This is a genomic window from uncultured Streptococcus sp. (assembly GCF_905372115.1).
Lineage (GTDB): Bacteria > Bacillota > Bacilli > Lactobacillales > Streptococcaceae > Streptococcus.
The window spans coordinates 1-53,788 of sequence record NZ_CAJPNR010000012.1 but is presented as its reverse complement, the minus strand read 5'-3'; the positions used below and the strand labels follow the sequence as shown (position 1 = coordinate 53,788).

The following is a 53,788-nucleotide window of genomic DNA, read 5'->3' as shown; positions in this document are numbered from 1 at the left end:
TAGTTGATGCGGACGTACTTGCGCTTACTGACGCACTCGTGGAAGCAGACGTGCTTGCACTTACTGACGCACTTGTTGACGCGGACGTACTTGCGCTTACTGATGCACTCGTGGAGGCAGACGTGCTTGCTGATACGGACGCACTTGTCGATGCAGACGCACTTGCGGATACGGATGCGCTCGTGGACGCTGAGGTGCTGGCACTCACGGACGCACTCGTTGAAGCAGATGTGCTTGCTGATACGGACGCACTCGTTGAAGCTGAGGTACTTGCAGACACTGACGCGCTCGTTGAAGCAGACGTACTTGCTGATACGGATGCGCTCGTGGACGCAGACGTACTTGCAGACACAGACGCGCTAGTCGAAGCGGACATGCTGGCACTTACTGAGGCGCTTGTTGAAGCGGATGTGCTGGCACTTACTGAGGCGCTCGTTGAGGCTGAGGTACTTGCACTTACAGATGCACTCGTCGAGGCAGACGTACTTGCACTTACGGATGCACTCGTTGAAGCAGACGTACTTGCAGAAACTGACGCGCTCGTTGAAGCGGACGTACTTGCAGATACTGATGCGCTCGTCGAGGCAGACGTGCTGGCAGAGGTTGATGCACTTACAGAAGCAGATTTACTATCTACAATAGACTGACTCGCTGAGGTCGATGCACTAAGGGACGCTGAGGTACTAGCCGACACAGAAGCACTGGTCGAAGCGGATGTAGAAGCTGATGTTAAAGCCGAACGACTTGATGCAAGATCTTTTACTACTCTATTTGCAGTAATAGTATCTGTAGAATTGTCTGGATAAGTAATGGTGACTGTTCCGTTTGCAGAAACAGTAATCGTAGCGGCAGCTGGTATATCAGGATTTGCTGCTCTTACCGCTGCAGCTACAGCATTCCTTTCATTTGTAGATAAATTAGAAAGATTATTTACATACGTTATTGTCGGATCCGCAGGGTCGTACTTTTCATTTTGACTTTTAACAGTAAGGAGAAATCTTTCAAGTCTATTCCGATTAGCATTATCCACCATTGAAGTGGCATTCCCTGAAGGGTCCCACGCAACTATATAACGAGTATAATGACCAATAACTGTATCTGTAGGAACCAATCCAAACATTCTAGTTCTTAGAGGATTATCTACGGTAGCATTACCAGGCTGGCCAAGATTCTCTGTCGAATATTGTACCCAATTGGGAGAAAGGTAAGTACTATTAGGACCACCTTCAACATTTCGGATGACAACTCTATTAACTTGACCGCTATTATCAGTGGTTTCTACATAAAATTCAAAGGATTCACCACGGTATACTACATAATCCCCAGATTTCACTTGGGGAGCTTCCGTATCCTTTTCCGCAATAGTTGTATTAAATCCTGCCTTATCCCAACTTCCATTTGTCGTAGCAGCAACTTGTTCAAACTCAAGCGGTAGATTTTTATTGGTAATTTTCTTATCGCTAGTTACTAAGCGGAGGCCTAGCTTGACTTCACCACCAGCATCATTTACGCGCGTAGTAATTCTTAGAATATTATCGCTGACAGATTCACCTGTATATAGATTCCAAGCACCACCTGAATTGTAAACTCCACCATTTGCAGCATTTTTACCATTAATCGTCACTGTACGAGTTTCCTGATTGCCACTGATAGATACAAGTGCACCGAGGTTAGTCTTTACCTGTCTTGGTGTAAGGGTTATCGTCCAAGTCAAAAGTCGATTAACATCATCAAAACTTGTAGTAACACCTTGAATCATATCGCCTTTAATATCACGATATTCGACATTAGGACCTGAGTCCGTTACATCCCGACGCGTTCTTCTACGTCTAGTTTGGCTAGAAGCTTCTGTCGACTGCTGGCTGCTTTTGGATCTAGCACTCTCTGATGTAGAGGTGGTAGATGTCTGACTGGCTGAGACTGACTCTGATGCACTAGCGGACGCACTAGTGCTTGCACTAACCGAATCAGATGTACTTGAAGACACTGAAAGAGACTCAGATACACTTAAGGAATCTGAGACTGCTTGAGATGTGCTGGCACTGATAGAGGCAGAGCTAGACTGTGACATTGACTCTGAAGCTGAGATGCTGGCAGAGATAGATGCACTGACAGAAGCACTGGCACTGGCTGAGGATGTATCTGATACAGACTCTGACTCAGTATGTGAGCTTGCCGTTGCAGTTGCTGCTTCAGTAGCACTGCTTTCTTCTCCTAAAACTGTTTCACCACGTGTCGCTAAAACGTCTGTCGTATCAATGACCTTTTCCAGAGCCTGACCGTCTTCTGCATGAACAGTTGTACTTGTCACAACAGCTCCGCCCAGCACGGCCCCTGTGGCGACAATACCCCTCAAAAAGTCTATGCCGCTCTTTTTATCGGTAACTTGTTCTTCCGTTACCTTGAGCTCGATCGATGAAAGGCCTCCCCCCTTCATTGATCTAAAAAGGCCGAACTGTGATGTCGCAGCACGCAGCCAATGCTTACCCGATTTAATCAGCTTAAAACGAGTCACACGCTCTACTTCGTGGTACTTACCTTTTTGACGTTTAAAAAACATAATTCTCCCTTTAATTTATATCCTTTTTAAAAATCCATTAAACCCATTTTACCACACTATTATATAAAATGAACAATAAATTACTTATTTTTTTTGCTGAAATTGTTTTCAAGTATTTCCAAAGATATTCATATTCAAAAAGAATCGCCTTACTTTCATGCCTCTTTTACAAATAGAAAAAACGCCAAACAGCGTTTCTTGCATCTTATGACGGAAGACATGGGATTCGAACCCACGCACGCTTTTACACGCCTACTGCGTTTCCAACACAGCCTCTTAAGCCTCTTGAGTAATCTTCCACAAAAGAGAAAGCCCAGCTTTCTCAAAACTTTAACCATTATACCACATTACAGCCCCAACCGCCATAGTTTCCGTTAAATTTTTTCACAAATTCGACTAAAGTCCAAACATTCTGGTTCAAATCAAAGATTTCTGTCGTATCCATACGAATCACATGCAGCTGATATGGTTTGTCAGCATCTTCTATCTTTTCAGCTGATACGAGGCTATAGCCCAGTTCTTCGACTTCCTTTAGGAAACCATCTCGATCTTCCTCTGACGCGAAATAGGCCCAATGGTCAATCTCGCGCTCCTGACTATGGTCATCGCCGTCCTGCTCCAGCTGGTACCAGACCCGCTGGTTGAGAATGGTCTGATACTCGTATTCATTAGGATAGAGAAAGTCAAAGTACTGATTCCATTCCTCGTCTTCCAAGGTTGCCGAGTCATAGCGGCGGTCTGGAAAGTCGCGCATCACGTTTGCAATCGGCTCCAGATGGCTTTTCTTGTCTTGCAGATAGTAGTAAAACTCAATATTTCCATCTGTTGTAATCACACCAACATGAATGCCACCGACCTGGCCCAAAGCCTCAGAAAGCTGGTCCTCAATCACATTCAGCTCTTTAAACTCATCACTAGATGGAAAACCTGTCTCCCCATCGTACTGGAGGAGCGTTACCTTGAGCCTCATAGCATAGGCGTATAGAGGATAGGGTGCCTCATCAGCAAGAGCTAGATTCAGACGGATACTAGCCAACTTGTCATCTATATAGGTTGAGAAAGAGCCCCACTCACTCGGAAAAGGATCCTCAGCAGGCACATCAAGCACTGATTCTTCCACCTTTTCTACTTTCTCTTCTTCTTGCTCTCGCTTCTTACCAAACAGATTCTTAAAAAAACTCATATCAAATTTCCCTTAATACTTATGAAATCAACCCAATAGAAATACAAATATTTCCTTTGTCATCACTAACATCATTGTATTACTTTTTCAGATAGAAATCAAGATTTCCTGGACATTGTAAAAGCAAAAAACGCTGATTTCTCAACGTTTTAGAAGGACTTTAAAATAATGGAGCCGGTGGGAGTCGAACCCACGTCCAAACACCTGCTAACACATTTGTCTACAACCATAGGCTATGTATTGGTTTGACTTAACTTTGACACATAGCTCAAGCCCAAGTCAAGCGAGTCTATCAATCTCTTGCAAAATCCCTAGACCAGATTTTGCCGTAGCTTGCTCATAATAAGACCTGTCATCAGACACAAGCAATCCGAATCGGGTCACGCTGGCTGGTTTTTAGGCAGCTAAAGCGTAAGAATTGTTATTTTTTGCAGTTATATTTAACTGGCGTTTTACATCCGCTAGATGGGTTGCAAAATGTGCCTCATAATGCCTGTCGAATCCGTAACGACCCCAAGACAATAGGAACATTATAACAGAATCTGCTAAAAAAAGCAAAAGCCTGCACGCAGCAGGCCAACACTTACTATCAGTTCTTAGCGAATCCCCAAAGCAATCCGAGCATAGCGGCTCATCTTTTCTACCGTCCAAGCTGGGTACCAAACCAACTTAACATCCGTCTTGGTAACCTCTGGAACATCAGACATGGCATCATAGATCTGGTCAGTCAGAAGATCCGCCAGAGGGCATCCCATGGTTGTCAGGGTCATATCGATTTCCGTTTCCCCATTGGTCTCGTCAAAACGGATTTCATAGATTAGACCTAGATTGACAATATCAATCCCCAGCTCTGGGTCAATAACCTGCTCCAAGCTCTCTAAAATACGCGTTTTGATTTTTTCAACTTCTTCAGGGCTGTATTTTTTTTCTGACATGCAATATCCTCCTTATAGATATAGCAGAAATTTCAAGTTAGCTCGAGGGGCTTTTGTTTTCAGCTAGGATTGCCGACTTGATGCTTCCTGCTGAAAGATTTTTGTCCCTCGCTGCTTTTCAGTTCTTAATCTTCGATAAAGTCTCTAAGTGGTTTGCTGCGGCTTGGGTGGCGGAGTTTACGCAGAGCCTTGGCTTCAATCTGGCGGATCCGCTCGCGAGTTACATTGAAGACCTTGCCGACATCTTCCAGTGTCCGCATTTTTCCATCGTCCAGACCAAAGCGCAGACGCAAGACGTTTTCCTCGCGGTCTGTCAGCGTATCCAAGACCTCATCCAGCTGCTCACGAAGGACGACACGAGTTGTATAGTCGACTGGATTTTCAATCACTTCATCTTCGATAAAGTCACCCAGATGGCTGTCATCTTCCTCACCGATAGGCGTCTCCAGAGAAACCGGCTCCTGAGCAATCTTGAGAATCTCACGAACCTTGTCAGGTGTCATATCCATTCGCTCAGCGATTTGCTCTGGTGTTGGGTCTTGCCCCAATTCCTGCAAGAGATTACGTTGCTCACGGACTAGCTTGTTAATGGTTTCCACCATGTGGACCGGAATCCGAATGGTCCGAGCTTGGTCAGCAATCGCACGGGTAATGGCCTGACGAATCCACCAAGTCGCATAAGTTGAAAACTTAAATCCTTTGGTGTAGTCAAACTTATCAACAGCCTTCATCAGTCCCATGTTTCCTTCTTGAATCAAGTCAAGGAACTGCATACCACGGCCGACATAGCGCTTGGCAATGGAAACAACCAGACGAAGATTGGCCTCGGCCAGACGCTGCTTGGCTTCCAAGTCTCCCTGCTCTACCAAGATAGCCAGCTCCTGCTCTTCTTCATTGCTGAGAAGGGGCACAACCCCAATTTCTTTCAGATACATACGAACTGGGTCATTGACCTTAGCTGAATTGCTGCCTAAGAGCTCTTCATCCGTCAGCTCTGCTTCTTCCTCTTCGTTATTTAAGACGCGCGCGCTGGGATTTCCTTCCTTATCTGTAATTGAGATGCCAGCATCCTGAATACGCTGCAGCAAATCCTCAATCCCATCAGCGTCCAAAGTGAAAGGAATAACCAGCTGGTCATTGATTTCATCATCTGTCGCAACCCCTGTCTGCTTGTGGTTGCGGATAAATTCTGCAATTTGAACGTCTAATGTTGTTACTTCTTTTTGTTTTGTAGCCATTCCTACTCCATTCTTCTTTTTTGCTCAATCAAGCGCTCTAGCTCGGACAGGGCTGTATCCGTATCTCCGCTGTGAGAGGCTTCTCGAATCTTCTTACTAATAAACTGATTATGCTTGCGCAAAATCTCCCGCTCTCTGGTTTCTTCCACTTCTTTCAATTCATCTTCCAAAACCTCATCCGGCAAGTCTTCTTCCAAGACCCGGTACCAAGCCTGCTGGACATGATCTGGCAGTTGGGACAAATCCTGCGGTGTCACCTCGCCATTTGCCAGCAAAATTTCATACAAGACCTGCAAGTCCTCCGAGTCAAAGACAAAGTCTTCTCTAAGACGGTATTGGTTCAAAATCAAAGGATGATGTATCATGCGGTGGAAGATATGATTTTCCGCCCTCATGAGACGAGTCAGCCGGTTCGACGGCGAAAACTGCATGACGACTGGCTGAGACTGCTGAATCGGCGCCTCCTGACTGCGACTAGATCGCTCAGCCAGACGGCTGTTATTTACCGTCTGCTCCACCTGCTGATAGTCAAAGTCCGGCAGCAACTCAGCCAGCATGTAAATATAGGAGTTCTGAGCTGTGATGGACTTGGTCTTCGCAATAATCGGCGCCATCTTCTCTACAAACTCAATCTGAGCCTGTAGATTTTCAATATTATCTGGTTTCAGATGATGCAGCAGAAACTCCACATTACTTATTCGCGTTTTACTCAGCAAATGCTGCAAGTCTTCCTCAGAATTTTTAGCGAGAAACTCATCCGGATCCAAATTATCGGGAATCCGAACAATTTCCACCGTCATATCTCTCAGCTCATCTAAAGCCTTAGCAGTCGCTGCCTGCCCTGCCCTATCTCCATCGTAAGACAGGATAATCTTCTTGCAATACTTACTCAGATGCTGAACATGCTCAGGCGTCAGAGCTGTTCCCATCGAGGCAACTGCATTTTCAATCCCGGCCCGATAAGCCGCAATCACATCCATAAAGCCTTCCATCAGATAAACCTCATGGCTCTTCTTGATAACCGGCTTGGCCTTATCCAGATGATAGAGCTCGTAGCTTTTATTGAAAATAGCGGTGCTACGACTGTTTTTGTACTTGGCCTGATGGCCGTCTGAGGCCGTTGCCTGCCAAATCCGCCCGGAAAAGGCTACAACCTGCCCACTGTCATTGGTCAGGGGAAACATAATCCGGTTCTGAAAGGCATCATAGACCAAATTATTCTCCGCAAGATTAAAGAGACCCGAGTTCATGATGGTATTCTCATCAAACTTGCCGGCCATACTCTTATGAAGATAATTCCCCTCATTAGGAGCCAGCCCAATTTGAAAATGCTTAAGAACATCATCTGTCAGCCCCCGCTGGTAGAGATAAGCCCGCGCTTCCTCTCCCATCTTGGTCGTCATCAGGACCGCATGGTAAAATTTCGCTGCCTCGGTATGGATATCGTAGAGAGCCTGATGCGGATGGCTTTGTCTCGGTCGGTCATTGCCCACTGTCTCCACAGCCAAAGGAATCCCTGCCCGTTCTGCTACAATCTGCACAGCATCCATAAAGGAAACGCCTCGATAATCTTCAATGAATTTGAAGACATCGCCCGACTTGCCGCAGCCAAAACAGTGATAAAACTGCTTGTCCTCTACAACGTTAAAAGAGGGCGTCTTTTCGCCATGAAAGGGACAGAGTCCCAGATAATTCCGCCCGGCCTTAGTCAAGGCCACTGTTTCTCCTATGACATCGACGATATTGACGCTGTTTTTAATATCAGAAATGATTTCTTTATCAATCAAGAGACAATACCTCCAATTTATCATAGAATATCATTCTATATTTTATACTAAAATGATGCAAATGTAAAATATTTGACAAGCAAATATCTTGAGGATGTCATATAAATAAGCTATAATATAATCTCATTAATAAATTCTTGAAAGGAAAGAAAGAATGTTAAAGGATCTTAAAGAATTCTTGCTGCGCGGGAACGTGATTGATTTGGCAGTCGGTGTAATCATCGCCAACGCTTTTGGAGCAATCGTCACTTCATTGATTACTGACGTAATCACTCCTCTCTTCCTCAACCCAATTTTGAAAGCTGCAAAATTGGAGCAAATTGCTGATCTGAAATGGAACGGGATCGCTTATGGTAACTTCTTGAGCGCTGTAATTAACTTCTTGGTAATCGGTACTGTTCTCTTCTTCATCGTCAAGTCTGCTGAAAAAGCACAAAGCCTTGCTAAGAAGAAGGAAGAAGTTGAAGAAGCGCCAGCTGGACCAACTGAATTGGAAGTCCTGCAAGAAATCAAAGCTTTGTTGGCTGAGAAAAAATAAAGAGAATTCACTGATGAAAATCAGTGTTTTTTTCTTTCATGTTGCTCATAATCATCCTCTTCTCTCCAAATAACCAAAACAAAAAACAGACCGGAGTCTGCTTTTTTGTTCAATTAGAATTTTTTACGTTTACGAGCTGCTTCTGATTTGCGTTTGCGTTTTACAGAAGGTTTTTCATAGAATTCACGTTTGCGTGTTTCTTGAAGAGTACCAGCTTTAGTAACCGCACGTTTGAAACGACGAAGTGCATCATCAAGTGATTCATTCTTGCGTACTACTGTTTTTGACATTTTTTTCACTCCCTTCAAGTCCAAAATCTATATAATCATACCACATATAGAAAAGAGTGTCAAGTATTTTCTGTAAGTATAATGTAGCTCCTTTTTATGATACAAACAAGAAGACCAACTGCTCTGCTGCAGCTGGTCTTCTTTTGCTTAGAGGGTTTTACGCTTCTTAGCAGCTTTGGAAAGGGAAATGTCCTGCACCTTATCATAGAACAGGAACTGCTGAATGAGCTCTCTGTCGCTCATGTCAGGATTCAAGTCAACAACATAGTCCAGCTTGATAGACTTCTTTTCAGCCGACTTGAGAGATGTCAGTTCGGCTGATTTACAAGTCGTTTCAAAGATAGCATCAAAGAGTACTTCGTAGTCAAAGTCAGCTGGAACCTGAACCTGGACATAACGTCTGGTCGGACTGACTGAAGTAAAGCTCATCTTTTCAAAGAGCATCCAGATGCCTGAAATAGCTAGAGTAAAGACAATTCCCAGTGCTACAAAGCCCATCCCCGTTGTAATCCCAATAGCCGTCGCCATAAAGATGGCTAGAAGCTCCTTGGAGCCACCCGCGGCCGACCGGAAGCGAATCAAACTGAAAGTCCCTGCTACGGCGACACTGGTGCCCAAATTTCCATTAACCAAGAAGATGATAATGGAAATAATGGCTGGCAAAAGGGAGAGGGTGACGACAAATTCCTTGGTATAAATGGTTTGGCGCTTATAGACCTTGGCCAAGATAATTCCTAAAACCACACTAGTTGCTAGTGAAAAAATCAATGCTAAAGGATTTATCTTGACTTCCGTAGAGGAGTAGATACTGTTAAATAACTGATTGAGCATAGACTACCTCCTTAGGCCTTGACTGTTTGAGTCAGCCTTTCTTTAGTTTTCAGGTAGGCATTGCCGTATTTTGAGAAGGACTGGTCTTCAAGACCGTATTTGTTCAGAATATCAGCCAACCACTGAGGATATTGACCAGGAACCTTGATTTCCATAATTACCTTGTCGTCATCCAGCAAGGGCAGTCCATAGCGGCCTAAAGCCAAGTCTACATCATAATCACGGTAGCGGATGTTGGAATCAACTGTCACACGGACTTTTTTATCTTCCAAGCCTCTCATAGAGTAGCGATCATAGCTAATCACCATTTTTGGCTTCAAGTCTATATAGCGCTCCTGTAACTGCTCCACTTCTGCCTTGACCCGATCATCAGAAATAGTATGGTCTGCCACACCGTTCACAATATAGTTGGTCACAGAGAGAGGATTCGAAACCAAACGGTATTTGAAACCTACTTCATCCCGTTTCTTCTTGATTTCCAAGAAAACTTGACTATCATCATTCGGCTGCTCAGCATAAGTCCGCATCCGCATTTTTTCGCGACCGCCTTTTCTGGCAATAGAATCCTGAATCATCTGGAACTCATCATTATCAAAATACACATTAGAAATGGTTGATGTCGCATAATCATCTGCGGTGAGGTAAGGTCTCATGTCAGCTTCAAGACGAGCTAGCATTGCCCGGTCAAGAATATACTTCGTTTCGATTCGTTGGAAATTTGTTTGGATTTGCTTTTGTTTCATTTGAATTCTCCTTTGATTCTACAAGTGTAGTTTATGCTTTTAAAAGAAATAGAGCTTCCGCTCTGCATCCTACAAGCGTCTGGATAAGCTTTACTTTCTTCTCCTTTCCAAGCAGTATTTTTCAAAAACATTCTACAAATGTAGTTTATAAATATATTCTACAATTGTCGTTTGTGAATGTCAAGAAAAAAGATAAATAATCTTTCATCTTTTTTAGCATTAGGAAACGAAGTGCAAACTGTAAGCAAAATCGTCCTAAAATAAAGATAAACTGATGACTAACTGCTCTTGGAGGATTTCTAAATCCCCCTTTGAGAAGATAATAAAATTCTACCAGTCTAAGCTTTTAAGAAACTTAAACTGGCAGAATCCTTTATTTAATCGTCATCATGGTCATCATCATCGTCCGGATCATCGGTGTCTGTCGTATGAGAGGAACTGTTCTGAGACGGAGTTTGAACAGTCGCTGTACTAGCTCCAGTAGAGCCCGCTGCTCCCGTATTTCCTGCACCTGCAGTAGAGCTGTTATCAGCTGGAGTCGATGCAGCAGACGAGGATGGGCTGACTTCTTTTTCAACCGTTACTGTCTTTTCGACAATGGTATACTGCTTGGATTGGATCAGTTTTCCATCCTTAGCACTGACAATGGTTTCATGGGCCGTTTGCCCGTGTGAGAAGCGAATCTTATAAGTGTCTTTCTCACGCGAAATTTGTAAATCTTTAATATCTGTTTCAGAAAGAGACAGCTCTTTTAAGACGGATGCTAGTGCCTGACGCTGACTGAGACCTTGAGACTGTTTTTGCCCCGTCACAGGCTTGCTTTGTTGAGCTTCTGGGCTTTCTAAGGCAAAGACCGAGCTAGTCAAGAGCAAAAGGAGAGGGACTGCTACTACAAAGGCAGCAGACAGAAACCTCTTAGGCAGGCGGTTATCCATGATACCGACAATCCGCCGCTTGAGATTAAACTTGTCAGAGTAAAAGCAGGTCGTCAGAGCAATTGGGGTCTTCTTACTGCGGTCTATCATGGTCAAAATCGTTTCACCGTAGAAAGTCCGATACTCTGTATCTCTACTGCTCAGAACATCATAGTCACAGTACATTTCTCCTGCTTCCTGAGTTTCACGGCAGGCAAAGCGGACAACCGGATTAAACCAGTGCAGACTCTTGGCGAAAATCCCTAAGAGATTAACTAAAACATCGCGGTGTTTGTAGTGAGTCAGCTCATGCTTGAAAATCAGCTGCAGCTCTTCCTCCGTGTAGTCCAACTCTGGCAGCACGATTAAAATATCTCTGAAACCTAGCAGCATAGGACTTTGGGACATAGGATAGTGGAGCAGACGAATCCGGCCCTTAACTCCCATCTCCTGCTGAACAGCCCGCAGCTGAGCCATCGCTTCTTCGTCCTGAAACTCCGTGCCCCAGCGCTTCAGCATCTTTCTGAAGCGAATATAAGAATAAGCGTATCTTCCTATGCTAAAGACAAAGCCAATCAGCCAGATGGTAAAGAGAATTTCAAACCAAGGTAGACCCAGAAAAGCTTCCCACAGATTTGGCTGGGCAGCTTTTTCAACTGCTGGAGAAGCGCCCTGAGCTCCACCTGTCTGGGTGGCAGTCACTGCTGTCTGAACTACCGATCCTGTATTCAGCCGAATCAGGCCTGAGCCGAACTGAGGACGGAACGGAAACAGAAAACTTAGCAATATCAGAAACCAAATAAAATACTTCACTCTGACCGAAATCTTAGTCTTAAAGGCCGTAAAAAGCAGACTAAGCAACAGCACCAAAATGGATGTCAACAAACTGGTCAGCAGAAAAGAAAGAAGGAACTGTTTCATGCTTATCCCTCCATCCTACTTTCCTTGGTTGAGCAAACTACGCAGCTCATCCAATTCATTTTCCGAAAAGGAGTTAGAAGAAAAGAGTGTTTTGACAAAACCGCCCATTGAACGGCCGCTGTGACGCTTCAAGAAATCCGAAGCCTCAACTTCCAGATACTCATCTTCTGAGATCAAGGCTGTATACTGCCTTTCACGCCCCTTACGGACACTTTCTAAAAAGCCCTTTTCAGTCAAGCGAGCCAAGACTGTCAGCAAAGTCTGGGGCTTCCAGTGATTGTCTGGTCCCAGCTTTTCCATGATACGGGCAGAGGTCGTCGGGGTAGGCAGTTGCCAAATTACCTTTAAAATAGTAAATTCCCCGTCTGGCAAACGTTTAATAGATCTTTTCATCGTTCCCACGCGCTTTCTAAATTAATGCTATTTCTAATTTTATTCTACACTTGTCTAATAAAAAAGTCAATCATTATATAAAAAAAGAGTGGGAAATCAATTTTTCTCACTCTATTTAGAAAAATAAACTAAGCAGGGTCAGCATAGCCAGCCCTCCCTGCTTGAACAGGATTTTGGGGTCACTGGTCACTGCACCGTATGCTGCCACCAAGATGATATAAACCATAAAAATTCCCAGCCAAAAAGAACTAGGCTGTACAAAGGCCGCAATCAAGACCAAAACAGCTATCAATCCGTTATAAACTCCTTGGTTTTTGAAAAGTGTATTGACCGACTGCTGCTCCAACTCCTCTTGTGACATACCGAAAACCCGAGCTGTTGCTTCAGAAGTCGTCGCAATGGTCTCCAAGTACAGGATATAGAAAAATTCCAAGGCAACTAAGCTTGCCAAAATCAGTGTAATAATAGACATTTCACCCTCCTAAAATAAATAACGAAGCTTAGTATAACACAGACTAACTGGAACTGCGAAAATCTTGCTCAAAAATGGACAGTTTGTATAAAAAGTGTGAGTAAAAATACTGAAGAAAAAAAGCGTAGCAGAAATCAGCAATTTCTGACTAGATGTGATACAATCTTTTTTGAAAAATGGAGGTAAATTATGTTAACCTATGATTTAATTGTCATCGGCTTTGGGAAGGCCGGTAAAACATTGGCAGCCAAAATGGCGGCCCAAGGAAAAAAAGTTGCTTTGATTGAGCGAAGCAAGGCTATGTACGGGGGAACCTGTATCAATATCGCCTGCATCCCAACCAAGACCCTGCTCGTCGCAGCTGAAAAAGGCCTGGCTTTCGACCAAGTCATGGCTGAAAAGAATGCTGTTACCAGCCGTCTCAACGGGAAGAACTATGCAGCAATCAGTGGTGCTGGTGTTGACATCATTGATGCGGAAGCTCATTTTCTTTCAAATAAGGTCATCGAAATCACAGCTGGCGATGAGAAAGAGGAATTGACGGCTGAAACTATTGTTATCAATACCGGTGCCGTTTCCAATGTCCTGCCAATTCCTGGACTGACTGAAACCGAGCATGTCTATGACTCAACTGGCATCCAAAATCTGAAGGAACTTCCTAAACGCTTGGGAGTTCTGGGCGGCGGTAACATCGGACTAGAATTCGCTGGACTCTACAATAAATTGGGTAGCCAGGTGACTGTGCTGGATGCTGCGCCTGTCTTTCTCCCTCGAGTTGAGCCTTCTATCGCTGCTCTAGCTAAGCAATACATGGAAGAAGACGGAATCCAACTCTTACAAAATGTACGTACCACACAGGTCAAAAATGATGGTGCTGAAGTTGTGGTTGTAACAGAGGATGGAGAGTTTCGTTTTGACGCCCTGCTCTATGCTACCGGCCGTAAGCCGAATATTGAACCACTTCACTTGGAAAATACAGATATCGAGCTGACAGAGCGCGGAGCGATTAAGGTCGATAAGCACTTGGAAACATCTGTACCTGGCGTATTTGCAGCGGGCGATGTCAATGGCGGTCTGCAGTTCACTTATATCTCATTGGATGACTTCCGTATCCTTTATAGCTATCTGGCTGGCGATGGCAGCTACACACTGGAAGACCGTAAGAACGTCCCTACCAGCATGTTCATCACACCACCTTTGGCTCAAATCGGATTGACTGAAAAGGAAGCCAAAGAGCAAGGCCTACCGATTGCAGTTAAGGAGATTCCAGTCGCAGCAATGCCTCGTGGTCATGTCAATGCTGACTTGCGTGGTGCCTTCAAGGCCGTTGTCAACACTGAAACCAAGGAAATTGTCGGGGCAACTATCTTCTCAGCTGGAGCTCAGGAAATTATCAATATCCTGACTGTAGCCATGGATAATAAGATTCCTTACACCTACTTGAGCAAGCAAATCTTCACCCACCCAACGCTGGCTGAAAACCTTAATGATTTATTTGCTATCTAATTTTAAGCCCCTAATGGGGCTTTTAAGATGCCTTTAAAACATTTACTTACATTTCAATCCCTTTTTGTGGTACAATAATGCTAGTTTATTTTAAAAAGATTGAGGAAAATTATGTCTGAACTGTATGATATTACGATTGTCGGCGGCGGTCCAGTTGGCCTATTCGCAGCTTTTTACGCTCATCTGCGCCAAGCCAAGGTTAAAATCATTGATTCCCTGCCTCAACTGGGCGGTCAGCCGGCCATTCTCTATCCAGAGAAGAAGATTCTGGATGTGCCAGGCTTTACCAATCTAAGTGGCGAAGAGTTGACACAGCGTCTGATTGAGCAACTAGAAACATTCCAGACAGAGATTTGCCTCAATGAAACGGTTCTGAATATCGTTAAATCTGGTGATGGCTTCTCTATCACGACTTCTCAAGCCCAGCATCAAACCAAAACCATCATCATCGCCATGGGAGGTGGCGCCTTCAAACCGAGAGCTTTGGAGCTAGACGATGCTGAAGCCTACAGCAACCTCCACTATCACGTTTCAAACATCAGTCAGTACGCAGGCAAAAAGGTTGTTGTTCTGGGCGGCGGTGACTCGGCTGTTGACTGGGCGCTAGCTTTTGAAAAGATTGCAGAAACCAGTCTGGTTCATCGTCGGGACAACTTCCGAGCTTTAGAGCATAGTGTGGAAGAACTCAAGGCTTCTAGTGTTGAGATTAAGACACCATTTATACCGAGCCGATTGGTTGGTGAAAATGGCAAGATAACCCACTTGGAAATCAGCCAAGTCAAAGGAGAGGAAAGTCAGCTTCTGCCTCTGGATCACCTCTTTGTCAACTACGGTTTTAAATCCTCTGTCGGCAATCTCAAAGATTGGGGCTTGGAGCTCAACCGTCACAAAATTTTGGTCAATAGCAAGCAAGAAACTTCCGTGCCAGGTATCTATGCAGCTGGTGACTGCTGCAGCTACGAGGGAAAGATTGACTTGATTGCGACTGGGTTAGGTGAGGCACCTACTGCTGTCAACAATGCCATTAACCATATCTATCCTGAGCAAAAAGTCCAACCCAAACATTCTACAAGCCTATAAAAAAACAGCTGCCGAGCTCAAGCTCAGCAGCTTTTATAATTCATCTGCGATTTTATTGATTTTTCTCAAGCGATGATTGACGCCGCTCTTAGTCAGTGGCCGGCTCAGACTATCAGCCAACTGCTGGATGGAGTAGTCTGGATGCTGGATGCGAAGCTGGGCTACCTCCTGCAGGTCTACAGGTAGACTCTCAATGCCAATATTATCACTGATTTTAGCAATATTGTTGATGGTTTTCATACTGGCTGTGACCGTGCGAGCGATGTTCGCTGTCTCCGCATTATTGGCGCGATTGAGGTCATTGCGCGCTTCCCGCATGAGCTTAAGAGACTCAAACTCAGCCATGGCTTCCATAGCCCCGATGACAATGAGAAAATCCATGATGTCTTCAGCTCTCTGCAGATAAGTGACAGCCCCCTTCTTGCGCTCGATGGTCTTGGCATCAAGCAGAAAACGACGCATCAAGGCAGCCAAGTCCTCAGCATGATCCAGATAAACGGACAGGATTTCCAGCTGGTACTTGCCTGAGTCTGGCTCCCGCATGCTGCCATTTGAGAGAAAGGCTCCCCGTAGGTAGGCTCGACTGGCTTCGTCATCAGTCAAAATAGCCTGGTCAATCCCTGCCTCGATACCAAAAAAGGAGTCAGCCAAGTGCAGGTCAGAAAGGATTTCTTCCACTTTCTGATCTAGAAATACTGTATAAACACGGTTCTTGCGCAAGTTGGTCTTCTGATGGTGGCGGATTTCTGACTTGACCTGATAAAGGTCCGACAGTAACTCATAGAGATGGCGGGCAATCTTGGCATTTTCTGTTGTGACAGACAGGGTCAAACCACTGCTGGCCAAGCCCAAACTGCCAGACATCTTGATCATGGCTGACAGCTCATTTTTATCTCTGTTTGCCAGACTCAGCAATTCTTCTTTTACTTTTACTGTAAAGCTCATTTGCGTACCTGTATAATCTGCATCAATTCGTCAACAACCAACTCACCATCATGGAACGCTCCGCCATTTTCCAAACGCAGAAAATTCGAAGAAATAACTCGCGGAACCTGCTCTTGCAACCCCTGAAAATCATGCTCCACCTGTATCAGATATTCGTCAAACTGGTTACTGTCCATATACTCATGAGGGACAGGTTCGATATTGACCAAGACTGTATCTACAAACTTCCTGCCTAAATGACGGTGCAGGACTTGGACGTGGTCGCTGTCTGAAAAATGCTCTGTTTCGCCGCGTTGGGTCATGATATTGCAGACATAGGCCACTTCTGCCTTGGTGTCTAGAAGAGCTTGGCCAATTTCCTCAATAACGAGATTAGGCAAGATAGAGGTAAATAGTGAACCTGGTCCCAGAACCACCATATCGCTTTCTAAGATGCTCTCGACTACCTTTTTACTGGCAGCAGGCTTCTGGTCATCATAGGTATTGGTCACATAGACCCGCTCAATCATTCCACTCTTGCTGGTCAGATTGCTTTCACCGACAACTTCCGTCCCATCTGCAAACACAGCATGCAGAGTTAAAGGGGTGTCACTAGAAGGGTAGATTTTGCCTGTCGTATGGAAAAACTTGGTTAGAAGCTGCATGGCATTATAAGTTGAGCCCTGCATTTCGGAAATACCGGCAATAATCAGATTGCCCAAGGGATGCCCCGCTAGAACGCCGTCTCCTTCCGCAAAGCGATACTGGAAGACCTTCTCATAAAACTTTGGCATGTCAGACATAGCTACCAAGACATTTCGCAAGTCACCTGGCGGAGTTAGCTGTTGGATGTTTTTTCGCAGCTCACCAGAACTGCCTCCATCATCTGCTACTGTGACAATGGCTGTAATCTCTACATCCTTTTTACGCAGGCTGTCTAAAATAACTGAAATTCCTGTTCCACCGCCAATGACTGTAATTCGTGGCTTTCTCATGAGCGGTTCACCGTTTCTTTCCGACGGTTTTTGTCGCGGTGGCTGGCATTGACCGGCCAATTTTTAGCCAAATCATCTGCTAAGCGCTGAGCAAAGGCTACACTGCGGTGCTGACCACCCGTACAGCCCACAGCGATAGTCAGGATAGACTTTCCTTCCTTCTGATATCCCGGCAAAATAGGCTCAATCAAGCCTAGCAAGTTCTTGTAAAATTCTTCTGACTCGGCATGGTTCATGACATAATCAAAGACATCCTTGTCCAAGCCAGTTTGATTGCGCAGTTCAGGTTTATAGTAGGGATTGGGCAGAAAGCGCACATCAAAGACCAAGTCTGCATCCAAAGGCAGACCGTATTTGAAACCAAAACTCATGACCTCAATGCGGAAACTATGCATGTCAGCCTGATTTGAAAATTGTTCAGAGATGGTCTTTCTGAGTTCCCTTGGCGTCAAATCTGTTGTGTCCACGACATTTTGGCTTAGATTCTTCAGAGGTGCTAAGAGTTCGCGCTCCAATTTAATCCCATCTAAAATCCGTCCATCAGCTGCCAACGGATGGCTACGACGCGTTTCCTTGTAACGAGCCACTAACTCCTTATCAGCTGCATCTAGGAAAAGAATCTTGAAATCTATATTCTCATTTTGCTCTAATTCATCCAAAACGTTCTGAATTTGCAAAAAGAAGGAACGGCTGCGCATATCGACAACCAGAGCCAATTTATCATTGTCAGTGGTCCCTTCGACCAGCTGCAAGAACTTCGGCACCAGAGTTGGCGGCATATTATCAATGGTAAAATAACCTAAGTCTTCAAAGGACTGGATGGCTACGGTTTTCCCTGCCCCGCTCATTCCAGTCACAATGACAAGCTGAATTTTCTTCTCAGACATAATAATCCTTTCATCAGATAGAATCCGTCAAAGAGTGGTTTTCCCCTGCTCTTTTTTAGAGAATCTCGGCAATAACCTCAATCTCAATCTTCACATCCTTAGGCAGGCGAGCCACTTCGACTGCTGAACGAGCTGGAAATGCTTCTGTAAAGGCTGTTTTGTAAACTTCATTAAAGGCCACAAAATCATTGATATCACTCAAGAAGCAAGTAGCCTTGACCACATGGTCAAAGTCTGTTCCAGCGGCTTCCAAAATGGCTGAAACATTTTTTAGCACCTGCTGGGTCTGCTCTTCAATAGTCGTCCCAACAATTTCTCCAGTTTCAGGAGACAGGGGAATTTGCCCGCTCGCGAACAAAAGATTGCCGACAATTTTTCCTTGAACATAAGGTCCAATCGCTGCTGGTGCTTTATCTGTATGAATCGTTTTTGCCATAATTATCACTTCTCCTACTTATTTTTTTCATTATACCATAAAAAGATGGGGGTGGCCATGTTAGGCTTACTCCCATTGACTTTTTCCTTATTTTTATTTATGATAGAAAAACAGAGAAATCAAAACCTAGGTTTTGGACTGGTTCGAAAACTTCCCAGAATAAAAAACTAAGTGCCTTTATATTGTATTTAAAATGTCTTGCGCATAGTTTTTTTGCCGTCTCCTCGATTAGGCAGGCTGTTAAGAGGTTGGGACCAATTGTCTCAACCTCATTTTTATATAGGCAAAGGAGAACTCATGAAAAGAAAAATCATTATCGACTGTGACCCTGGTATAGATGACAGTCTAGCCCTAATCTATGCCATTCAACATCCCGATCTAGAAGTAGTAGCACTGACCATCGTCGCTGGAAATGTCCCAGTAGACCTTGGTGTTGAAAATGCCTTTAAAATATTAGAAAGACTGAATCGGTTAGATATCCCAGTCTATGCAGGTGCAGACAAGCCTCTAGTCCGTAACTTCGTTTCAGCTCAAGATACCCACGGTATGGATGGTTTAGGCGAGAGCAGAATCAATCGGACAAGCAATTGTCAGCCCCAGTCTCAGAAAGCTTCTGAATTTCTGGCTACCTATTTCCAGAAGACTCAGGACACTTCCCTTATCACCTTAGGACCATTGACTAATCTAGCAATGGCTATAGAGAAAAATCCACAAATAGGACAACAAATCAAACGTTTTGTCAGCATGGGCGGCAGCTACAAATCTCATGGCAACTGCTCACCTGTAGCCGAGTATAACTACTGGTGTGACCCACACGCCGCTCAATTTGTCTATCAAAAGTTAGGCCGAAAAATCGAGATGGTGGGACTGGATGTCACACGCGCCATCGTCCTCACCCCTAATCTGTTAGAGTACATGCGTTTCCTGCAGCCAGAAGTAGCTGAATTTGTCGGCCGTATCACACGTTTCTACTGGGACTTCCACTGGGAATACGAGCATATCATCGGCTGTGTTATCAATGATCCGCTGGCTATTGCTCATTTTCTGCATGAAGACCTTTGTACGGGCTTTGACTCCTATGTCGAAGTCGTGACCGAAGGCATTGCTCTTGGACAGACCGTGGTTGATGCTTATGACTTCTATCATCAACCAGCCAATGCCTATATTGCAACTCAAGTCAGTCCCTCACTCTTCTTCCAAGACTTCTTAGCTATCCTCCTGAATCAGCCTAAGGAAACGATTGCTCGAGACCTATCATCACTTTTATGAGGAAAACTTTATCATGAAAAAATCAACACCCCTTATCTTAAGCTTCTTGTCTATCTGTATTGCTCTTAACTACGTAGGAGCTAATATTGCACTATTTCTGAAATTGCCTATCTATCTAGATACCTTTGGAACGATTCTAGCTAGCTTGACCTTAGGGCCTCTTGCTGGGGCTGGCGTTGCCTTTCTCAGCGCCCTCATTGGCTGGATGACAACCGATATCTTTTCTCTCTACTACTCGCCTGCCGCTATCATCATTGCTCTTTCAGCAGCTTGGTTTTTTAAAGAAAAAGGAAGCTTAAAGCTCAGTCTTCTCTGGAAAACCCTATTGGTAGCCCTTCCGGGTACCCTAGTAGCCTCTGCAATCACTGTCCTGCTTTTCGGAGGCATAACATCCAGCGGATCCAGTCTCATCGTCCAAGCCCTGAGGGGAATGGGAGTCAACCCCGTCCTTAGTATCGTCCTCGTCCAAATACTGACTGATTATGCAGACAAGCTTATCGTTCTAGGTGTCTGCCTAGCTGCTCTCCCTCGAATAAAAACAGTCAGTCCTAAAATCTTTGCTTAAAACAAAGGTTAATTACCTTAACGAATACATCTTTGGCGCAAAAAAAGCAGCTGAGTAGGATTATTTCCTGCTCAGCTGCTTTTTATCTTATTCCTCTTCTGCTTTCGCTAATGCTTCTCTTTCTAAACGCAGCTTGCGTTTGGGGTTGAGTTTATTAAAGAGCTCTTCTAGCTTTTCTGCATTCCAGACATCGGCTGCAGAGACAAAGTTTCCATTTTCATCTCGGAAGGATATTGGTTTATCACCCATTGCAAGCCTCCTTAGTCAACGAATTCAAACTCAAACTTGCCGATGCGGACCAGGTCACCATCCTTGGCTCCGCGAGCACGAAGGGCTTCATCAACGCCCATACCACGCAGCTGACGGGCAAATTTCATGACTGCTTCATCGCGGTCAAAGTTGGTCATATTAAAGAGTTTCTCCAGCTTTTCACCTGACAGCACCCAAGTCGCATCATCATCACGAGAAATTTCAAAGGCTGGTGCTTCTTCGTCAAAGCCATAGTAAGCTTCTTCTTCCATTTCAGACTCATCGTAAAGCAAGAACTCTGGCGTCTTATCCAGTAATTCTGCGGTCGCATCCAAGAGGGTCGCAAGTCCCTGCTTGGTAAGACTGGAAATGGGGAAGATTTGCGGTAGGTCAGCAAACTCATCATAATTAGCTGCCAATTTCTCTTTAAATTCCTTGAGATTTTCAGCACTTTCCGGCATATCCATCTTGTTGGCAACAATAATCTGCGGGCGCTCCATGAGACGAAGATTGTAGGATTCCAACTCTTTATTGATAGCTAGATAGTCCTCATAAGGGTCACGTCCCTCACTTGCTGACATATCGATGACATGCAGGATAACCCTTGTCCGCTCAATATGACGGAGAAACTGGGTTCCCAGTCCAACCCCTTGACTGGCCCCCTCAATCAAACCTGGTAGATCTGCTACTGCAAAGGACTCTCCAGAGTGAGTGCGAACCATGCCTAGATTAGGCACGATGGTCGTAAAATGATAAGCACCAATCTTAGGCTTAGCTGCTGTGATGACACTAAGCAAAGTGGATTTCCCGACAGATGGGAATCCGACCAGACCAACGTCTGCTAGAACCTTGAGCTCCAGCAGAAGCTCTCGCTCTTGACCTGGTTCTCCGTTCTCAGAAATCTCCGGAGCAGGATTTTTAGGCGTTGCAAAGCGGATATTTCCGCGACCGCCTCGGCCACCACGCGCTACGATAAATTCTTGACCATTTTCTACCAAATCCGTCAGCACCTTGCCAGTATCTGCATCACGAACCGTCGTCCCCTGTGGCACTCGAACAATCAAGTCCTCAGCCCCTCGGCCATGCATTCCCTTGGTCATACCCTTTTCACCAGACTGAGCCTTGAAGTGGCGATTGTAGCGAAAATCCATCAGGGTACGCAGACCTTCGTCTACGATAAAAATAACATTGCCGCCACGACCACCATCACCGCCCCAAGGACCACCATTAGGAACATATTTTTCACGGCGAAAGGCCACCATTCCATCGCCACCATTGCCAGCCTTAACTTGAATCTTGGCTGTATCTAAAAACATACTCATTTTTTCTATTCTCTTTTTCTAGTCTAAAAAAACGCCCTGAAGCGTCTGGATTAAAAGATTGCGCTGAGAGCAGAAGCAAAGATAGCTCCAACTGTCACGATGAGCATGATAATCACGACCAGCATCGTCAATTTTTCAAATCCTGTTTTTTTGCGTTGTCCATTGTCACCAAAAGCCACGATAACACCTCTATCCTTTAAAAATTACTAGGTCTATTCTAACACGATTGCTCCGTTTTTTCAAATGGAAAAGTATGCAAAAAGGCTTTAAGAGAAAACTCTTAAAACCTTTGAATTTTATCTAGTCTTTTTTTGAAGAAAGACATAGCTTCCAAAGCCAACTAAGATTGCCAAACCTGCAAGTGACAGCCAAAGTGTCGTTTCTTGACCAGTCTTAGGCAGAACCTTTTTGTTGCCTCCTGCAGCACCTGGATCATTGGTACCGTTGTTTGAATTGTTATTTCCATTCCCTGAATTGTCTGTTCCACCCTTTGGATTGTCGGAACTGTTACCAGGGGTATTGTTACCATTGCCTGGGGTATTATTTGGGTTGTTGTTTGGATTATTATTTGGGTTATTGTTAGGGTTGTTATTTGGATTGTTGTTATTTCCAGGGTTAGGTGGCTGAACTGCCTTGCCTGGATCATTACCTCTATAGGTATTTGTAAAGACTGGATCCAAATCATATTTAACAGAGCCTAAAAACTCACCATTAACATCTGTTACAGTAACTGTCAGTTGAGCTTCCTTGTCATCATAGACGTAGTTAGGATCATTTCCTGGGATTTCCTTGATGCTGTAGCGGTAAGTACCAGCTGCACTATAGTTCAAGGCCTTGAAATTGATAGAACCATCAGCTTCATTGGTAGCTGTTTGAAGTAAAACACCGTTTTCGTCAAAGAGACCAAAGGTAAACTGACCCTTTTCTAATTCTTTGTTAACAAGCTTTTTCTGAGCCTGAATCTTCACATCTTTTGCTAAAACTGCGCTTCCTTTACCAGAACCGTCTTCCAAGCGGACTGACTTAGTAATAGTACGCTCTGGGAATCCTTTAGCTGTCCATGATAACTTGTTGTTAACCACATCACCCACTTTTGTACCTTCTGGTACGCGAGTAGAGTACTCGATGTACATTGGCCAGTTGTAGTTATCACCAAAGTTGATGGTAAAACCGTTAGCATCGCCATTGGCGTTTTGGGTTAGAACTGCCTTGTTAGTAAAGTTATCCAAAACAGGCAGAGTCAGCAAGTGCGCTTCATTGCGGATACCGCCTTCTACAGGAGCATAACGAACTGCACGCAGAGTACCCGGTACCAGTGTCAGACCATCACCAAAGTTGTCTGAAATTACCATGTTACGAAGCATGTCCTGTCTTGCATTCAGGATAATACGCCACTTGACAATGCTTGGATCGCTACTGTCTTGGTAGCCATATTTCATTTCATATTCACCAGCAGTTCCATCTTCCTTTTGGTATTGGAAAGAAAAGTCTGTCTGGCCAAATTTGAAGGAAACAGGACCTGATTCTTTAACTTTTTCGTTATTCATTCGTACATTAAAAGTCAGAGAAAGCTCTTTCTTTTGTGTATAGTTTGTGAAGTAGTTACTGAAGGTTACTGTAACCGAATGGGTCGCTGGATCAGTTTGAGCTGTACCGACTAACTCTCCCGTATGATTAACAACATCATAGACATCGAAGTTTAAGGCAGTAATCAGACTTAATTCTTCCGGAAGTTTAAAAGTCAGGGTATCCCCTTCAGCTATATTTTGAGCCGCAGGAAATGTGAAGTTGGTTGTTACAGACAAGGTTTCATTAGTCTTAACAGTTGAGTCACTTGTTAATGGCTCACCATCCTTAGTAATGCTGGTTTGCTGACTGTATTCAGTTACTTCAGAAGCCTGAGTTCGAGCAGCAAAACCTAAACCTGTAACAATAGCTGTTAATAAGATAAGAATTTTAAAAATAATTGTATTTTTATTTTTCATCTTTTTCTCCTTTCATAGCTTATTATACCAAGAGTATTGCAATTTATCAACATTTTGTATCAAAGTGTTTAAATATTCACATAAATGTAAAAAAACCAAGACGTTATGTCTCAGTTTCTTTACATTAATTAGTCTATTCCAATTTCATCTCGAACAACATTAGCAATGGTATCTACATAATAATTTACTTCTTCGTCAGTTGGTGCTTCAGCCATGACCCTCAGCAGAGGCTCAGTTCCACTCGGACGAACCAAAATCCGGCCATTGCCAGCCATTTCAGCTTCCATTTTCTCAATGACCGTCTTAATAGCTGGAACTTCCATCGCCTTATCCTTCATGCTGTTTTCCACACGGATATTGACTAGTTTCTGCGGATAGATGGTTACTTCAGCGGCCAATTCGGATAGTTTCTTACCTGTTTCCTGCATGACCTTGGTCAATTGCACAGCTGAAAGCTGACCGTCACCTGTCGTATTGTAGTCCATGATGATAACATGTCCAGACTGCTCACCACCAAGATTATAGCCATTCTTACGCATTTCCTCTACGACATAGCGGTCACCAACTGCTGTCACAGCCTTTTGAATACCTTCTCGATCCAAAGCCTTATGGAAGCCTAGGTTGGACATAACAGTCGTAACAATCGTATTCTGCGCCAGCTCGCCTTTTTCAGACAGGTACTTGCCGATGATGAACATAATCTTGTCACCATCTACTAGCTCACCATTTTCATCCACTGCAATCAAGCGATCGCTATCTCCATCAAAGGCCAGACCAATCGCTGCACCAGACTCACAAACAACTTCCTGCAAAGCTTCTGGATGTGTAGACCCGACATTCAGATTGATATTGAGGCCGTCTGGATTTTCTCCGATAATCGTCAACTGTGCGCCGAGATCCGCAAAAATCTGACGGGCGCTGGTAGAAGCCGCACCGTTGGCCGTATCTAAGGCCACATGCATTCCTTCTAGTTCCAAACCAGTTGAAACCAAGTATTGTTGATACTTGCGCAGTCCTTCTGGATAATCAACCAAGTCACCTAAACCTTCGGCGCTTGGACGTGGCAAGGTGTCTTCCGCTGCGTCCAGCAAAGCTTCGATTTCCAACTCACGCTCATCATCCAGTTTATAGCCGTCACCACCAAAGAATTTGATACCATTATCCAAAGCTGGATTGTGGCTGGCAGAAATCATGACTCCCGCGCTGGCTTTCTCTGACTTAACCAGATAAGCTACACCAGGCGTTGCAATGACACCCAGCTTATAAACATGAATCCCAACGGACAAAAGTCCTGCAACCAAGGCGCTTTCCAGCATTTCTCCTGAAATTCGAGTATCACGGCCAACAAAGACCCGAGGAACTTCACTTTCGTGCTGACTCAGAACATAACCACCAAAGCGGCCGAGCTTAAAGGCCAATTCCGGCGTTAATTCCACATTTGCTTCTCCGCGAACACCATCGGTTCCAAAGTATTTACCCATTATAAATAGTTTCCTTTCATAAGACCTGGATGTAAAGATTTAGGCTACAAGCAAGGCAGACCGCTTTAATCCAAGTTTATTTTCAAAATTTTATTTAGTTTTTATTTGATGAGCTCGTATTTGAGCTGCTGTTAGAGGAGGACGAGCCTGAGTTGTCTGCTGTTTTAGTGTTGACACGCATAGTCGTTTCAAATGGTGTCACCACGCTTGGCATGACATTCCCCTGTCCATCAACAGCCTGCAGCGGCGCTGTCCCGCTATAGTTACCAGTGATAATGACATTGGTCGGGAGAATGGCTACGACATATTCAATCTTAGACAAGGTCTCCTCGTCACTGGTTACTGTAGCTTCCTTATTTTCCAAGGTCACACCACTGATCGTCACATTCTCAGCCACCTGGCTGTCTGTGATGAGGTAGCGAACCTCAACCTTCTTGCTGGCCTTTTTACCAATCTTAACAGAAATCTTCTGCGGAGTGACTGTAGCAGTCAGACCGCTCGGCAGGTTTTCCACTTTTAGCGGAATCTCTACTGTTCCTTCTGTAGCCTTGGAAAGATCAGCTACAACTCGAAACTTCCGAGTACTTTCCTGCATTTCACTGGCTAGATTGACACGGTTGGAACCTGTCAGGGCGACGGAAACTTCAGAAGTAAAGCCGCTGATAAAGTAATTCTCACTGTCATATTTGATATCAATCGGCACATTGGAAACCGTATTGGTATAAGTTTCAGATGTGACCTGCCGAACTCCAGTATTATTTTGATAACTGCTAGAGGTTGCATAGACAAAAAGCACTAGGGCAAAGAAAAACGAAGAGATGATATAAAGAATTTTTTTACGTTTTTTCATTTCTTCCATCCTCCCATGAAGCGTTTTTTCAAACCTGCTGGCTTGTCCTGCTCTGATAAGAAGACCTTTCTCAGCTCTGTCTCAAACTCATCTAAAGTCAAATCATGCTTGAAAATTCCATTGTGCGTAGTGGAAATACCGCCTGTTTCTTCTGAAACGACAAAAGTAAACGCATCTGATACTTCAGACAGGCCAATAGCTGCGCGGTGCCGAGTTCCAAACTCCTTAGAGATGCCGCTGCTTTCTGTCAGAGGCAGGTAGGCACAGGAAGCCGCAATCTTATTGTTTTTTATAATGACAGCTCCATCATGCAATGGCGTATTGGGGATGAAAATATTGATTAGTAGCTCTCCGGACACATCTGCATCCAAGGGAATCCCTGTTGCAATGTACTCCTGCAAGGTGCGGGTTCCCTGAATGGCCACCAAAGCCCCGATTTTCCGCGGACTCATATAGGCAACAGACTTGACAAAGGCCTGAACCATTTTTTCTTCGTTACTGATGGGCGTCGTAGAAAAAATATCCGTTGCTCGGCCCAGCTTTTCCAATCCTGCCCGAATCTCAGGCGAGAAAATCACCACGGCCGCAATGACCCCGTAAGTGATGACCTGATTAATCAGCCAAGAAATGGTGGTCAAGCCGATGATATTGGCAAAAAACTGTGCCAAGATAAAGAAGAGCACCCCGCGGACCAAAATCATAATCTTGGTACCGGCAATGGCCTTGATTAGATAATATAGAATCCATGCGACGATAGCGACGTCAATAATATTAATTACAATCCTCCAAGGGTCAGAAAACAAACTGGCCCAATATTGGAGATTGGTTAGTTGTTGAAAATTCATACTTAGACTTCCTACTCCTCTACAAGGAAAATCAAACAGCTGTAGCAACAAATCGAACTTATGAAATCCAGTATCAGCCTGATTTTATCTTGTAATTAGAGTTCACTCAATTAACTTCTCTCTTTTTATTTTACAGTGGGTCTTAATGCTTAAAGACTTACCAACCCATTATATCACGTTTGTCAATATTTTTCTGTAACCTTCTTTACTTTTTTATGATAAAATATTTCTTATGAAGATAAATACAGCATTGGGCCTCTTGGCGGGCAAGTCCTCCCACTTTGTTCTCAGCAAAATGGGACGCGGCTCGACTCTGCCAGGGAAAGTTGCCCTGACATTTGATAAAAATATTTTACAGAACCTAGCAAAGAACTATGAGGTCGTGGTTATTACCGGAACCAATGGTAAAACTCTGACTACAGCTCTGACAGTAGGCATTCTCAAGGAAGCCTTCGGAGAAGTGGTGACCAATCCCAGCGGTGCCAATATGATTACCGGGATTACCACAACCTTCCTGACCGCTAAAAAAGGCAAATCTGGCAAGAATATCGCTGTGCTGGAAATAGATGAAGCCAGCCTATCTCGGATTTGTGATTATATCAAGCCTAGTCTCTTCGTCTTTACCAATATTTTCCGAGACCAGATGGACCGCTATGGTGAGATCTACACGACCTACCAGATGATTCTGGATGCTGCAGCTAAAGTGCCTGAAGCGACTGTACTGATGAATGGCGACAGCCCCCTCTTTAACTCGGTCAGCCTAAAGAATCCTGTCCGCTACTATGGATTTGACACCGAAAAAGGCCAGGCTCAGTTGGCTCACTACAATACAGAGGGCATCCTCTGTCCTAAGTGTGAGCATATCCTCAAGTATGAGCTCAACACCTATGCAAATCTGGGGGCTTATATCTGTGTGGACTGCGGCTTCAAGCGTCCTAAGCTTGACTACAGCCTGACCGCTCTCAAAACACTTGAGCATAACCGCTCTGCCTTTACCATTGATGGACAAGACTATCAAATCAATATCGGCGGTCTCTACAATATCTATAACGCTCTAGCAGCAGTGTCAGTAGCTCAGTTCTTTGGTGTCGAGCCAGCTACTATCAAGGCTGGCTTTGACAAGAGCCGGGCTGTCTTTGGCCGTCAGGAAACTTTCAAAATCGGTGATAAGGAATGTACCTTAGTCTTGATTAAAAATCCTGTTGGGGCGACCCAAGCTTTAGATATGATTGGACTTGCACCCTTTGACTTTAGTTTGTCCGTCCTGCTCAACGCCAACTATGCGGACGGCATTGATACCAGCTGGATCTGGGATGCTGACTTTGAGAAGATTTTAGAGATGGAGATTCCTCATGTCATTGCAGGTGGTGTGCGCCACTCTGAGATTGCTCGTCGACTGCGGGTAACGGGCTATCCAGCAGATCAGATTACCGAAGTCAAAGATTTAGAAGCAGTCTTTAAGGCCATTGAACAGCAAGAAACCAAGCATGCCTATATCTTAGCAACTTATACTGCTATGCTGGAATTCCGCGAGCTACTGGCAGAGCGTCATGTGGTCAGAAAGGAGATGAACTAATGGTATATAGATCCCTCACTTCTCCTGAAAACCAGGATTACCGTTACGATATTAAAATTGCACACCTCTATGGTAATCTCATGAATACCTACGGCGATAACGGCAATGTTCTCATGCTCAAGTATGTGGCTGAAAAGCTAGGTGCTAGAGTTGAAGTCGATATCGTCTCTCTAGAAGATGACTTTGACAAGGACAGCTACGACATCGTCTTCTTTGGCGGAGGTCAAGACTATGAGCAAACGATCGTGGCTCGTGACTTGCCAGCTAAAAAAGAAGCTTTGGAAAGCTTTATCAATGAAAACGGCGTTGTACTAGCTATCTGCGGTGGCTTCCAACTCTTAGGCCAATACTATATCGAGGCTTCTGGCCGTCGAATCGAAGGCCTGGGCATCATGGGTCACTATACCCTCAACCAGACCAAAAACCGCTATATCGGCGACATCAAGATTCATAACGAAGAATTCGATGAAACCTACTACGGCTTTGAAAATCACCAAGGACGGACTTTCCTCTCTGACGACGAAAAACCTCTGGGCAAAGTCGTCTATGGAAATGGCAACAACCAAGAAGACGGCAATGAAGGCGTCCACTATAAGAATGTCTTTGGCTCTTACTTCCATGGTCCCATCTTGTCCCGCAATGCGAACTTGGCCTACCGTCTGGTGACCACTGCTCTGAAAAACAAGTATGGCTCTGATATTGAACTGGCTGCTTATGAAGAAATCCTAGCCCAAGAAATCCCAGAAGAATACGGAGATATCAAGAGCAAGGCTGAGTTTGAATAAATAAACAGGAGAATCACTATGAAAGAAAAATTGCACTATATTCTGCTTTTAATTACCATTCTATTGGTTGCCAGTATTTCCTTGGCAAATATGCAGAGTGTCAATGTTAGCTTTATCCTATTTAGCTTCAAACTTCCCTTAATCATATTGATTTTGGTCTCAGTGCTCCTAGGCTCTGTCACGACCTTTCTCATCAGCATGCTAAAAAACTTCTCGCTGAAAAAAGAGCTTAAGAAAACCAAAGAAGCACTTAAAAATTCCCATACAGAAAACTAGGTTGGAAATCCAGCCTAGTCTTTTTGTATTTTGAACAATGGAAATCACTGCATCCCTTTCTAACCAAGAAATCTTCAGGCAATCTTTTTTGCCATATCCATTACTCCGTCTTGCTTGTCGAATCATCTTTATCATAGGCGAAATAGCCTACAATCTTGAAAAAATAGTCTGTAATGACTTCTGGCTGCTCTGGCTCTTCCTCTTGCAGCCAGTTCCAAATAGCATTACTGTAGCCTCCGATGAGAAAGTGTATCCTAAAAAGCTGCATATCCATCTGCTCCTTAAAAAAAGGCTGAAGAACTGCTGGGGAATGGGCATTCCATGCAGAAATAAAGGAGGAAAAAAGCTGACTCTTAATTAGTCCTCTCAGCTCCTGACGCTTGCTGTACCAAAAACGAAAAAGATGAAGATAGGCTTCATAATGGTTTGGCTTGTTCTGCATATCCTCTTCTACACAAAAATACTCCTTCATCAGCTCCTGAAGGTAATAGTCCAATAAAGCCCTTTTATTGCGAAAATGGCGATAAAAGGTCCGTCGGGAAGTCTGCGAAACCTCTATAATATCTGTGACTGAGATTTCTGAAAAATCCTGACTTTGCAGCAAGGTTAAGAGTCCCTGTTTCAGCATTTCTTTCGTTTCCAGCACCTGCAATTGCTTGCCGTCCATCTTGTCCTCCTTGAATGGTATACAGAAGCAGCCAAAAAGTATCTCTTGTAGGCTAAAAGCCATTTTCCCTTGAACTTGGCTGCTGGCTTGGTTATAATCTTAGTGTCAATTTGCTCCTAGTATAGCGTATTTTGACTTCGTTTTCAACGAAGACATAGCTGAGGAGATTTCAATACTCAATGCAAACTAAAGAGCAAGCACAGACAGTACCAGAGTACAGCAAGATGGCGTTGATGTGATCTTAAGTTGTTTTTCGAAGAGAATACAATAGATCCAACAAACCGAGTCAGTTCTCCACAAAATTTTCCTTGCTTAAAGGGACTTTATTCTGTAGAAGATGCTGGGCAATCGTTCCTAGTCTGCTGCTTCTGTTGCTAAAGATTGATAGAAAAGGAGTATCTCGTAATGAAAAAATTGACCCTATGCTTTATGCTAAGTTTCTTAACTCTCAGCCTTATCTACCCAGCTAAAGCGCTAGCCGAGGAGGGAACAAAGCTGCCATCTGGAGCCAGTCGCGACCAAATCAGCCAGAAAATTCAAGATTTTGTCAAAAAACACGAAAAGACCACTGCTGGTATGGCAACAGCCGTCTTTGATACCAATGGAACTATCTACCAAGGCAGTTTTGGCTATATGGATAAGGAAAAAAGTATCAAAGTGGACAAAGATAGCGTATTCGAATGGGGAGCAGTGACTAAACTTACTGTTTGGATTTCTGTTATGCAGCTTTGGGAGGAGGGCAAGATTGATTTAGAAGAAGACATCCGCACCTATCTGCCAGAAGGCTTTCTCAAAAATCTTCGTTTTGAAAAGCCTATCACCATGCTCGATCTGATGAATCATCAGGCAGGCTTTGATACGATTCCCAATTACTTACATGGCGACAAGAGTCTAGAAGAAATTTTGACTTTTTACCAGCCAATCCAATCTTTCGAGCCAGGTACGGTCACAGCTAACTCAAATTATGGGACAGGCTTGGCCTCTTATATCGTAGAGCGGATTTCTGGTCAGAGTTTCTCCGATTACGTTCACGAGCATATTTTTGAACCTCTAAAGATGAACAAGACGGCCATTTTACCAGATTTATCCGACAATGCTTTTGTACAGGCTAAGCGCAAGGAAGCAAAGGGATACGATAGCGAAGGCAAGCCCTTGGGAAGCGCTAATTCCGAACTCGGCCTCTACTCCTCCGGCAGAGCTACAGGAACTCTAGAGGATTTACAAAAGTTTGCTCAAGCACTTCTCAAAAAGGAGACCCTTTTCCATCGTCCAGAGACTTGGACAACCCTTTATACTGCTACTTCAACATATCCAGGTACAGATATAGTACGCAATGCTCACGGCTTCTGGGTAAGCAAGTATAATGTTTCTGTTTTAGGCCAAGGAGGACATACGTTCGGATTTTCTAGCAATCTTTTGTTGGACCTTGAGTCAGGAGTTGGCATGATTGTTATGACCAATCAATCAATTGAAGAACGCTATAAGCTCTATATGCCGGAATTAGTATTTGGACAGCGAAAAACAGCTAGCGAAGCTACTAAGGAACGATTCAGTCCTGGATATTATCTTTCCTTCAGAATTTTTAATAGCGGCCCCTTGTCTATAGCCAAAATTGTACCTCCATTTATTGATCGACTGAATAGTCCGAATGAAGACTTATTAAAAGATGAATTTTGGACCATTGACGATAGCAATGAGCGAACTATACTGTCCTTGACTTCCTCTGACTTTAAGAAGATTTCTGGTTCCGAGCTCTTTACTGACTATGCCGTCACAGGCTTAGGACTCCTTGCTAGCTTTTTTGCTCTGGGAAATATCTTATGTAGTATTTTTAGAGACATTAGTCATCTAATTTGGCACAAGCAGAAAAAAACTCTGCCTCGCTCTTGGAAGGTTTGGAACTACCTGACTTCTCTAGGCATCATGGCAGTTCCGCTTCAACTCCTATTGGTTTTCCAAGCAGTTTTAAAAAATGATTTTAGCGGCGTTAGCTCTTGGCGCTATATGGTCTTTGCTATCTTAGGATTCCTACTGACCCTTGCTGTTCTGCTGCCCATTTTCAAAAAATCATCAGAGAAACTCAGTCGAGGTCATGTCTGTCTGACAGTTCTGACTAGCCTATCTGCCCTAGCTATGATAGCCAATATTCTCTATTGGTCTCTCTATCAGTGGTGGGTTTTCCAATAGTTTACACTAAATTCTAACTAGATCAACACCAAATTTCCGTACTTCAGTATTGCCTACAGCTAGCTTCCCTGTTTACTCTTTGAATTTCATTGAGAATTAGAAAATGACCAATTATTATCTACATAGAACAGAAAGGAAATTTTATGAGAAAATCAAAACTCCTAATCATTTTAATCATCCTAGTCCTCGGCTTTTTGATCTATTGCTGCAATAGCTAAATCTGAGACATGTCAAAAAGGAGTATGAATATGATAACAAAACGAATGTTTTTATGGCTTCTGGCTATTCTCAGCCTTGGAATTTTCCAACCAATCACTGCATTAGCTGATGAATCACAAAAGCTACCATCAGGCATAGAACGCAGCCAAATTGGGCAGAAAATCCAAGACTTTGTCAAGGAGCATGAAGAGACAACAGCCGGTATGACAACGGCAGTCTTTGATAAGAGCGGTACGATTTACCATGCCAACTTTGGATATACGGACAAAGAGAAAGGCATCAAAGTGGATGAAAAAAGCGTCTTTGAATGGGGTTCTGTGACCAAGTTGACTGTTTGGATCTCAGTTATGCAACTCTGGGAAGAAGGCAAGATAGACCTAGAAACTGACATAAAAACCTATCTGCCAAAGGACTTCCTCAAGACTCTTCGCTACGACAAGCCTATTACCATGCTGGATCTGATGAATCATCAAGCTGGTTTTGAAGAGTCTGGTGCGGCCATGAACTACCATGACATCAGTATGGAAGAATTCCTAGCAACTAAGCAGGCTGCCCAAATCTTTGAGCCTGGCACAAAGACCGCCTATTCGAACTACAGCACGGCCTTGACCGCTTATATCGTGGAGCAGGTTTCCGGTCAGAGCTTCTCAGACTATGTCCATAAGCATATTTTCCAGCCATTGGACATGGATAAGACGGCTATCCTACCAGGCTTTACAGATAATGACTATGTGCGCGAAAAGCGGAAGGAAGACAAAGGCTACAGTACAGAAGGACAGTCTCTTGGAGCATCCAACTTCTACATGGACATCTATCCAGCAGGTCAGGCCGCCGGTACTATAGCAGATTTCCAAAAATTTGCCCAAGCCCTCCTGAGTCAGGACAAGTTATTTAAACGGAAGGAAACCTGGACAACTCTTTACACAGCTAGCTCCACCTATCCTGGCACGGATATACCGCTTAACATGCATGGCTTCTGGACCCAAGAGTACGGCACGACTCTTGTAGGCCATGGAGGGAATACCGACGCCTTCTCCTCCAATATCCTGCTTGACTTGAAAAACGGCATTGGTTATGCCGTCATGACCAATCAATCCCAAGAGCAAATCTATAATAGCGAGATGCCCCAGCTGATTTTTGGAGACAAGAAAGAGACTGACAAAACAACCTTTAAAAATTTTCAGCCTGGCTTTTACCGCAAAGCCCGCTACTTCGAGACAGGGCCGATATCCATTACCAGAGGATTTTTATACACCAGCTACGCCCCTAAAGACGCAGACAATCCTCTCCTCACTCAAGGCTATGCAGTTCTTAGCCATGCGAATAACCAAGAGACTATCACAAATGCCTACGGAGATAGCTACAAGATTGCGGACATTGAGATCTACAAAGACTATGCCATGTACGCCTTATTCTTTGTCGGGCTGATCTATGCTCTTACCAGTCTTGTCATCAGCGGAGTGGCAGACCTGATTCGTTTGATCAGAAAGACACCTGCCAAGGCTCCAGTAGATTTAAAAATCTGGAATTATCTGACCTCGTTTACTATTCTCGCCGTTGGATTCAATTCTTATCTCATCTTTACCGTTATGACTGTCAGCAAGACTGGTATCATGCAACCTTGGCGCTATATGGTCTTCGCTGGACTGGGAATTTTACTGCTAGCAGGCCTCCTCTATCCTTGGGTAACTAAGGCCAAAAGCCGATTAAGCAAGGGACGTCTCTTCCTAACGGTCCTGACCAGCCTAGCTGCCCTCACCATCATAGCCAACATTCTCTATTGGTCGCTTTATCAGTGGTGGGTGCTATAAAAAAATATTCGCTGCTTTCGAGTGAGCTGTTATCTCACACGCCACTTCTCTACAAGAAAGGAAAACAAACATGACTCTAGCAAATTTTCAAGAAAACCTACTCAAATACGCTAAAATTCTAGTTACTTACGGTATCAATGTCCAGCCGGGACAAACGGTCGCTCTCAGTATTGATGTTGAGCAGGCAGAACTGGCTCGTTTAATTGTCAAAGAAGCCTATGCACTCGGCGCCCATGAAGTCATCGTCCTATGGACCGACGAGCAAATCCAATACCAGCAACTCCTTCACAATCAGCTAGACCGCTTAGAAAAAGCTCCTGACTATAAGGTTTCTGAATTTCACTATATTTTAGATAAGAAAGCTAGTTACCTACTTATCCCATCGTCCCATCCGGAGGCCTTCCAAAATATCTCGCCAGACAGAGTCGCCAAAGCTGCTGAGGTCTATGCAAAAATCTCGCAACCACTGATGACGGCGGCCCAAAGCAAACAAATCTGCTGGACCATGGCTGCTGCGGCAGGTAAAGCTTGGGCTCAGAAAATTTTCCCCAAGGCCAAAGACGAGGAAGAAGCGACTGACTTGCTATGGGACCAGATATTCAAATCCTGTAAAGTTTACGAGGATGACCCTGCTGCTGCCTGGATTGCTCACCGTGAAAAGCTAAATGCTAAGGCTCAGATTTTAAACCAAGCCCAGTTTACTGCTTTGCATTATCTTGCTCCGGGAACTAATCTGACTGTGGGCATGCCTAAGAACCATCGCTGGGATGTTGTCGGTGGCTTCGACGAGCAAGGGAACTATTGCATTGCTAATATGCCAACCGAGGAAATCTACTCAGCACCTGATTTCCGGCGAGCAGACGGCTATGTCTCTAGCACCAAGCCACTCAACTTGAATGGGCAGCTTATCGAAGGCATTCATCTGGTCTTTAAAAATGGTCAAATCGTAGAGGCAACTGCTGAAAAAGGAGAGCAAGCTATCAAAAACTTGATTTTTCAACATGACGGAGCTAGACACTTGGGAGAAGTCGCCCTTGTACCAGATTCAAGTCCCATTTCTCAGTCGGGCATCACCTTCTTTCACACGCTCTTTGACGAGAATGCTTCTAACCATTTGGCTATCGGCGCTGCCTATCCAATCAGTCTAGTCGGCGGAGAGAATTACTCCGAAGAAGAGCTAAAAGCTGCTGGCCTCAACCGTTCAAGTGTCCATGTGGACTTTATGATTGGCTCCAATCAGATGGATATCGACGGAATTTGCCCAGATGGCAGTCGGGTTCCTATCTTTCGCAAGGGCGAATGGGCTATCTGATAACATCGTTCAGTTTATCTTTTATTACTTTGTGAAATCGCCTTGCCGTACACCATATAGCCTGGCCTGTAGCTTGCTGCCTTATCCTAAAATACTATACAAACAAACTAGGTTGGAAATCCAGCCTAGTCTTTTTGTATTCTCTTTTGATAAAGGTAGGAAATCAAAGCCAATCCCATCACTCCGAAACCAATCAGAAGAAAGGAAAGGGTGTGGACACTCGGCAGAACAGTCATTAGAAAAGTCGCGGGAGGCATGAAAAGAATTGCCAGCGTGTAGATCGTTGAGAAAACGCGGCCAGTCGCTCTTTCAAAACTACCTTTACCGACCCTTGTTCGGATTTTATTTTCAGACGAGACTCTTTTCGTCAAAATCTTACCGGCTGAAAATCGGAAAAGGCAGATTCTGCTAAAAGAACTCTTCAGAAAATAGAAAGTTCGGGATTTGCTCTCAGACCAACCGTCAGAAAATCTGACAGAGTCACTTTGCTCCAAAATAGCTTTTCAGAAAATCTGACGGACTGACTTTCTTTAAAAGAACTTAGATTGCATGAAGAATAGTTTATTTTCCTCGAAAAAATCTCAGAACACATGTAAAAATTCGTTTTTTACCTTTTTTTGACTGATTTCACATGTGAAATTAAGCATTATGAGCTCTAAGAAGCTCATTTCTCACAGAAACTGCATACTCCTACACCTTCTCCGCCAGTTCTTCCCATTCTAGCATGGCTTCTTCTTGGGCAGCGGTCAGCTGGTCGATTTGCTGCTGGCTCTCCATGAGTTCACCGGCATCATTAGTAGCCTCCATGGCTTCCTGAAGCTGACTGATCTGACTGTCCAAGTCCTCGATTTGCGCTTCCAATTGCTCTAAGCGGCGGGCCAGCCGGCGTTGTTCTTTCTGGTTTTCCTTTTGAAGCTGATAGTCATTGGCTGGGGCAGGCTTGTCGGAATCGACCTGCTCCGTCTCCTCACGCAAGGCTTCCAGCTCTGCCTTTTTCTCCAGATAATAGTCATAATCACCCAGATAAAGGGTAGAGCCTGTCTCAGAGAGCTCGATGATCTGAGTGGCCACGCGATTGATAAAGTAACGGTCATGGCTGACAAAGAGCAGGGTGCCGTCAAAGTCAATCAGGGCATTTTCCAGCACTTCCTTGCTGTCAATGTCCAGGTGGTTGGTCGGCTCGTCTAGGATGAGAAAGTTGTTGTTTTCCATAGACAGCTTGGCTAGGAGCAGGCGTGCTCGCTCTCCACCTGATAGCATGCCGACAGACTTCTTGACATCGTCTCCCGAAAAGAGAAAAGCGCCTAAGCGATTGCGAATTTCGACCTCTGGCGTCAGCTTGAAGTCATTCCATAGCTCATCAAGAACCGTATTGCTGGGAGTCAGCTTGCTCTGGGTCTGGTCATAGTAGCCCACTTCCACATTAGCTCCCAGCTGCTCCTTGCCCCTGATGAAGGGCACTTGACCGATTAGTGATTTAATCAAGGTCGTTTTTCCAATCCCATTTGGCCCGACAATAGCTACCGCATTAAACTTGCGAATATCAAGGTTAATCGGCTCCGACAGGACTTCCTCTCCGTAGCCAATAGCTGCGTCTTCCAAGGTCAGAACAACATTGCCTGAAACTTTATCGGATTTGAAGGTCATATTAGCCGAGCGATTGCCGGTCTCCGGCCTGTCCAAACGCTCCATCTTTTCCAGCTGCTTGCGGCGGGACTGAGCCCGCTTGGTAGTGGAAGCCCGGACCAGATTGCGATTGACAAAGTCCTCCAGCGCAGCGATTTCTTTCTGTTGCTTTTCATAGTTCTTGGCTTCAGTGGCCAGCTTCTGCTCCTTTTGGACCACAAAGCTAGAGTAATTGCCCACATAGCGATCCAAGGAATGCTTGGTCAAATCCAGCGTGATGGTTGCAACCTTATCTAAGAAATAGCGGTCGTGGCTGACGATGATCAGGGCACCGCTGTAGTTGACTAAGTACGTCTCTAGCCAGGCAATGGTCTCAATATCCAAATGGTTGGTCGGCTCGTCCAAGACCAGCAGTTCTGGCTTTTCCAAAAGCATCTTAGCCAGAGCCAGACGGGTATTCTGCCCGCCTGACAGCTCAGAAATCTTCATCTGCCACATGGACTGGTCAAACTTGAAGCCATTTAAAATCGCTCGAATATCAGCCTCGTAGGTAAAACCACCTTTCTGGCGAAAGGCCTCTGACAGCTGGTCGTACTGGGTCATGAGAGCAGTCAGGTCTTCCCCTGACAATTCTCCCATTTGCAGCTCCATCTGCCGCAAGCGCTTCTCTTGCTGACGCAGACTATCAAAGACCAGCAGCATCTCATCGTAGATGGTATTCTCCGACTCAAAGCGGCTGTCCTGAGCCAGATAGGACAGAGACAAGTCTCGTTTTTTATTGATCTGACCAGAAGTAGGCTCTTCCTCTCTCACCAAAATCTTGAGCAGGGTTGACTTCCCAGCTCCATTTTTACCGACGAGGGCAATCCGATCACCCTCATCCACCTGCAGGTTAATATTGTCAAAAAGAAGCTCCCCTGCAAAAGAGCGCTCAATCTTGCTTGCTTGTAAAATAATCATAAGACCATTATAGCAGATTTCCAGAAGCACAGCTATCAGAATTCAAGAGAAAGCGAACTCAGCTCCCCAAAAGAAAAAAGACAGTCATACCAGACTGCCTTACATAAAACTATTGAGAATAGATTGATTCTGCATAATCAGATAAATTCCCAGCAAAATCAGAACCGCAAAGACAACAAATTTAATCATTCCCTTGATCAGACGAATAACCAGAAGGATTATCATGGACCCGACTAGCCACATAAAGGCGGAATTGTGAAAAAATCCCTGAACTGCCTCAATATTCTGGCCGAAGAAGACCTGAATGGGCGCCGGAACATGATTTTCCCAAGCCGCTGTCACTCCTAGCTGGTTGGCAATCTCATTGCCGCTTTTCCATAGCCAGACAAAGATTCCTGAGTTAAAAACAAAGAGAAAAACTTGCTCTGGAAAGTGTCGAATCAAGTAAAAAATAGATTTTAACATAGGCTTACGATTGATACAAGTCTTTTACAGCCTGGATATCTGTCGGCTGGATACTGTAAAACGAGCCTGCTGACTGCATCACTGATTCCTCCTCATTATGGTCTAATCCGATAGCATGGCCCAATTCGTGCGCTGCTGTATTGACAATCCGCTCATGAGAATAGGCATAGCGACTGTCCAGCAGGTAGTAACTATTAAGGCGAACCGTGACATGGGTAAACCGCTTGGTTAGGAGATTGGTCTGCGACTCAGCTTCACCAGCTGCACTGATGTTGCCGTCGTTCATCTCCGTCGCAACAATGTCCGCCTTGTCTTTGTCATTGATGATTTGAAAGGTGAAGGCACCTGTTTGATTCCAAGAATCAATGGCCTCCTTATAGGCTGAACGGAAGGTTTCATTATTTGTATCGATATAAATTGTAGCGCTTGGCTGTTCCCAACGAGCCCCTGTTGTTGCATGCTCATCTGTCAGCTGATCCGTCTGTGTCTCCTCACTGCTGTGAAGTCCCGTGGAAATGCCTTGGTGATTTAAAAATTGATCCACTCTGCCAACAGCTGTCTGAACAGCCTGCGTCAGTCCCTCGGTACCTGGCTCTGTCGAAGTGGTAAAATAGAAAATTCCGACAATAACCATAAAGCTCAGGACAAAGGACCAGGCAAGTCCCCAAACCACGCGCCCAATCAGACGCATGAGGAACCGGATGCTTTTAAAAATAAGTCCCATTGCAACCTCCTTTACTAGATTGTAAGAGAACGTTGATTTTACCACCGCTTTCTTAAAGAAGACTGAAAAATTAGCCTTCTTTCTATCTATTATTATAAAAGAAAATGACTACAAATCTGCAACCATTTCTTTTCATTCTAATGAATACTCTTTGCAAATCTATTTTTGAGTATAAAATTAAGAACCTCTATCCAGACTGACCTTGCCACTATTATAGTCCAGGCGAATCCCTTTTTGCACATTCGGGATAAAGACATTAAATTCCAGACTGCCATCGCTGGACTTGGCCTCTAAATGTGACCCAACCGGTACTAAATCAGTCTCCGTGGCATAAATCAAGGTTACCCGGTAGCGCACCCGCTTGTTCTTATCCAGGGCCTTACGGATCTTTGTCTCATAGTAATTCTGCCCTGTTGAATCCGCTTCATTGGCTTGGTTGGACCAAGCCGTCTGCACAGCGATATTGGCAGGATTGCTGGTAGAGGCATCAAAGCCCTTCAAACCACCGATCAGCGAATAGGCCAAGAGATGTCCTCGGTCCACAGCATGATTGTACTCACCAGGGAGGTTCTTGAGTTGATGCCAGCCTGCCGGTACCCATGAAGTGTTGGCATTTCCAGTTTCTTCCCGTTTTTTGTACTGGCGGGTAGACTTGGATAAAAAGGCATTCGCCACTGTCGGAAGGGTTTTCCCTTGAACAAGCTTGGTCTTATTGACAGCATAAGACTTACTCGAAATCCCTGCATCCAAGTCTGTCTTATTTCCATTCACGATAAAGGCACCAGCTCCGTTCCATTCAATGCTGCCTTTGAGCTGAGCTCGGACAGCATCCGTCAGAACGCTCTCAGCCAGTTCCCGACTAGGAGTGCCCTGATCTTGGACTTGCCCAACCCTGATTTCTGAATTTGGACTCTGAAGTGGCTGCTGACCATCCTGTCCCCAGAAATAGCCAGCCAGAGCTAAAATCAAGGCCAGAGTCAGCCCAGCCCAGCCTTGCAGGCTCTTAGAATTCCTTTTCTGACTAGTCTTTCTTTTCATCTTCTTTCTTTCAACTTAGCAAACTGGATTCATTTCAGCCAATCTTTTCAACTAGGAGCTAGTTTCCAGTAAACTTCCCGATTAATTCTTGCCAGGTTTCTGGTGACCAGATAGAGCCCTTACCGTTTCCGATAACATTATAACCAATCATCAAAGCCACAAAAAAGAGAATCACAGCTACCAAAAGAACCAGTAAAACAAGGCCAATCTGTCGGCCTAAATATTTAAGATTTTCACTCATCGTCTTCTTCCTTTACACGCTTCACTTTGGCTCCCAAGGCTGACAATTTCTCATGGAATTTATAGTAGCCTCGGTCTAAGTGTACAAGCTTGCTGACCTTAGTCTCGCCTTCAGCAATCAAGCCCATCAGAATCAAAGTCGCACTGGCCCGGAGGTCTGTTGACATGACTTCAGCTCCCTGAAGACTTCCACCGCCCCAGATACGAGCTGTGTCACGCATGATATCAGAGTGCAACCCCATCCGACGCATTTCCTCCAGATGCTGGAAGCGGTTCTCAAAGACGGTCTCAATCATCGTAGACTCGCCCTTGGCCATAGCCATCAGCGCCGTAAACTGAGCCTGCATGTCGGTAGGGAAGCCCGGATAAGGAAGGGTTTTGACCGAAACCGGTCTCAGCTTCGAAACATCGGAACGAATCCGAATCCCTTCATCTTCCTCTGTCACTTCCACTCCCATTTCCTGCATTTTGGAAAGCAGGGGACGGTTGTGCTCCCAAATGGCATCCTCAATCAGCAAGTCACCGCTGGTCATGGCTGCGGCAACCATAAAAGTTCCTGCTTCGATACGGTCTTGAACCACATTATGCTTGGCCCCTCGCAGCTGATCCACTCCGACAATGGTCAAAGTTTCGGTACCTGCTCCTCTGACCTTGGCTCCCATTTCATTTAAAAAGAGGGCTAGGTCAACAATTTCAGGCTCCCGAGCAGCATTTTCAATCACTGTCGTGCCTTGAGCCAACGTCGCAGCCATCATGATGTTTTGCGTTGCTCCCACACTAGGAAAGTCCATGTAAATGTGGGCACCCTTGAGCTGATCTGCCTTCGCTTCGATATAACCCGCTGTTTGGGTAATCTGAGCGCCCATGGCTTCTAAGCCCTTCAGGTGCAAATCAATAGGCCGGCTGCCAATCGTACAGCCGCCTGGCATGGAAACTTTAGCATGACCATTACGAGCTAGGACTGGCCCCAAAACAACGATAGACGCCCGCATTTTGCTGACGTATTTGTAAGGTGCCTCCTCAGACAAGGGCTGGGTGGCATCCACAACAACTGTATTTTCTTCCTGATTAAAATCCACCTGAGTGTTTAAACCGCGGACCACATTGTTCATGGTAAAGACATCAGACAAGACCGGAACATTTTTCAAAACAGACTGACCTTCGCTAGCCAATACTGTCGCTGCTAAGAGAGGCAGCACCGCATTTTTTGCTCCTTCAATCTTGACCTTTCCGACCAAGCGATTATCTCCACCTTGAATAATAATTTTTTCCATACCGATTCCTTACTCTAAATTTTTAAAATCATCCATACTATCATACCATAAAATCAAAAATATGACCTTATAAAGTACCATTAAAAATCGCCCGGCTCATATCATAAATACCAATGAAGAAAAGGCTGACTAAATAGCCCAAGGCAATGCTAAACAAGAGAATCAAAAAGCGAATCTTCATGGCATTATCGGCATTGACCTTGAAAAATCTCTCCCACTCAACAACTGTTGACAGCAGATGAAAGGCAAAGAAAATAAAGAGCAAATGACTGCATAATTTAAAAATAACTTCTACCATAACTTTTATTATACCACAAGACTCCAGTCAGGGACGAACTAAACAGTCCTGCCCTTTTTCTTTGGAAAAGAAAACTGAGACATTTCTGCCCCAGTTTTGCGTGTTCAGTTTGTATTCATGAAGCCAAGTCTCGTCAGATGAAGGATGACTTCCGTCAATCCAGACAAGAATAGCTTCTTAGATTCTTGTTCCGACATTGATCCGGTTGATTGCCCGCTGCAGGGCAATCTTAGCCCGGCGTTCTTGGTCAATCAAGTGCTTATCATGGGCTTCTTCGATTTCTTGCTCAGCTCGGAGCTTAGCTCTCTCAGCCCGACTAATGTCGATATCACGCGCACGCTCAGCTGAGTCCGCCACAATGGTAATGACATTGTCTGCAATTTCAATGATTCCGCCGTTGACCGCAATCCAGTCGATATGCTTGTCATCATCAACCCGGCGCACCTTAACCTGATCCACTTCTAAAACAGCGATGGTATTGATATGGCGGGGCAAAATCCCCAACTCACCATCAATGGTCTTTACGGAAACAAATGCAGCATGGTGATCATAAATAAGACCATCCGGTGTCACGATTTGTACTGTCATTTGAGCCATCATTCACCTCTTAGAATCCCATTTTCTCAGCCTTGGCCAACACATCCTCGATGGAGCCTACACCACGGAAGGCATCCTCTGGCAGCTTATCGTGCTTACCTTCAAGGATTTCCTTGAAGCCACGAACCGTTTCAGCTACTGGTACATAAGAGCCAGGCTGGCCGGTAAATTGCTCCGCCACATTGAAGTTCTGTGACAGGAAGAACTGAATCCGCCTCGCACGTGCAACCAAAGTCTTCTCATCGTCAGACAACTCGTCCATACCAAGGATAGCAATAATATCCTGCAATTCGTGATAACGTTGCAGAACCCGCTTAACCTCTGCAGCCACTGCATAGTGCTCTTCTCCGACAATCTCAGGAGAAAGGGCACGAGAGCTGGAAGCGAGTGGATCCACGGCTGGGTAAATCCCCAACTGAACCAATTTCCGCTCTAGGTTGGTCGTAGAGTCTAAGTGAGCAAAAGCTGTCGCCGGCGCTGGGTCAGTATAGTCATCCGCTGGCACATAGATGGCCTGGATAGAAGTAACGGAACCTTTCTTGGTTGAGGTAATCCGCTCCTGTAACTGTCCCATTTCTGTCGCAAGTGTTGGCTGGTAACCAACGGCTGAAGGCATTCGTCCCAAGAGGGCAGATACTTCCGAACCAGCCTGCGTGAAGCGGAAGATGTTGTCAATAAAGAGCAGCACGTCCTGACCTTCCACATCACGGAAATATTCCGCGATGGTCAGTCCGGTAAGAGCAACCCGCATCCGAGCTCCTGGCGGTTCATTCATCTGACCAAAGACCATAGCCGTCTTTTCGATAACGCCAGACTCTTTCATTTCCCAGTAGAGGTCATTCCCTTCACGCGTCCGTTCACCAACACCTGTGAAGACAGAAATCCCACCGTGTTCTTGGGCAATGTTGTGAATCAATTCCTGAATTAGGACTGTCTTCCCTACTCCGGCACCACCAAAGAGTCCAACCTTCCCACCTTTCAGATAAGGTGCTAGAAGGTCGATAACCTTAATCCCTGTTTCCAGAATTTCTGATGAAGTCGATAGTTCATCAAAGGTCGGTGCCTTCTTATGAATCGGCTGGCGCTCTGCATCCTCTGCAAAAGGCGCATCCAAGTCAATAGTGTCTCCTAGGACATTGAACACCCGCCCCAGAGTTTCCTTGCCAACTGGCACAGAAATCGGACGACCAGTATCCAAGACCTCCAAACCACGCGTCAAACCATCGGTCGACTCCATTGCAATGGTCCGCACCACACCGTCACCAAGCTCAAGAGCTACTTCAAGGACGATTTTTGATTTTTTCTCATCATTTTTATAGACTACAAGTGCATTATTTATCTCAGGTAGCTTGTCTCCGGCAGCAAACGCAACGTCTACGACCGGCCCGATAACCTGAGCAATTTTGCCTGAGCTCATGTTTTTTCCCTCGTTTAATTTCTAATTCATTTGTGGCCTTATTCTAGGGCGCTTGCACCCGCCACGATTTCAGTAATTTCCTGCGTAATGGCAGCCTGCCGAGCGCGGTTATACTGAATAGTCAAATCACTGATGACCTTTTTAGCATTGTCTGTCGCTGTCTGCATAGCAGTCATACCGGCAGCATTCTCAGCCGTCTTGGCATCAATAATAGCACCGTAAATCATACTCTCTGCAAACTGGGGCAACAACTGGTCCAAGATAGAATCCCGACTAGACTCCAGTTCCAGATTCAGCGTATAATCTTCATCCGCTTCATTAGGGTCCAAGTCAATGATTGGCAGCATCTGCTCCACCCGCATCTGACTGGTCAGACTGTTGACATGGTGGTTATAGCAAACATAGAGCTCATCAAAAAGCTCATTCTGATACATCTCAATGGTCTTGCTAATGATTTTACGAACCTCATCAAAGCTAGGCTGATCTGCTAGACCACGTAGTTCATAAACCGGCTGAATGCCCCGAGCTCGGAAGAAATCAGCACCAACACTTCCGATACAGATGACTTCAAAGTCCTCTCCAGTCGGATGGTACTCAGCTTTCAGCTCCATCAAGGCTTTGAGAATGGTCGCATTATAGCCACCTACCAGACCGCGGTCAGAAGTAATGACAATATAGGCTGATTTCTTAACCGGCCGACTGATTAACATCGAGTGATGACGGGCATTTTCAGTCTCGTGGCCATGCAGCATATCCGTAACTAACTTACGCACTTTCTGGGCATAGACCTGAAAGTTTTTAGCTGCTTCCTCAGACTTTCCCAGCTTAGCAGCAGAAACCATCTGCATGGCATTGGTGATTTGACTGGTGTTTTTCGTGGATGCAATTTTATTTTTAATATCGTTTAATGAAACTGCCATCTGACACCTCGATTCTTATTTGAAGCTAGACTGATCTATAAACTCAGTAATGGCAGCATTCAAGACTTCCTCACTTGGAAGGTCTTTCGTTGTCCGAATGGTTTCATAAATGCTTTCTTGATGTGCATCAAAATAGGCAAATAATTCTGACTCAAAGCGCAGAATATCGTCTACTGGCACACTGTCTAGGAAACCATGGGTCAAAGCATAGAGAATCACCACCTGCTTTTCAACCGGCAACGGCTCGTGAATCGGCTGCTTCAAGACTTCTACAGTCCTGCGGCCACGATTGAGCTTGGCCTGCGTTGCCGCATCCAAATCACTACCAAACTTAGTAAAGGCCTCAAGCTCCCTATAAGAAGCCAGGTCGATACGCAGGGTTCCAGCTACTTTCTTCATAGCCTTGATTTGGGCTGAGCCCCCAACCCGTGATACAGAAGAACCTGCATCAATGGCCGGACGTACCCCAGCATTGAACAAGCTGTCGCTGAGGAAAATTTGTCCGTCAGTGATTGAAATCACGTTGGTCGCGATATAGGCCGAAATGTCTCCTGCCTGCGTTTCAATAAATGGCAGAGCTGTAATCGAACCGCCGCCCAGCTCATCAGAAACCTTGGCTGAACGCTCCAAGAGACGGCTATGCAGATAGAAAACATCTCCAGGAAAGGCCTCACGGCCTGGCGGACGACGGAGCAGGAGGGACAATTCACGGTAGGCTACAGCCTGCTTGGACAAGTCATCATAGACAATCAAAACATGCTTGCCATTGTACATAAACTCTTCTGCCATCGCTACACCAGCATAAGGCGCCAAGAAAAGTAAAGGCGACGGCTGTGAAGCAGAGGCTGTCACTACAATCGTATAGTCCAAAGCACCATACTGACGCAGCGTTTCTACCTGTGTACGGACTGTAGATTCTTTCTGACCAATTGCCACATAGATACAAATCATATCCTGACCTTTCTGGTTCAGGATGGCATCAATAGCAATGGTTGTCTTCCCAGTCTGACGGTCCCCGATAATCAGCTCCCGTTGGCCACGGCCAATCGGAACCAAGGCATCAATTGCCTTGAGACCTGTCTGTAAAGGCTCAGATACTGACTTACGCTGCATGACACCCGGAGCAGGTGTTTCAACCGGGCGTGTCTTATCCGTGACAATGTCACCAAGTCCATCAACAGGACGACCCAGCGGATCAACAACCCGCCCAATCAAGGCATCTCCCACAGGAACTTCCATGATTTTGCCAGTCCGGCGAATGGTATCTCCCTCACGAATGTCTGTAAAGTCTCCCAAGATGATAATCCCAACATCGGTTGACTCTAGATTTTGCGCCATACCATAAGAGCCATTTTCAAAGATTAAGAGCTCTCCGCTCATAGCCTTATCCAGTCCATGAGCGCGCGCAATTCCATCACCAATATAAGTGACGACCCCTGTTTCTGTGACGTCAAAATTTGGCTGGAAATTTTCAATTTGTTGCTTAATTAAAGCGCTGATTTCTTGTGCGTTAATCGCCAAAATTCACACCACTTTCTATTTCAATTTTTCTTTTACGACTTGCAATTGACGTTTGATGCTTGCATCAATCGTTTTGTTATTGGCAGAGATGACAAAGCCGCCAATCAAGCTGCTATCCAATTCTTCCTTGAGCGCTCGGACTTTTAGCCCCATCTTCTGCTCAATAATCGGCCGAATCTTCTCCTTCTGACTGGCTGTCAAAGGCTGAACAGAGCGTAGCGTCACCTCAAACTCATTGCTGATCTTTTCAAGCTGGTGCTGACTCTCCAGCACAATCTCATAAAAGAGGTCCTCACGATGATTGAGAATGACAATTTCAATCAGATTATCAAGCAGCTGGGAGCCTGAGTTTTGAAAGAGCCGCAGACTCTTTTCTTTCTCATGGTCACTGATGCCGATATGTGACAAAAAGTCAGCAAGGCCGGTCTCCGCGAAAACAGCCTTAATCTGACTCAGTTTTTCAAAAACATCTTCTTGCTGACCTTTTTCAAAGACCGTCTGAACAAAAGGCAAAGCATATTTCTCAATGATTGCATATTGCTTCTTATCCATCAGGCATCTCCTAACTGTTTGATATAGCGATCAATGAGCTCGCTCTGAGCTTCCTTATCCAGCTCCTGGCTCAGAATCTTACTAGCCAGAGTCACTGTCAAGTCAGCCACTTCTCCTTTGATGCTGCTCATAGCCTCTGCCTTGTTTTGGGCAATTTCCTGATTGGCTTTAGCCTTCAAGCGCCCTGCTTCTTCTGCTGCATTAGCTAGGATTCCAGCCTTATTCTTCTCAGCTGTCTCCTTAGCAGTCTCAACGATAGAAACTGCTTCGACCCGACTACCTGCCAGAGCTTCCTCGCGCTTTTGCGCCAAGTCTTCAGCTTTCTTACGGGCCGATTCCGCACCGTCAATATCGTCTGAAATCTTTTGAGCACGCTGATCTAAAATCCCGATAATATTGCCCCAAGCAAACTTCTTAATGAGAAATACTAAAAGAAGAAAGGAGCCGGCAATCAAGATAAAGTTGCCAATAATTTCACCTACGGTTATATTCATTTTATCTATCCTTTCTTTTTATTCTACCTCACCATTAATCTTTTTACCAAGATACATAGATGTTAGCATGGTAAAAACATAGGCTTGGATACAGGAAATAAAGATGGAAAAACCAGTCCAAACCATGTTCATAATAAAGGCAATCGGATACCAATACGCTGCTTGATGTGCCCAAGTCAAGAGCAAACCAGCCAATACTTCACCTGCAAAAATATTCCCATAAATCCGCAAGGCTAGCGAAGCAAAATTGGTAAATTCTTCCAAGATATTCATGGGTGTCATGATACCTGGAGTCACAAAACCTTTTAGATATCCTTTTATTCCTTGACGACGGATTCCTTCTACATGACAGAATACCGTCACTAAAAGAGAGAAGCCCAAGTCAAAGGCGAGATTGGCTGTCGGCGATGTCCAGAGATTGAAACCATTGGTTGTCTGAACCTTAGCCATTAATCCCAAGTTATTCGCCACAGCTACGAAAAGAAAGAGGGAGAATAGAAAAAGCGAGTAATTCTTCATATAATGCTCGCCAACGTTTCCCTTGGTAAAATCTATGACAAAGTCATAGATATATTCCAAAGCATTCTGCTTTCTTGACGGCTTAATCGTCATCTTTCGACTTGCCCAATAAACAAGTCCAAAAGTTACAAGCACCGTCAGCAGAGTCATGGCCAGCAGGGTCAAATCAAAGGTCACTGGACCTACATTGATAGTTGGATTGATACTTTCTTCCAACAGATGACACCCCCTTTTCTAAAGAGAATCCTTTCTCATTTGATAACAAAGGACATAGCCAGCGTTACAAAGAAAGTACCTTCAACAAAGGCTACTCCCAAGATTAGGAGGCTTCGCAATTGACCGATAATTTCTGGTTGACGAGCTGCTGCCTTAAATAGATTACTCATAATCATACCTTCAGCAATTGATACGCCCAAGCAGGCCAAACAAAGTCCTAAATATGTTAAATTCATGATGACTTCTCCTTTATATTTTAAAATTTACTTCCTTAGTTTACTCCTAAAATATCGAATAGTCAATCTTTTACACAATTGTAAGCGTTTTTTGTTTTTTTCTTTTGTTATATAAAATTTTTTACCAAAATCAATTAAATAATTATCAACATACAAACTATTCTGCTATGTAAATAAGAAGAAACTAGCTAGAATTTTACTTATTTCCTATATTTTTAAAAGAAAAAAGAGCAAAATGATTATTTGCTCTTGATTTTTCTACGATTATGGATGGCTGACAATCAGCTGCAAATCCCCAGACAAGGTCCATTCTGTGACATCGCTAGGCAGGATGAAATGCTCTCCTTTTTCGAGTGGGTAGACAGCTCCATCAACTTCTAGCTCACCGACACCTTCCAAGACGCTGACCAAGCTATAGTCTGCTGTCTTTTTAAAATTAACTGAACCAGCAATATCCCACTTGTAAACTGCAAAGAAGTCATTGGCCACCAAAAGAGTTGAAGTCAAACTATCTGCCTGAATGGTAACAGGATGGCTATTAGCAGGCTCACCGATAGTCAGAACATCAATTGACTGCTCCAAATGCAACTCACGAAGATTGCCAGCATCGTCCTTGCGATCAAAGTCATAGACACGGTAGGTTGTGTCACTGGACTGCTGAGTCTCCAAAATCAGAATACCTGAGCCTATGGCATGCATGGTGCCACTTGGTACATAGAAGAAATCACCAGCTTTTACTGGGATTTTGGTCAGGAGATGGTCCCAGTCCTTGCTCTCAATCTGCTGGCGCAGCTCTTCCTTGCTCTTGGCATTGTGACCATAGATAATCTCTGCTCCTTCGTCTGCAGCAATGACATACCAGCATTCAGTCTTACCAAGCTCCCCTTCGTGCTCTAGTCCATAGGCATCATCAGGATGGACCTGAACACTGAGCCAGTCATTGGCATCTAAAATCTTCGTCAAAAGCGGAAAGACTGGCTCTGGGCGATTGCCAAAGAGCTCACGGTGCTTGGCATAAAGCGCATCTAACTTCTGGCCGGCAAATCGTCCGTTCTTGACGGTTGACACACCATTGGGATGAGCCGAGATAGCCCAGTACTCTCCTACATGGTCGCTGGGAATCTCATAGCCAAAGACATCGCGCAGCTTGGTGCCGCCCCAAATCTTCTCCTGCATCACAGACTGTAGAAATAATGGTTCTGACATAGTTTTCTCCTTAAATATTTTTTAGATCCAGCAAGGAATAATCCTTGGTGTCGAAACGGTTGTTGCTGCTTCTATTATAATATAGCTGGAGGTTCTTTGTCTACTCTCTGCTGAAAACAGGTCCTTTATAATAAAAAGAGTAAAGCTCCCCAGAAAATGCCGCAAAGATAGCCGACCAGCACATCCTTTGGATAGTGCACTCCGCCAATTACGCGCACTACGGCCAGCCCTGCTGAAAGCAAGAGGCAGAGAATCCCTGGCAACCAGAAAAAGTAGAGCAAGCACACGGAAATCACTGTCGCCGAAAAAACATGGCGGCTGGGCATGGATTTGCCTGATGTATCCTTGGCCAGCAAGGGCTGAATAGCCCATTTTTCGTAAGGGCGTGCTTGATTCAGTCGTTTACGAATAGCTGACAACAGGCCAAATCCAATGGCTGGTAAGAAGAAAAAAGTAAGCAATCCTTTCCAGCCTTCCGTCAGAAAAGCACTGATTAAAACGAGACCATAAACAATAGGTATAAACAGGGTCATTCCCCGATTGAAGTAAACCAGCCCTTTCAGCCACTGAGGACGACTGCGAAAAGGAGTTGTTAATTGTTGATAAAAAATGGTGTAGTCTTTCATGCTTGCTTACCCTGCTTTTCTAAAAGTTGGACTCTCATGCTTTCTCTACTATAGCACATTTCTAGACAAGATGGTAGATGGATAGCAAAAGAGACTGAGATCCAGGCCCCAATCTCTTATTGTTCATGTTTTCTGAAGAGTATTATTTCTCCAAATTCCAGATTTCCTTGGCATATTGTTCAATGGTATCATCTGAAGTAAACTTGTCTGATGTAGCAATGTTAATCAAGCTCATGCGGGCCCATTTTTCTTTGTCACGATAGAGAGCATCAATCTTCTCTTGAGCTTCTACATAGGCATGGAAGTCTTCCAAGAGGAAATATTCGTCATTGTGGGTGATGAGGGCCTCGTAGATTTCAGAGCCTTCTTCACGGACGTTTGGAATGGTACCATTGACAAAGGTATCGACCACTCGGCGAATGTCTGGATTGCTCTCATAGACACCGCGTGAGTAGTAATCATGGCGGGCATAATGCTCGTAAACTTGGTCCTTGTCCATCCCGAAGATGACAATGTTGTCGTCACCGACTTCGTCCTTGATTTCGATATTGGCTCCGTCCAGAGTGGCTAGGGTAATGGCACCTGTCATCATGAACTTCATGTTGGAAGTACCAGAAGCTTCCTTGGAAGCCAGGGAAATCTGCTCTGATACATCCGCAGCTGGAATGATGAGCTCGGCCAGGCTGACCCGGTAGTTTTCTAGGAAAACAACCTTTAGTTTGCCTTGCAGGCTTTCATCCTTGTTGACCAGATTGGCTACTTCATTGATCAGCTTTATAACAGACTTGGCAAAGTGATAGCCCGGAGCAGCCTTGGCACCAAAGATAAAGACGCGCGGCACCATATCCTTATCAGGATTGTCCTTGAGGTCCCAGTAAAGCTTGATGATATGAAGCAGGTTGAGCAGCTGACGCTTGTAGGCATGGAGGCGTTTCACCTGGACATCAAAGATGGCTTCTGTAGAAACTTCTACTCCTATTGATTCCTTGATGAAGTCAGCCAGACGAGCCTTGGCTTCTTGCTTAACCCGATAAAAATCGCCCAGCACTTGCTGATCATCCTTGAATTCCAAGAGCTTGCGCAGTTCATGGATATCTCTCCTCCACTCCTTACCAATCAGCTTATCAATCTCAGCTGACAAAGGCTGGTCCGCAATCTGCAGCCAGCGGCGCTGAACAATGCCATTGGTCTTGTTATTAAACTTCTCTGGGTAAATGCTATAGAAATCACGCAAAGTGTCTTCTTTGAGCAATTCGGTGTGGAGTTTGGCCACACCATTGATTGAATGACCGCCAATAATAGCCAAGTGAGCCATGTGGATTTGATTGTCCTTGACAATCCGAGTGTTTTCGATGACTTGCGGATCAAGGCCACGTCCAGCCATTTCAGCTACATAGCGATTGTCAATTTCTAGGATAATCTGATAAACCCGCGGCATGACATTCTTAAAGAGCTCTGCATCCCATTTTTCCAAAGCTTCTGACAAAATGGTATGGTTGGTATAGCTCATGGTTTTAACCGTAGCATTCCAAGCATCTGCCCATTCCAGGTCGTACTCATCCACCAAGAGACGCATAAATTCAGCCGGTGCAACCGCTGGGTGGGTATCGTTGATATGGACTGAGACCTTCTCATGAATATCCTTGAGCGGACGACCTTGCTTGAGGTAGGATTTGATAATGGTCTGCAGACCTGCACTGGTCATGAAGTATTCCTGGATCAAGCGCAGCTCTTTTCCTTCGTAGCTAGAGTCGTCTGGATAGAGAATAGCAGTGATATCTTGCACCCGGCGACGAGCTTCAATGGTCGGATAATCCAGTTCATGCTCTTCTGGGATTTCAACATCCCAAAGCCGGAGATTGTTGACAGTGTCATTGCCAAAGCCAATCTGCGGCACATCGTAAGGAACCGCCCGCAGGATTTTGGAATTCTCATAAAGTGGCACAATCCGGCCCTTTTCATTGGCATGGAGGGAAACATTTCCGAAGATTTTGACATCAACAATATCATGGTCCTTACGGGTTTCCCAGACATTGCCCAGACTGCCAAACCAAGCATCAGGAATTTCTACCTGATAGCCATCTACGATGCGTTGCTTAAAGAGGCCATAGCGATAGCGAATCCCATTTCCAAATCCTGGATAGCCAGTGGTTGCCAGCGAGTCCATGAAGGCAGCCGCCAAGCGGCCCAGGCCGCCATTTCCCAAGGCCATGTCATACTCAGCATTCTTAACATCCTCAAAGTCAACGCCCAAATCAGCAAAGCCTTCCTTGACTGTATCGAGGATACCTAGGTTGAGCAGATTGGTTTCCAACATGCGTCCTGGAAGAAACTCGATAGAAAAATAATAAGCTGTCTTTTGCTGCTGCTCAATCAACTGATTACGGCGCTCCAGCCACAGGGGCGTGATATACTTACGGACAGTGCTGGCCAGAGCCTGAAAAAGCTCCACTGAAGTCGCATCAGCAACCTTAATCAGCTGTCTTTCATGTAGAATATCCTTAAAATCTCGAATAAAACTTTCTTTTGTCAGTTCCATGGTGGGTGGTTATCTCCCTTTCTTAATAGCGGGAAACAGTTTTTAAACGCAGGAATACTTTTTTCAATCAAGATGGGAAGCACTCGCTTCAGCCACAAGCTAAAAACAGGGCTCCAAAACAGTATGATAATATATAAAAATGTAATTCTCACGGAAATCCTCCCTTGTCCATCGGGCAAGAGAGGATTTTCTTATACTGATTCCAAAGTAAATGTTATAGGAGTGATTGATACAAATCACTGTAAGCCTTGCTGGCTGTATCCCAAGAGAAGTCTCTCTCCATCGCAT

At 44.8% G+C, this 53,788-nt stretch carries 52 protein-coding genes, 1 tRNA gene, 1 other RNA gene, 4 pseudogenes and 1 riboswitch; of the genes and pseudogenes, 13 read left to right on the top strand and 45 right to left on the bottom strand.

Annotated elements, in window-relative coordinates; genetic code table 11:
• Nucleotides 1–647, top strand: a pseudogene (locus QZ169_RS05280) (hypothetical protein); the annotation flags it as partial.
• Nucleotides 648–766: 119 nt separating this feature from the next.
• Here QZ169_RS05280 and QZ169_RS11555 read toward each other — a convergent pair.
• Nucleotides 767–1,759: pseudogene (locus tag QZ169_RS11555) on the bottom strand (sialoglycan-binding domain-containing protein); the annotation flags it as partial.
• Nucleotides 1,760–2,033: 274 nt separating this feature from the next.
• Between QZ169_RS11555 and QZ169_RS05270 the strand changes: the two are divergent.
• Nucleotides 2,034–2,279, top strand: a complete 246-nt coding sequence (locus tag QZ169_RS05270; RefSeq protein ID WP_002921709.1) for a hypothetical protein — start codon at nucleotides 2,034–2,036, stop codon at nucleotides 2,277–2,279.
• Nucleotides 2,280–2,320: 41 nt separating this feature from the next.
• Here QZ169_RS05270 and QZ169_RS05265 read toward each other — a convergent pair.
• From QZ169_RS05265 to dnaG, 7 genes and pseudogenes are all read right to left on the bottom strand, one after another.
• A pseudogene (locus tag QZ169_RS05265) lies at nucleotides 2,321–2,560 on the bottom strand (accessory Sec-dependent serine-rich glycoprotein adhesin); the annotation flags it as partial.
• Between the two features lie 211 nt (nucleotides 2,561–2,771).
• Nucleotides 2,772–2,859, bottom strand: a tRNA-Ser gene (locus tag QZ169_RS05260).
• A gap of 38 nt (nucleotides 2,860–2,897) precedes the next feature.
• Nucleotides 2,898–3,743 (bottom strand): DUF695 domain-containing protein, encoded by an 846-nt coding sequence (locus tag QZ169_RS05255; RefSeq protein ID WP_125348483.1) that lies wholly within the window; start codon nucleotides 3,741–3,743, stop codon nucleotides 2,898–2,900.
• A 166-nt stretch (nucleotides 3,744–3,909) separates the two neighbouring features.
• Nucleotides 3,910–4,258, bottom strand: a transfer-messenger RNA (tmRNA) gene (gene ssrA / locus QZ169_RS05250).
• Nucleotides 4,259–4,339: 81 nt separating this feature from the next.
• On the bottom strand, nucleotides 4,340–4,678 hold the full coding sequence (locus tag QZ169_RS05245; protein ID WP_002895943.1) for a metal-sulfur cluster assembly factor: 339 nt from the start codon (nucleotides 4,676–4,678) through the stop codon (nucleotides 4,340–4,342).
• A gap of 125 nt (nucleotides 4,679–4,803) precedes the next feature.
• Nucleotides 4,804–5,916, bottom strand: coding sequence for an RNA polymerase sigma factor RpoD (rpoD, locus tag QZ169_RS05240; protein WP_002897871.1), 1,113 nt, complete (start codon nucleotides 5,914–5,916; stop codon nucleotides 4,804–4,806).
• Between the two features lie 2 nt (nucleotides 5,917–5,918).
• Entirely contained in the window at nucleotides 5,919–7,703 is a 1,785-nt protein-coding gene (dnaG, locus tag QZ169_RS05235; protein ID WP_295505197.1) for a DNA primase, read from the bottom strand.
• Nucleotides 7,704–7,857: 154 nt separating this feature from the next.
• Between dnaG and mscL the strand changes: the two genes are divergently transcribed.
• Nucleotides 7,858–8,241 (top strand): large conductance mechanosensitive channel protein MscL, encoded by a 384-nt coding sequence (gene mscL / locus QZ169_RS05230; RefSeq protein WP_060976252.1) that lies wholly within the window; start codon nucleotides 7,858–7,860, stop codon nucleotides 8,239–8,241.
• A 113-nt stretch (nucleotides 8,242–8,354) separates the two neighbouring features.
• Here the strand turns inward: mscL and rpsU are convergent, their stop codons facing one another.
• The 6 genes from rpsU to QZ169_RS05200 all read right to left on the bottom strand — a co-directional run bounded on the left by rpsU (nucleotide 8,355) and on the right by QZ169_RS05200 (nucleotide 12,805).
• Nucleotides 8,355–8,531 carry a 30S ribosomal protein S21 gene (rpsU, locus tag QZ169_RS05225; protein ID WP_000048054.1) on the bottom strand — a complete coding sequence of 59 codons (177 nt, stop codon included), beginning with the start codon at nucleotides 8,529–8,531 and terminating at the stop codon, nucleotides 8,355–8,357.
• Between the two features lie 147 nt (nucleotides 8,532–8,678).
• Nucleotides 8,679–9,362 carry a DUF4956 domain-containing protein gene (locus QZ169_RS05220; RefSeq protein WP_002895949.1) on the bottom strand — a complete coding sequence of 228 codons (684 nt, stop codon included), beginning with the start codon at nucleotides 9,360–9,362 and terminating at the stop codon, nucleotides 8,679–8,681.
• A gap of 11 nt (nucleotides 9,363–9,373) precedes the next feature.
• Nucleotides 9,374–10,105, bottom strand: a complete 732-nt coding sequence (locus QZ169_RS05215) for a polyphosphate polymerase domain-containing protein (protein WP_002906906.1) — start codon at nucleotides 10,103–10,105, stop codon at nucleotides 9,374–9,376.
• 377 nt (nucleotides 10,106–10,482) lie between these two features.
• Complete coding sequence (locus QZ169_RS05210; protein WP_125381795.1) at nucleotides 10,483–11,940, bottom strand: M56 family metallopeptidase; 1,458 nt, start codon at nucleotides 11,938–11,940, stop codon at nucleotides 10,483–10,485.
• Between the two features lie 15 nt (nucleotides 11,941–11,955).
• The gene (locus tag QZ169_RS05205; RefSeq protein WP_002895954.1) at nucleotides 11,956–12,333 is read right to left on the bottom strand and encodes a BlaI/MecI/CopY family transcriptional regulator; all 378 of its coding nucleotides are present in this window, start codon (nucleotides 12,331–12,333) and stop codon (nucleotides 11,956–11,958) included.
• 115 nt (nucleotides 12,334–12,448) lie between these two features.
• Nucleotides 12,449–12,805, bottom strand: a complete 357-nt coding sequence (locus QZ169_RS05200) for a DUF1304 domain-containing protein (protein WP_049539381.1) — start codon at nucleotides 12,803–12,805, stop codon at nucleotides 12,449–12,451.
• Between the two features lie 189 nt (nucleotides 12,806–12,994).
• Here QZ169_RS05200 and QZ169_RS05195 point away from each other — a divergent pair, with 189 nt between their 5' ends.
• Entirely contained in the window at nucleotides 12,995–14,311 is a 1,317-nt protein-coding gene (locus QZ169_RS05195) for an FAD-containing oxidoreductase (RefSeq protein WP_125381797.1), read from the top strand.
• Between the two features lie 111 nt (nucleotides 14,312–14,422).
• Nucleotides 14,423–15,391 carry an NAD(P)/FAD-dependent oxidoreductase gene (locus QZ169_RS05190; RefSeq protein WP_002904171.1) on the top strand — a complete coding sequence of 323 codons (969 nt, stop codon included), beginning with the start codon at nucleotides 14,423–14,425 and terminating at the stop codon, nucleotides 15,389–15,391.
• 33 nt (nucleotides 15,392–15,424) lie between these two features.
• On the opposite strand, the gene whiA is transcribed toward QZ169_RS05190, so the two are convergent.
• The 4 genes from whiA to QZ169_RS05170 are packed head-to-tail and all read right to left on the bottom strand — an operon-like array spanning nucleotide 15,425 to nucleotide 18,633.
• The gene (gene whiA / locus QZ169_RS05185) at nucleotides 15,425–16,336 is read right to left on the bottom strand and encodes a DNA-binding protein WhiA (protein ID WP_002895960.1); all 912 of its coding nucleotides are present in this window, start codon (nucleotides 16,334–16,336) and stop codon (nucleotides 15,425–15,427) included.
• Nucleotides 16,333–17,310 carry a YvcK family protein gene (locus tag QZ169_RS05180; RefSeq protein ID WP_002904170.1) on the bottom strand — a complete coding sequence of 326 codons (978 nt, stop codon included), beginning with the start codon at nucleotides 17,308–17,310 and terminating at the stop codon, nucleotides 16,333–16,335. The genes whiA and QZ169_RS05180 overlap by 4 nt, the downstream gene beginning before the upstream one ends.
• Entirely contained in the window at nucleotides 17,307–18,197 is an 891-nt protein-coding gene (rapZ, locus tag QZ169_RS05175; protein WP_002921728.1) for an RNase adapter RapZ, read from the bottom strand. Before rapZ ends, QZ169_RS05180 begins: the two co-directional genes overlap by 4 nt.
• Nucleotides 18,198–18,252: 55 nt before the next feature.
• Complete coding sequence (locus QZ169_RS05170) at nucleotides 18,253–18,633, bottom strand: RidA family protein (RefSeq protein WP_002906916.1); 381 nt, start codon at nucleotides 18,631–18,633, stop codon at nucleotides 18,253–18,255.
• Between the two features lie 132 nt (nucleotides 18,634–18,765).
• A riboswitch (PreQ1 riboswitch) is annotated at nucleotides 18,766–18,810 on the top strand.
• A gap of 120 nt (nucleotides 18,811–18,930) precedes the next feature.
• Between QZ169_RS05170 and QZ169_RS05165 the strand changes: the two genes are divergently transcribed.
• Both QZ169_RS05165 and QZ169_RS05160 read left to right on the top strand, forming a co-directional pair.
• Nucleotides 18,931–19,902, top strand: coding sequence for a nucleoside hydrolase (locus QZ169_RS05165; RefSeq protein ID WP_295505194.1), 972 nt, complete (start codon nucleotides 18,931–18,933; stop codon nucleotides 19,900–19,902).
• 13 nt (nucleotides 19,903–19,915) lie between these two features.
• Nucleotides 19,916–20,467 (top strand): ECF transporter S component, encoded by a 552-nt coding sequence (locus QZ169_RS05160; RefSeq protein ID WP_002910157.1) that lies wholly within the window; start codon nucleotides 19,916–19,918, stop codon nucleotides 20,465–20,467.
• Nucleotides 20,468–20,554: 87 nt separating this feature from the next.
• Here QZ169_RS05160 and QZ169_RS05155 read toward each other — a convergent pair whose 3' ends face one another.
• The 7 genes from QZ169_RS05155 to cdaA all read right to left on the bottom strand — a co-directional run bounded on the left by QZ169_RS05155 (nucleotide 20,555) and on the right by cdaA (nucleotide 27,199).
• Nucleotides 20,555–20,716 carry a hypothetical protein gene (locus tag QZ169_RS05155; RefSeq protein WP_002895966.1) on the bottom strand — a complete coding sequence of 54 codons (162 nt, stop codon included), beginning with the start codon at nucleotides 20,714–20,716 and terminating at the stop codon, nucleotides 20,555–20,557.
• A gap of 11 nt (nucleotides 20,717–20,727) precedes the next feature.
• A complete protein-coding gene (gene obgE, locus QZ169_RS05150; protein WP_295505193.1) occupies nucleotides 20,728–22,038 on the bottom strand; it encodes a GTPase ObgE in 1,311 nt (436 codons plus the stop codon).
• Between the two features lie 50 nt (nucleotides 22,039–22,088).
• Nucleotides 22,089–22,217 (bottom strand): DUF4044 domain-containing protein, encoded by a 129-nt coding sequence (locus tag QZ169_RS05145; protein WP_002895969.1) that lies wholly within the window; start codon nucleotides 22,215–22,217, stop codon nucleotides 22,089–22,091.
• A 117-nt stretch (nucleotides 22,218–22,334) separates the two neighbouring features.
• Complete coding sequence (locus tag QZ169_RS05140) at nucleotides 22,335–24,023, bottom strand: Ig-like domain-containing protein (protein WP_295505192.1); 1,689 nt, start codon at nucleotides 24,021–24,023, stop codon at nucleotides 22,335–22,337.
• 128 nt (nucleotides 24,024–24,151) lie between these two features.
• Nucleotides 24,152–25,504 carry a phosphoglucosamine mutase gene (gene glmM, locus QZ169_RS05135; protein WP_295505191.1) on the bottom strand — a complete coding sequence of 451 codons (1,353 nt, stop codon included), beginning with the start codon at nucleotides 25,502–25,504 and terminating at the stop codon, nucleotides 24,152–24,154.
• 94 nt (nucleotides 25,505–25,598) lie between these two features.
• Nucleotides 25,599–26,363: a YbbR-like domain-containing protein gene (locus QZ169_RS05130; protein ID WP_295505190.1), complete on the bottom strand. Its 765-nt coding sequence runs from the start codon at nucleotides 26,361–26,363 to the stop codon at nucleotides 25,599–25,601.
• On the bottom strand, nucleotides 26,351–27,199 hold the full coding sequence (gene cdaA / locus QZ169_RS05125; RefSeq protein WP_268681781.1) for a diadenylate cyclase CdaA: 849 nt from the start codon (nucleotides 27,197–27,199) through the stop codon (nucleotides 26,351–26,353). Before cdaA ends, QZ169_RS05130 begins: the two co-directional genes overlap by 13 nt.
• 232 nt (nucleotides 27,200–27,431) lie before the next feature.
• Between cdaA and murT the strand changes: the two genes are divergently transcribed.
• The 3 genes from murT to QZ169_RS05110 are packed head-to-tail and all read left to right on the top strand — an operon-like array spanning nucleotide 27,432 to nucleotide 29,836.
• On the top strand, nucleotides 27,432–28,775 hold the full coding sequence (murT, locus tag QZ169_RS05120; RefSeq protein WP_295505189.1) for a lipid II isoglutaminyl synthase subunit MurT: 1,344 nt from the start codon (nucleotides 27,432–27,434) through the stop codon (nucleotides 28,773–28,775).
• Nucleotides 28,775–29,560: a lipid II isoglutaminyl synthase subunit GatD gene (gene gatD / locus QZ169_RS05115; protein ID WP_295505188.1), complete on the top strand. Its 786-nt coding sequence runs from the start codon at nucleotides 28,775–28,777 to the stop codon at nucleotides 29,558–29,560. The genes murT and gatD overlap by 1 nt, the downstream gene beginning before the upstream one ends.
• Nucleotides 29,561–29,578: 18 nt before the next feature.
• Nucleotides 29,579–29,836, top strand: a complete 258-nt coding sequence (locus tag QZ169_RS05110) for a LapA family protein (RefSeq protein WP_006267878.1) — start codon at nucleotides 29,579–29,581, stop codon at nucleotides 29,834–29,836.
• A 100-nt stretch (nucleotides 29,837–29,936) separates the two neighbouring features.
• Here the strand turns inward: QZ169_RS05110 and QZ169_RS05105 are convergent, their stop codons facing one another.
• On the bottom strand, nucleotides 29,937–30,503 hold the full coding sequence (locus QZ169_RS05105; RefSeq protein WP_295505187.1) for a TetR/AcrR family transcriptional regulator: 567 nt from the start codon (nucleotides 30,501–30,503) through the stop codon (nucleotides 29,937–29,939).
• A gap of 405 nt (nucleotides 30,504–30,908) precedes the next feature.
• On the opposite strand from QZ169_RS05105, the gene QZ169_RS05100 reads away from it, so the two are divergent.
• The 3 genes from QZ169_RS05100 to QZ169_RS05090 all read left to right on the top strand — a co-directional run bounded on the left by QZ169_RS05100 (nucleotide 30,909) and on the right by QZ169_RS05090 (nucleotide 36,032).
• Complete coding sequence (locus QZ169_RS05100; RefSeq protein WP_295505185.1) at nucleotides 30,909–32,690, top strand: serine hydrolase; 1,782 nt, start codon at nucleotides 30,909–30,911, stop codon at nucleotides 32,688–32,690.
• Nucleotides 32,691–32,932: 242 nt separating this feature from the next.
• Entirely contained in the window at nucleotides 32,933–34,720 is a 1,788-nt protein-coding gene (locus tag QZ169_RS05095) for a serine hydrolase (protein ID WP_295505184.1), read from the top strand.
• A gap of 70 nt (nucleotides 34,721–34,790) precedes the next feature.
• A complete protein-coding gene (locus QZ169_RS05090; protein ID WP_295505182.1) occupies nucleotides 34,791–36,032 on the top strand; it encodes an aminopeptidase in 1,242 nt (413 codons plus the stop codon).
• A gap of 125 nt (nucleotides 36,033–36,157) precedes the next feature.
• Here the strand turns inward: QZ169_RS05090 and QZ169_RS11550 are convergent.
• The 19 genes and pseudogenes from QZ169_RS11550 to QZ169_RS05000 form a co-directional block, all read right to left on the bottom strand.
• Nucleotides 36,158–36,379, bottom strand: a pseudogene (locus QZ169_RS11550) (MFS transporter); the annotation flags it as partial.
• Between the two features lie 343 nt (nucleotides 36,380–36,722).
• Complete coding sequence (locus QZ169_RS05085; protein WP_295505181.1) at nucleotides 36,723–38,618, bottom strand: ABC-F family ATP-binding cassette domain-containing protein; 1,896 nt, start codon at nucleotides 38,616–38,618, stop codon at nucleotides 36,723–36,725.
• Between the two features lie 99 nt (nucleotides 38,619–38,717).
• Nucleotides 38,718–39,083, bottom strand: a complete 366-nt coding sequence (locus QZ169_RS05080) for a hypothetical protein (protein ID WP_295505180.1) — start codon at nucleotides 39,081–39,083, stop codon at nucleotides 38,718–38,720.
• Between the two features lie 4 nt (nucleotides 39,084–39,087).
• Nucleotides 39,088–39,807: a matrixin family metalloprotease gene (locus tag QZ169_RS05075; protein WP_295505179.1), complete on the bottom strand. Its 720-nt coding sequence runs from the start codon at nucleotides 39,805–39,807 to the stop codon at nucleotides 39,088–39,090.
• 177 nt (nucleotides 39,808–39,984) lie between these two features.
• Nucleotides 39,985–40,845, bottom strand: coding sequence for a DNA/RNA non-specific endonuclease (locus QZ169_RS05070; RefSeq protein WP_295505178.1), 861 nt, complete (start codon nucleotides 40,843–40,845; stop codon nucleotides 39,985–39,987).
• Between the two features lie 58 nt (nucleotides 40,846–40,903).
• On the bottom strand, nucleotides 40,904–41,086 hold the full coding sequence (locus tag QZ169_RS05065; protein WP_002917490.1) for a DNA-directed RNA polymerase subunit beta: 183 nt from the start codon (nucleotides 41,084–41,086) through the stop codon (nucleotides 40,904–40,906).
• Nucleotides 41,079–42,359 (bottom strand): UDP-N-acetylglucosamine 1-carboxyvinyltransferase, encoded by a 1,281-nt coding sequence (murA, locus tag QZ169_RS05060; RefSeq protein WP_295505176.1) that lies wholly within the window; start codon nucleotides 42,357–42,359, stop codon nucleotides 41,079–41,081. The genes QZ169_RS05065 and murA overlap by 8 nt, the downstream gene beginning before the upstream one ends.
• A 67-nt stretch (nucleotides 42,360–42,426) precedes the next feature.
• Nucleotides 42,427–42,657, bottom strand: a complete 231-nt coding sequence (locus QZ169_RS05055; protein ID WP_002897901.1) for a DUF1146 family protein — start codon at nucleotides 42,655–42,657, stop codon at nucleotides 42,427–42,429.
• A 177-nt stretch (nucleotides 42,658–42,834) separates the two neighbouring features.
• A complete protein-coding gene (locus tag QZ169_RS05050; RefSeq protein WP_002915580.1) occupies nucleotides 42,835–43,257 on the bottom strand; it encodes a F0F1 ATP synthase subunit epsilon in 423 nt (140 codons plus the stop codon).
• Nucleotides 43,258–43,264: 7 nt separating this feature from the next.
• Nucleotides 43,265–44,671: a F0F1 ATP synthase subunit beta gene (atpD, locus tag QZ169_RS05045; RefSeq protein ID WP_002895993.1), complete on the bottom strand. Its 1,407-nt coding sequence runs from the start codon at nucleotides 44,669–44,671 to the stop codon at nucleotides 43,265–43,267.
• Between the two features lie 38 nt (nucleotides 44,672–44,709).
• Nucleotides 44,710–45,591 carry a F0F1 ATP synthase subunit gamma gene (locus tag QZ169_RS05040; RefSeq protein ID WP_149566397.1) on the bottom strand — a complete coding sequence of 294 codons (882 nt, stop codon included), beginning with the start codon at nucleotides 45,589–45,591 and terminating at the stop codon, nucleotides 44,710–44,712.
• 15 nt (nucleotides 45,592–45,606) lie between these two features.
• A complete protein-coding gene (atpA, locus tag QZ169_RS05035; protein WP_295505175.1) occupies nucleotides 45,607–47,112 on the bottom strand; it encodes a F0F1 ATP synthase subunit alpha in 1,506 nt (501 codons plus the stop codon).
• Nucleotides 47,113–47,127: 15 nt separating this feature from the next.
• Complete coding sequence (locus tag QZ169_RS05030; protein ID WP_295505174.1) at nucleotides 47,128–47,664, bottom strand: F0F1 ATP synthase subunit delta; 537 nt, start codon at nucleotides 47,662–47,664, stop codon at nucleotides 47,128–47,130.
• Nucleotides 47,664–48,158, bottom strand: coding sequence for a F0F1 ATP synthase subunit B (gene atpF, locus QZ169_RS05025; RefSeq protein WP_002921770.1), 495 nt, complete (start codon nucleotides 48,156–48,158; stop codon nucleotides 47,664–47,666). The genes QZ169_RS05030 and atpF overlap by 1 nt, the downstream gene beginning before the upstream one ends.
• Nucleotides 48,159–48,176: 18 nt before the next feature.
• Nucleotides 48,177–48,893, bottom strand: a complete 717-nt coding sequence (gene atpB / locus QZ169_RS05020; protein ID WP_295505173.1) for a F0F1 ATP synthase subunit A — start codon at nucleotides 48,891–48,893, stop codon at nucleotides 48,177–48,179.
• Between the two features lie 35 nt (nucleotides 48,894–48,928).
• Nucleotides 48,929–49,129, bottom strand: coding sequence for a F0F1 ATP synthase subunit C (locus QZ169_RS05015; protein ID WP_002896005.1), 201 nt, complete (start codon nucleotides 49,127–49,129; stop codon nucleotides 48,929–48,931).
• 264 nt (nucleotides 49,130–49,393) lie between these two features.
• Nucleotides 49,394–50,335, bottom strand: coding sequence for a mannose-6-phosphate isomerase, class I (gene manA, locus QZ169_RS05010; RefSeq protein WP_295505172.1), 942 nt, complete (start codon nucleotides 50,333–50,335; stop codon nucleotides 49,394–49,396).
• 125 nt (nucleotides 50,336–50,460) lie between these two features.
• Nucleotides 50,461–50,961, bottom strand: a complete 501-nt coding sequence (locus QZ169_RS05005) for a phosphatase PAP2 family protein (protein WP_295505171.1) — start codon at nucleotides 50,959–50,961, stop codon at nucleotides 50,461–50,463.
• Nucleotides 50,962–51,103: 142 nt separating this feature from the next.
• Entirely contained in the window at nucleotides 51,104–53,500 is a 2,397-nt protein-coding gene (locus QZ169_RS05000) for a glycogen/starch/alpha-glucan phosphorylase (RefSeq protein WP_295505170.1), read from the bottom strand.
• Nucleotides 53,501–53,788: the final 288 nt, after the last annotated feature.

What these genes read in the sequence shown, in the direction of transcription:
- whiA (WP_002895960.1), bottom strand. Translation starts at nt 16,336, where the DNA reads ATGAGCTTTACAGTAAAAGTAAAAGAAGAATTGCTGAGTCTGGCAAAC.
- obgE (WP_295505193.1), bottom strand. Translation starts at nt 22,038, where the DNA reads ATGAGTATGTTTTTAGATACAGCCAAGATTCAAGTTAAGGCTGGCAAT.
- rpoD (WP_002897871.1), bottom strand. Translation starts at nt 5,916, where the DNA reads ATGGCTACAAAACAAAAAGAAGTAACAACATTAGACGTTCAAATTGCA.
- QZ169_RS05100 (WP_295505185.1), top strand. Translation starts at nt 30,909, where the DNA reads ATGAAAAAATTGACCCTATGCTTTATGCTAAGTTTCTTAACTCTCAGC.
- QZ169_RS05200 (WP_049539381.1), bottom strand. Translation starts at nt 12,805, where the DNA reads ATGTCTATTATTACACTGATTTTGGCAAGCTTAGTTGCCTTGGAATTT.
- QZ169_RS05255 (WP_125348483.1), bottom strand. Translation starts at nt 3,743, where the DNA reads ATGAGTTTTTTTAAGAATCTGTTTGGTAAGAAGCGAGAGCAAGAAGAA.
- QZ169_RS05220 (WP_002895949.1), bottom strand. Translation starts at nt 9,362, where the DNA reads ATGCTCAATCAGTTATTTAACAGTATCTACTCCTCTACGGAAGTCAAG.
- QZ169_RS05000 (WP_295505170.1), bottom strand. Translation starts at nt 53,500, where the DNA reads ATGGAACTGACAAAAGAAAGTTTTATTCGAGATTTTAAGGATATTCTA.
- glmM (WP_295505191.1), bottom strand. Translation starts at nt 25,504, where the DNA reads ATGGGTAAATACTTTGGAACCGATGGTGTTCGCGGAGAAGCAAATGTG.
- cdaA (WP_268681781.1), bottom strand. Translation starts at nt 27,199, where the DNA reads ATGAATTTTCAACAACTAACCAATCTCCAATATTGGGCCAGTTTGTTT.
- QZ169_RS05155 (WP_002895966.1), bottom strand. Translation starts at nt 20,716, where the DNA reads ATGGGTGATAAACCAATATCCTTCCGAGATGAAAATGGAAACTTTGTC.
- atpF (WP_002921770.1), bottom strand. Translation starts at nt 48,158, where the DNA reads ATGAATATAACCGTAGGTGAAATTATTGGCAACTTTATCTTGATTGCC.
- QZ169_RS05195 (WP_125381797.1), top strand. Translation starts at nt 12,995, where the DNA reads ATGTTAACCTATGATTTAATTGTCATCGGCTTTGGGAAGGCCGGTAAA.
- QZ169_RS05140 (WP_295505192.1), bottom strand. Translation starts at nt 24,023, where the DNA reads ATGAAAAATAAAAATACAATTATTTTTAAAATTCTTATCTTATTAACA.
- QZ169_RS05040 (WP_149566397.1), bottom strand. Translation starts at nt 45,591, where the DNA reads ATGGCAGTTTCATTAAACGATATTAAAAATAAAATTGCATCCACGAAA.
- QZ169_RS05030 (WP_295505174.1), bottom strand. Translation starts at nt 47,664, where the DNA reads ATGGATAAGAAGCAATATGCAATCATTGAGAAATATGCTTTGCCTTTT.
- QZ169_RS05055 (WP_002897901.1), bottom strand. Translation starts at nt 42,657, where the DNA reads ATGGTAGAAGTTATTTTTAAATTATGCAGTCATTTGCTCTTTATTTTC.
- QZ169_RS05090 (WP_295505182.1), top strand. Translation starts at nt 34,791, where the DNA reads ATGACTCTAGCAAATTTTCAAGAAAACCTACTCAAATACGCTAAAATT.
- mscL (WP_060976252.1), top strand. Translation starts at nt 7,858, where the DNA reads ATGTTAAAGGATCTTAAAGAATTCTTGCTGCGCGGGAACGTGATTGAT.
- QZ169_RS05170 (WP_002906916.1), bottom strand. Translation starts at nt 18,633, where the DNA reads ATGGCAAAAACGATTCATACAGATAAAGCACCAGCAGCGATTGGACCT.
- QZ169_RS05075 (WP_295505179.1), bottom strand. Translation starts at nt 39,807, where the DNA reads ATGGGACTTATTTTTAAAAGCATCCGGTTCCTCATGCGTCTGATTGGG.
- QZ169_RS05080 (WP_295505180.1), bottom strand. Translation starts at nt 39,083, where the DNA reads ATGTTAAAATCTATTTTTTACTTGATTCGACACTTTCCAGAGCAAGTT.
- QZ169_RS05105 (WP_295505187.1), bottom strand. Translation starts at nt 30,503, where the DNA reads ATGGACGGCAAGCAATTGCAGGTGCTGGAAACGAAAGAAATGCTGAAA.
- QZ169_RS05065 (WP_002917490.1), bottom strand. Translation starts at nt 41,086, where the DNA reads ATGAGTGAAAATCTTAAATATTTAGGCCGACAGATTGGCCTTGTTTTA.
- gatD (WP_295505188.1), top strand. Translation starts at nt 28,775, where the DNA reads ATGGTATATAGATCCCTCACTTCTCCTGAAAACCAGGATTACCGTTAC.
- murT (WP_295505189.1), top strand. Translation starts at nt 27,432, where the DNA reads ATGAAGATAAATACAGCATTGGGCCTCTTGGCGGGCAAGTCCTCCCAC.
- QZ169_RS05050 (WP_002915580.1), bottom strand. Translation starts at nt 43,257, where the DNA reads ATGATGGCTCAAATGACAGTACAAATCGTGACACCGGATGGTCTTATT.
- QZ169_RS05130 (WP_295505190.1), bottom strand. Translation starts at nt 26,363, where the DNA reads ATGGAAGAAATGAAAAAACGTAAAAAAATTCTTTATATCATCTCTTCG.
- QZ169_RS05070 (WP_295505178.1), bottom strand. Translation starts at nt 40,845, where the DNA reads ATGAAAAGAAAGACTAGTCAGAAAAGGAATTCTAAGAGCCTGCAAGGC.
- QZ169_RS05085 (WP_295505181.1), bottom strand. Translation starts at nt 38,618, where the DNA reads ATGATTATTTTACAAGCAAGCAAGATTGAGCGCTCTTTTGCAGGGGAG.
- QZ169_RS05245 (WP_002895943.1), bottom strand. Translation starts at nt 4,678, where the DNA reads ATGTCAGAAAAAAAATACAGCCCTGAAGAAGTTGAAAAAATCAAAACG.
- QZ169_RS05210 (WP_125381795.1), bottom strand. Translation starts at nt 11,940, where the DNA reads ATGAAACAGTTCCTTCTTTCTTTTCTGCTGACCAGTTTGTTGACATCC.
- atpD (WP_002895993.1), bottom strand. Translation starts at nt 44,671, where the DNA reads ATGAGCTCAGGCAAAATTGCTCAGGTTATCGGGCCGGTCGTAGACGTT.
- QZ169_RS05160 (WP_002910157.1), top strand. Translation starts at nt 19,916, where the DNA reads ATGAAAAAATCAACACCCCTTATCTTAAGCTTCTTGTCTATCTGTATT.
- rpsU (WP_000048054.1), bottom strand. Translation starts at nt 8,531, where the DNA reads ATGTCAAAAACAGTAGTACGCAAGAATGAATCACTTGATGATGCACTT.
- QZ169_RS05165 (WP_295505194.1), top strand. Translation starts at nt 18,931, where the DNA reads ATGAAAAGAAAAATCATTATCGACTGTGACCCTGGTATAGATGACAGT.
- QZ169_RS05110 (WP_006267878.1), top strand. Translation starts at nt 29,579, where the DNA reads ATGAAAGAAAAATTGCACTATATTCTGCTTTTAATTACCATTCTATTG.
- murA (WP_295505176.1), bottom strand. Translation starts at nt 42,359, where the DNA reads ATGGAAAAAATTATTATTCAAGGTGGAGATAATCGCTTGGTCGGAAAG.
- manA (WP_295505172.1), bottom strand. Translation starts at nt 50,335, where the DNA reads ATGTCAGAACCATTATTTCTACAGTCTGTGATGCAGGAGAAGATTTGG.
- QZ169_RS05190 (WP_002904171.1), top strand. Translation starts at nt 14,423, where the DNA reads ATGTCTGAACTGTATGATATTACGATTGTCGGCGGCGGTCCAGTTGGC.
- QZ169_RS05205 (WP_002895954.1), bottom strand. Translation starts at nt 12,333, where the DNA reads ATGAAAAGATCTATTAAACGTTTGCCAGACGGGGAATTTACTATTTTA.
- QZ169_RS05005 (WP_295505171.1), bottom strand. Translation starts at nt 50,961, where the DNA reads ATGAAAGACTACACCATTTTTTATCAACAATTAACAACTCCTTTTCGC.
- QZ169_RS05215 (WP_002906906.1), bottom strand. Translation starts at nt 10,105, where the DNA reads ATGAAACAAAAGCAAATCCAAACAAATTTCCAACGAATCGAAACGAAG.
- QZ169_RS05180 (WP_002904170.1), bottom strand. Translation starts at nt 17,310, where the DNA reads ATGAGAAAGCCACGAATTACAGTCATTGGCGGTGGAACAGGAATTTCA.
- rapZ (WP_002921728.1), bottom strand. Translation starts at nt 18,197, where the DNA reads ATGTCTGAGAAGAAAATTCAGCTTGTCATTGTGACTGGAATGAGCGGG.
- QZ169_RS05015 (WP_002896005.1), bottom strand. Translation starts at nt 49,129, where the DNA reads ATGAATTTAACATATTTAGGACTTTGTTTGGCCTGCTTGGGCGTATCA.
- QZ169_RS05095 (WP_295505184.1), top strand. Translation starts at nt 32,933, where the DNA reads ATGAATATGATAACAAAACGAATGTTTTTATGGCTTCTGGCTATTCTC.